Here is a 57,671-nt window from a genome sequence, read left to right on the forward strand (position 1 = left end):
CAGTAACAACATCAAGATTTTAACCTCTGACGCACCCTACGGAATCAAGTTTTATGATTAGTGCGTCAGACTATAAATCTCAGTAACAACATCAAGATTTTAACCTCTGACGCACCCTACGGAATCAAGTTTTATGATTAGCAGTTACCGGAGTTATATTCATGACAACATCAGGATTTCAAAAAGTTACTCTTCCGCCGATGGATGAGTATAATCAAAAACTAATTTCCTACTGTCACCCGCCAGATTGGGTGAATCCTAAACCCGCTGACTATTATGATTTAGTAGTTATTGGTGCGGGTACAGCGGGATTAGTTGTAGCAGCAGGTGCAGCAGGTTTAGATCTAGGTTTAAAAGTTGCTTTGGTTGAAAAATATTTGCTGGGTGGAGATTGTTTAAATGTCGGTTGTGTGCCTTCAAAATGTATGATTCGTTCTTCTCGCGTTGTCGGAGAAATGTGGGAAGCAAAGGCTTTTGGGATTAATCCACCAGAACAAATAGAAGTTGATTTTCCCGCAGTTATGGAACGGATGCGGCGTTTGCGATCGCATATTAGCCCCCATGATTCAGCCGAACGTTTTCAAAAGTTAGGAGTTGATGTTTTCTTGGGGGACGGTTGTTTTTTAGATAACAACATTGTGCAAGTTGGCGATCAAAAACTACGCTATAAAAAAGCTGTAATTGCTACTGGTGCTAGGGCGGTAAAACCTGCGATCGCTGGACTCTCAGAAGCCGGATTTTTAACCAACGAAACTGTGTTTTCTCTAACCGAACTTCCCCAGCGTTTAGCTGTAATTGGTGGCGGACCGATTGGTTGCGAATTAGCCCAAACTTTTCAACGTTTGGGTTCTCAAGTTATCTTGTTTCACAAAGGTTCTCAGATCTTAAATAAAGAAGATAGCGATGCAGCAGAAATTGTACAAAATGTTTTTGTTCGGGAAGGCATTCAGTTGGTTTTAAATAGCCAAATCGAAAGAGTCGAAAAAACACCAGAAGGAAAAGTAATTCACTTTCGCAGTAATGGATCGGTAAGTTCGATCGCAGTTGATGAAATATTAGTTGGTACAGGAAGAGCGCCAAATGTAGAAGGTTTAAATTTAACCGCAGTTGGCGTAGAATTCGACCAACGAAAAGGAGTAAAAGTTAATGATTTCCTGCAAACAACCAACCCGAAAATTTATGCAGCTGGCGATATTTGCATGAACTGGAAATTTACTCATGCCGCTGATGCCGCAGCCAGAATTGTAATTAAAAATACTCTGTTTTCTCCCTTTGGTTTAGGAAAATCTAAACTGAGTGATTTAGTCATGCCTTGGGTAACATATACCGATCCAGAAATTGCTCATGTGGGAATGTATCAACGGGAAGCTGAAGAAAAGGGATTGCAGGTAAATACGATTAAGATTCCTTTTAGTAGTGTAGACCGAGCGATCGCAGATGGTGAAGAAGCAGGTTTCTTGAAAATTCTGCACAAAAAAGGCGACGATGAAATTTTAGGAGCGACAATTGTCTCTCGTCATGCCGGAGAAACAATTAGCGAAATCACCACAGCAATGGTGAATAAAGTTGGTTTAAATGGCTTATCGAATGTAATTCATCCTTACCCAACTCAAGCCGAAGCGATTAAAAAAGCCGCAGATTCTTATCGCCGCACCCTACTAACACCAACATCAAAAAAACTCTTAGGATTGCTGACCAAATTTTCCTAAAGAGATGCCACTTTTTGCCCAATTATTATCAGGTAAATTACCCTCAGCATCTAATGGTAGCGATCGCGCCGGAACAATAATCTCTAAGTCTTGGCGCGATTCCATCTCTGACAAATAAGCAACGGAACACTCTACTTCTGCTATATCTAAAGTATTATGTATCCACATCAATCGAGCGTTTTGTGGTTCGACTAAACCGATCGTAGAAAGTGCTGCATCGAGACAATCGCGATCGGTAGAAAAATCAATTGGTAACATAGCAGCAGTTGGATGCCCAGCAGTTAAGCTATTAAGTCGCGTGCTTTTGCGATCCATCTGTTCGATCGCCCTCGTCCGGCAAAATTCGCTCATCCCGATTCCATTAGCATTACCATGAGTCGCTAAAGTCAAACCGCGGACAACGATCCTGCGGCATTTGGGCCATTCATCCTTCATTGCCTCATGGTCGTTAAATTTGCGTCCAATCACATTGGTATCCATCCCAACACCGCTGATATTCTTGCCAATTTCGTCAACAATCAAAACATCTGCCGTCATGAATGGCAACCGTGGCATCCACTGTTTAGCAAGAATCAACAATTCCCTTTCTCGATCTTCAAATTCCTGGGGTTCAATCGCACGAATCAAGGCAGTTTGGTCGTAAGCATTTTCCACCACCGCTAAACCGAAAACCACCCGACATCGAGACAGAACTTCCTGGGCAACACTGCGGACAATCTGCCCAAAACTGTAATTGACGATCGCCCGATGATAAATTTTCGCCCCGGCATGATTGCCCAGACCAATCAGCATCATTTTCATCAATCCGCTTTCAATATCACCCACAAAACCTGTATGTGGCTTAACTCGATTCACCACCACTACATGATCTGCCGCTAAAGCAAATTTATCAAAGTGCACCGGAAAACCCTCTTTAGCATGAGAGATCGTAGTAGTTTCCATGCTAGAACGGATCGGACAACCGCAGAATTCCTCAGTAATGCCGTAGCTTTCAATCACCTCCCGTTGCCCTTGCGCCGTTGCACCACCATGACTTCCCATCGCCGGAACGATAAACGGCTGAGCACCAAGGGATTTTAAGTGTTCGACTATCGCTTTAATAATCAAGTGGATGTTTGCAATGCCACGGCTACCAGCGGTAATTGCCACTTGTTGACCGGGGTGAATGCGATCGACCAAATGCAATCGAGATAACTCGGTCTGAGTTGTTGCCCAAACATCCTCAATGCAAGGAGCAGCAAAGGTTTGACGGACACGAAAGATCTGAGGATAAGACATGAACAAGGATTTGCCAACACTTCTTCAGCAAGCCTGACTTAGGTTACAGTATAAGCGACTCTCTCAAAGTCCAAATAGAGATTGACGTTGGCGTTATCTTGAACAATACCAATCAAATTGCCACCGTAATAAATCCCTGTATCAAGTGCCGCACTTCCTCGCCAATTATTCACACCTAAAGAATAGCCTCCGGCATCTGAGATGACAATTTTGTCGCCTTCAGAGCGATCGAAATCTGTAATTACCGCATAACCATATCCCGTGTAGTAAGGATCTAATCTGTAAGACGCATAAAGCCCAAACTTATCTGCGCCGCCTTCACCTGTAAGCAAATCGTATTGACCTTCCGAACTGACAAAAGAAACTTGATTATTCGAGACACCATCGAGGTAATCATTGCCAGATCCGCCATTCAAGGTATCAGTACCTAGTCCGCCAAAGAGTATATCATCATCTTCATTGCCGTACAGAAGATCGTTTCCATCTCCCCCAACAACTAAATCATTACCGCGATTACCGCGAAGTGTATCATTGCCATTTTGACCATTTAAGCGATCGTTTCCCCTGCCGCCCCGCAGTTCATCATCATCAGAGCCACCATAAAGGGTATCATCGTCATCTTTACCATGCAGGAAATCATTGCCTACACTGCCATACAGAGCGTCATTCCCATCGCCACCGTCGAGGGTATCATTAGCCCATTGCCCTCGCAGCACGTCATTTCCCTGTTCTCCGTAAAGAACGTCATTCCCAGTCCAACCTTCTAAAGTATCATTGCCGGGGCCACCGTAGAGAGTATCATCGCCAAAGCGACCTTCCAGCAAATCATTGCCATTACCGCCATGCAGTTCATCATCATTATTGCCACCGTTCACGGAATCATTGCCGTTGCCACCATGTAACTTGTCGTTACCTGCATTGCCGGAAATAAAATCGTTACCTCTATCGCCGTGAATCTCGTCGTTACCTGTGTCGCCGTAGAGACTATCGTCGTTATCTTCACCCCGAATCAAGTCATCACCTGGGCCACCGTCAACCACATCTTCAAAGCGACTGGCGAAAATGCGATCGTTCCCTGCACCTGCCGAAATTCGCACTTTATCAACTTCGGCTTGATTTATCGCCCGATCGAAGATCGAATTACCATTGATGAAAATATTAATCTCATCATTATCTACATTTCCTGGTACGGGATCGATCGATAACACATCGGCTCCATCCGTACCATTCATCGTTATAATGCGTCCATCATCCAAAGCCGCAGGCTCAGGAGTATAAGTCACCAGAGCATCAGCATATTCAGTCGCTATCTCATAGCCAACGCTGCGAAGCGCCTGCTGAGCCTGACTCTCATTACTAGCATCATTGACAAAAGCAGTGTACAAAATAGTCTGCCCGTTATCAAATTCCATACGTCCAGCCTCAGAACGTTGGTAGTGACGACCTTTCTCTGGCGTGTTCCAAGAAAGATTGCCTGATTTGTTTTGAAGGGTAAACAGTTCAGACCAACTTGGATAAATTGAATTGAAAAAGTCAGGCACGTCACCCTTGCTATTGATGCCACCATTGCCATCTGACCCTAAAGTTTCCCAGAAAAATGTGTGCGAATTTGCAGAGAGTAAACCGTTTTGATTGTAATGAATTTGTCGCAACAACTCGATCATATCCCTGGGAGTGGATAGATTGTTAAAGCCTGCACGATAATCTTCTACAACGCCGTCGTTACCGTGGTTGCTTGGTGCTCCTGAGCCGGGGGTGTATCGATCGAGTATGGTATCTTCCAGCCCCAAGTTCTCAAATTCTTGGTTGATCCGATCGAAACCTAATTCTCTAATTAAGAGATTCGTTGCCCAATTATTGCTATTAGCAATCATCGTTTGAGCCAAAAACTCTAATGTATAATCAGTGTTGGCTTGAAGATCGGGAATTGAATCGTTGGGAAATCCTTGATTACTGCCAAGCTGAGAGCCACTATTGATAGTCTCATTAAGTGAAAAACTTGGGTCTGAATCTACTCGACGTAATAGAGCATAAAGAATACCGATTTTGATAGTGCTGGCAGTACTAAAGACTGCATCTGGGTTGTTCATTACCATTTCACCAGTCGTTAAATTGAAGATGATGGCTCCTGAACTTCCGGTAGATTTGCTGAGGTGTTCAGCTACCCGTTGCGATAGGGGTGATGTTGAATAAACTGGAGCAACTAGATCGAGTCCAGTTTGATCTACCAAGAGATTAGTATTTTGTGGATCGTCTGGTTCTCGATCGACCTGATTCAACTGCAAAGTTAGATCTCGATCTTCTTCTTGAATATTGTTAGCTTCATTAAGTTGATTAAACTGGGAAAGTTCGTCACGATTACTCATAATTTGTGTCATATTTGATGCTCCTTGCAAAATCTCTAGGGAGTTATATTCACTCCCGATCGGCTTTTCAGATTCATGCACTCCCAATACTGCTCGGTTAAGAGTAGGGGCGAAGCATTCGGGCGACAATTTATGACTCAAACCCTAGATTTTCTGTCCGAATGCTTCGCCCCTACAAAGGCAAAAAATGCTTAACCGAGAAGTATTGCATGCACTCCATAATTTCACCTTAACCCTGGCATCCAAAGAAATCTTGCACATTCATGTCATCACTTCACATTCTTGCTATAAATTCAAAAATTTTTTTAGCGGGTAAAGGGTGAATTAATCTCAAATGTTTTTAAATTGAATACCATGAACGACCAACATAACCAAGATCTTGTAGATTTATACGAGCCGATCGCCACTCTTAAACCTGTTGATGAGAATATCTGGATTGTTGATGGTCCGATCGTGCGAATGGCAATGTATGGAACATCAATTCCTTTTCCTACTCGCATGACAATTGTACGCTTGAATAATGGTGATTTGTGGTGTCATTCGCCAATCGAATTGACGCAAAAATTGCCAAAGTGCTACACTAATTCTTGCCGACTTGATCGAAAATTTTGAAGCGAAAAAAGTTTCTCGATCGTTGGCTTGGTTAGTGAAACTTGCTGGCATCGTCGATCCTGATGGAAAAACCCCGATCGATCTACGAATGACATTTTGGGGACGAAAAGAATCAGCCCGTGAAAGTTTTCAGCAAATGCTTCAATGGGAACCAGAAAAAGTTATTCTTTGTCACGGTCGTTGGTATCAGGAAAATGGTACTGCGGAAATCCGCCGTGCTTTTCGCTGGCTAGGTAACTTTTCAGTGAGGAATTAAATTTAAAACCAATCAAAGCTCCAATGCCTCCTGGCAAATAGCGGAAATATTGAAGCGTTGCTTGATGGGTTGAAGTCGGGCAAATAGTGATTCCGGTACTGCAATGGTGACTGATTATTTCCAGGATTTCAGCAATTTTCTCCTGATTGTTCGCAAGCACCAATACTCACCCAACTGCTAGTTAATTTACCATCTAGCTCGCTATACCACTCTTTTTTCCAAATAGGGGCATTATGTTTGAGAGTATCGATCGCATATTGACAAGCAGCAAAAGCCTCCGATCGATGGGGACAACCTACAGCTACCAAAACACTAATTTCCCCAATTTTTAACTTTCCCATCCGATGATGAATCACTACTCGATTTACATCTGACCACTTTTTGCGAATCTCGATCGCAATTTCCGCAAACACTCTTAAAGCCATCGGTTGATATGCTTGATATTCTAACATCACCACCGCTTGACCATCAGTTTGATTGCGAACCATACCACTCATTACTACGATCGCACCATTAGCCGGATCGTCCGCTAAAGTGTAAACTTCCTCCAAAGATAAAGGTGCAAAAGTAATTGCCAAACTATCATTTGGATCTGATTGCATGGGAGAAACTAACGAACTAGCAACAGTAGAATTCATGACTAAGAGATATCAAACTTTAATTGAATAATTCAAACATTTTCAAAATTATAAGCAAAATTTTCTCTAGATCCCCGACTTCTTCAATAAGCCTGGGATCGGAAAATTCCAGTCTTAACTCTTACCTCCACCGATTAGATATAACAAAGCCATGCGAATTGCTACTCCGCTAGTTACCTGCTGCGAAATTAAACTAAACTCAGGATCGTCCATTAAATCAGAACTAATTTCTACTCCTCGATTTACAGGTCCGGGATGTAAAACTCTGACTCCTGATTTACATAACTTCAATCTTGTGCGAGTAATCCCATATTTTTGATGATATTCTCGCAAACTAGGTAACAAATGCTGGGTCATTCTTTCCCGTTGTAACCGCAAAGTCATGACAAAATCGGCATCTTTCAATGCAGGTTCTACATCCCAATGTAAAAATAATTTACGTTCAGTAATTGGTGAATCTTCCTGATTCTCCGGTATCCAATCAGCGAATAACTTTGGTAACAAAGTTGGTGGACCAGCTAAGTGAACTTCGGCTCCGGCTGCTGTTAAGCTCCAAATATTAGATCTGGCTACTCGTGAGTGAAGAATATCACCAACAATTGTAACTTTTTTATTTTGCAAAAGTTCAATTTTCGGTTGTTTTGGATCTAATACGGAACAAATTGTAAACAAATCTAGTAATGCTTGTGAGGGATGTTCGTGTTGACCATCGCCAGCATTGAGTACGCTGACTCGTGATTCTAATCGATCCATTTCATCTGCGATCGCTTGTGGTACCCCAGCTTCCCGATGACGAATTACCATAATATTAGTACCCATAGCTAGATAGGTTTTTGCTGTGTCTAAAATGGTTTCCCCTTTAGTTAATGAAGAGGTCGCTGGAGCAAAATTAAGCGTATCTGCGGAAAGTCTTTTGGCTGCTAATTCAAAACTGTTACGAGTCCGTGTAGATGGTTCAAAGAATAAATTAGCTACCACCTGTCCTTGCAGGGTTGGTACTTTCTTGACTCTTCGAGACAACACTTCTTGAAAACTAGCTGCTGTCTGCAAAACCATATTGTACTCTGCTGGTAGGAAATTAGCTAAGGAAATAATGTGGTGGCGTGTCCAAATAGTATTCATATAATGTAAGAACCTAGATTATTTTGCCTCTTTCTAACTCGTTTGATTAAGTTTTTTCTCCGTAATGCTCTGATTGCTTCCTTATCTGATTTACTCCGATCTTGACTTAACTACACCTAAAAAATCATACTGTGTATATACTTAAAGCAATCATAAAGTTTTTTATTAGTTTAATACAATGTTTAAATCTAGAATAATCACTGAGGTAAGTTCCAAGCAAAATAAGGTAAAACAAGTTACCAGTAAATTAGGGCAATCCAAATCTCTGTCATCCAAACATCTGCATTAACTTTTTGGATAAAACTAACTCTTTAACGGCTACCAACCTAAGCCGGGACAAGTTAACAAAAAATTTATTCCCTGTTCTCTGTTCCCTCTTGCCTTCCCTAACTAAATTGTTCCTCTTAGACCGATAGCCTGTTTAACTTTAATTTCTCACAATTTGCTTACCGAGTAAAGGAAAATCTTTCAGAAAACCATGTTTTATATAATACACCGCTTTTATGGAAAGAGTGAAAATGAAAACTGCACTACCTAGCAATCAATTAAAAAGGCTAGAAGTGCAACCTGAGTATGAGATGCTCAGTACAGATGCTCAAGTAGCATTTGATGACTTTGTTCGTCTAGCCGCACAAATTTGTCATACACCGATCGCAATTATTAACCTGATTGATAGTGACAGACAATGGTTTAACACCAAAACAGAAATACTAAGAGATGTAAGTTTATGCCAGATTTGTGTTCAAGAAGGCGACTTAGTGATTATTTCTGATACTTTAAATGATGAACGGACTAAAAACCACTCAGCGGTTACATCTTACCCTCATATTCGATTCTATGCAGGTATTCCTTTAATTTTAGCTGGAGGAGAAGCGATCGGAACTCTTTGCGTCATGGATCAAAAGTCCAGAGAAATTACTGCCGAACAACTGGAAGCATTAGAAGCTCTCGCTCGTCAATTAACTGATAATTTAGAATTACGATATACTGTTACCAAGCTGAAGCTTACTAACAGTGAAAATGAAAGTTCACTGATCAAACTCCGCAGTGATTATCAACAAGCAACATTAGAACGCGATCGCTTTTTTAGCCTCTCTTTAGACTTAATTTGTATTGCGGGATTTGATGGCTATTTTAAATGCTTAAATCCAGCATTTGAAAAAGCACTAGGTTACAGCCAAGCCGAAATATTAGCAACACCATTTATAAATTTTGTCCATCCAGACGATCGAACAGCAACTCTTGCAGTTATTGAAAACTTAAATGCTGGCTTACCTGTACTTGATTTTGAAAATCGTTACCGTTGTCGAGACGGTTCTTATAAATGGCTTTCTTGGAAAAGTATTTCCTTACTTGAAGAAGGTTTGATTTATGCCACTGCTCGTGATATGACAGAAACTAAACTTGGGGAAGTTGCACTCAAAGAAAGCGAAGAAAGATGGCAATTAGCATTACGGGGTAACAACGATGGGATTTGGGATTGGAACTTAGAAACTAATCAAGTATTCTTTTCTGCTAGATGGAAAGAAATGCTCGGTTATGCAGATAGCGAAATTTGTAATCATGTAGATGAATGGATAATTCGAGTTCATCCCGATGACTTTACGAAAGTCATGCAAGCGATTAATGAGCATTTAGATAAAAAAACACCTTTCTATATAAATGAACACAGATTACTCTGTAAAAATGGCACTTATAAATGGATTTTAGACCGAGGTCAAGCACTTTGGAATGAAGAAAATAAACCAATGAGAATGGTTGGTTCTCATACAGATATTACCGAACGAAAACAAGCAGAAGTTTTATTAAAAGAACGTCAAAATTCTTTAGCACAACAAGAAGAATTACTGCGAAAAGTTTTAAATGCCATTCCTGTAGGAGTTTTAATTACAAATAAACAAGGAAAAATTTTACAAGCAAACCCCGCTGCTTACAAAATTTGGGGCGTGAAGAAAGAAAATTTTGATTTAGCCAATTTAAGCTTGGGTTTAAACTGTTCTACCAACTCGAATTCTGAGCAATTTAAAGCTTGGTGGACAGATACAGGTAAACCGATCGAACCGGAAGAATGGGCTCCTTATTTAGCCATCATCAAAGGAGAAGTTACCCTGAATGAGTGCATTGATATTCAAAGATTCGATCGCACCAGAAAAACCATTTTAAATTCCGCTATTCCTTTAAGAAACGATCGGCAAGAAATTATTGGCTCAATTGTCGTTAACCAAGATATTACCGAACAACAAATAGTTAAACAAGCCCTTTGGGAAAATCAACGTTTATTTCAACAAATTGCCGATGCAACACCAGAAATACTCTACCTCTATGACTTAACTTCCGATCGCAATATCTATGTAAATAAACAGATAACAGAAATTTTAGGTTACAGTCCCCCAGTACTTCAACAAATAGAAGGTTTAGTTAAAAAACTAGTTCATCCAGAAGATTTGCCTAAACTACTAGACAGCTATAAACGTTTAGCTCAAGCCAAAGATGGAGAAGTAATTGAAAGCGAATATCGGATGCAATGCGCCAATGGTGAATGGTGTTGGTTAATTAGTCGAGATGTAGTTTTTAGTAGAACTGCTGAAGGTTCACCTCATCAAATATTAGGTACTGCTAGCGACATTACTAAACGCAAACAAGCAGAAGTAGAATTGCGAGAAATGAGTATGGCGCTGGCAAATGCAGTTGAAGGAATTTCTCGCTTAGATGCTGAAGGTTACTATCGTGCAGTGAATAAAGCTTACGCTAATGCTTGTGGATATGAACCAGAAGAAATGCTCGGAATGTTATGGTACAAAACCGTACATCCTGATGATGTAGATAAACTAACAAGTGCTTATCAAGAAATGCTTTCTCAAGGAAAAGTTGAAGTCGAAGCTAGAGGTATTCGTAAAGATAGATCGCATTTTTATAAGCAGGTGGTTATGGTGGCTGCTTACAACAAAGAAAAGCAGTTTATTGGGCATCATTGTTTTATGAAAGACATTACTGAAAGAAAAGAATCAGAACAAAAGATTCGAGAACAAGCTGCCCTTTTAGATATTGCCACTGATGCGATCTTTGTCAAAGATATTAATAGTAAAATTTTGTTTTGGAATCAGGGCGCTCAACGGCTGTATGGTTGGACAGCAGCGGAAGCGATCGGCAAAGATGCCAATGAATTTTTATATAAAAATCCGATCGATCACCAGCAAATTCGCCAAACTCTCTTAACTAAAGGAAAATGGCAAGGAGAACTTCGCAAAGTTACTAAAAATGGTCAAGAAATCATCGTCGAAAGTCGCTGGACATTAGTATACGATCAAGCAGGAAAACCTAAATCAATTTTAGTAGTAAATACCGACATCACCGAAAAAAAACAACTAGAAGCTCAATTCCTTCGCGCCCAACGCATGGAAAGTTTGGGAACTTTAGCTAGTGGAATCGCTCACGATTTAAATAATATTTTAGCCCCCATTTTAATGGCAGTGCAACTCCTCGAATTACAATTGAAAGATGAACGGAGTATGCGACTATTACCAATTTTAAAAAATAATGCTAAACGAGGTGCAGAATTAGTCAAACAAGTGTTATCTTTTGGACGGGGAATTCAAGGCGATCGCACGATCGTTCAAATCAGACATTTAGTAACAGAAATCCGTCATATCGCTAAAGAAACTTTTCCCAAATCAATTGAGTTATACGCCGACTTATCCTCAGAATTGTGGACGGTTTTAGGAGATGCCACACAACTGCATCAAGTATTAATGAACCTTTGTGTAAATGCTCGTGATGCTATGCCTAACGGTGGAACTTTGAGCATTTGTGGCGAAAATATTGTAGTCGATGAAAACTATGCTAAACTAAACATTGACGCTAAAGTTGGTAGATATATTGTCGTTACCATCGCAGACACAGGATCGGGCATTTCTGCGGAAATAGTCGATCGCATTTTTGAACCATTCTTTACAACAAAAGAACTTGGTAAAGGTACAGGACTTGGCTTATCTACAGTACTAGGAATAGTGAAAAGTCACGGCGGCTTTATCAATGTTTATAGCGAACTCGGAAAAGGTACAGAATTTAAGGTTTATTTACCAGCAATAGAAGCTCAAGAAAACCAAGAAATAGAAGAAGCTCAAATCCCCAAGGGTTCGGGAGAATTGATTCTCATAGTTGATGATGAAACTGCCATCCGAGATATTACAAAAACCTCATTAGAAAGTCATGGTTACAAAGTAATTTCTGCTTGTGATGGGCAACAAGCGATCGCTACCTACAAACAAAATCAAGATAAAATCAATTTAGTATTACTAGATATGATGATGCCCAACATGGATGGTTCTACCACCATAAATGAATTCCAAAAAATCAATCCTAATTTAAGCATCATTGCCATGAGTGGACTAACAGCTAATGCCGTAAACGCCGAAGCTGCAAGTCAGCAAGTAAAAGGCTTCCTCTCTAAACCTTTTACAGCTGAAGAATTATTAGTCACTATGCAAAAAGTACTGCACAAAAAAGCCAAAAATGGCCCTGAAAAATAGAATTAAAACTCTGCAATCTATCTCATTAGCACTTGGGGGAGAAAACCTCTCATTTCACATCCTCCCTCCCAACCCAGGGAGAAATAATTTTAAAATCCCCCGATTCCATTGCCGAATTCATCCTCAATTTGATTATGTAATTGTTGCTATGCTTCCGTCATAGCAATAATTTGAACGGTTGTTAATTTTAATTGCGGAAATATGGGAGAAATAATGCTGGTTTCTCCTTGAAAACGCTCTGCCTGGTATTCACCATCAATGAGACGATTAACCGTTACAGTCGGCTGTTTGGGAGAGCCAATATACTGAACTCCTCCCAACCCGGCATAATCAACAATCCAATACTCCAAAACTCCTAATTTCTCGTACTCATTCAACTTGATCCGGTAATCATCCCGCCAATTGGTACTCACGACTTCAATCACTAAAGGCGGTGGAATGTATGCCGCAGCAGAGGCAGAACTTTGGCGCATTCTTTCCCATTCTTCTTTGGCAAATACCACAATATCGGCTTTGCGACTTGATTCATTTTCCAAAGCAGCTGTGTTCAATCTAACTTGTTTACTCTGTCGGGGAATGTAGGGGAGATTTAAGGATTGGCAATGGTTAATCAGGAGACGACATAGCCCATCAACGACATCTTCATGTTTTGCAGTGGGTTCGCTCAGAGGCATGGCAACTCCGTTAATTAGCTCGAACGATCGACCCGATCCGTCATCCCAGTTTAGAAATTCCTCAAAGGTAAGGATATTTTTAATGATGCCAACCATTGCGATCGACCCTAGTGACTAACTTCATTTTAAACAGCTTCAATGAGGCTTCAAACCGAAAACATTCAAAGCCAGCGAGATTAAAGACAGGAAAATTATAAATCCCACAGCATCCAAAGTAGTAGTTAATAAAGGTCCACTCATCATCGCCGGATCGAGTTTTAATCGCTTAATTCCCATTGGTAACAAAGTACCCAAAATTACAGCGACAAACACATTAATTCCCATTACTAACCCAGCGATTATACCCACCCATCTTGAACCCGGAGTAGTCCAAATAAAGGAAAGTAAAAACAAAGTTAAACCCAAAACCGAAGCAGTTCCTAAAGCCGCTAAAACTTCCTTACGTAAAATTCTCAACGTATCTAAAGGCGTAACTTCTCCCACACTTAATCCACGAATTGTCACGGTTACAGCTTGAATCGCCACAGTTCCCCCAGTATTAGAAAAAATCGGCATAATTACCGCTAAAACTGGTACTTGAGAAATCACAGTTTGAAAAGGCGCGATCGCACTTGCCGCCCCAATATACAACGCCATCACCCCCAACAACCAAGGTAAACGATTCTGAATCGTCACCCAAGGCGAAGACAAAGCTTCCTCATCACCACTACTTAACCCAGCTAATCGCTGAATATCCTCAGTAGCTTCTTCCTCTAAAATGTCAATAACATCATCGATCGTGATAATACCCACCAAACGGTCTTCCCGATCGACCACAGGCAACGCAATCAAATCATACCTCTGCATCAATCGCGCCACCTCTTCTTGAGGCATTTCCGTATAAGCTTTAATCACCCGATAACTAGCAACATCCCGAATTAAAGCATCAGGAATCGAAAACAACAACTGCCGCAACGACACCACCTGCACCAACTTGCGGTTATCGTCAGTCACATAAGCATAATAAATCGTTTCCTTATCCTGGTCACTTAACCTAATTTTGCTTAAAGCCTCCCCAACCGTCAAACCTTCCCGCAACCGGACATACTCAGTCGTCATCACCCGACCTGCGGTAGCCTCTGGATAACCCAAAATCGTCGCAGTTGCTTGTCGTTCTGAAGGACTGAGTTGTTGTACCAATCGTTTTACCACTCCCGCTGGCAGTTCATCAAATAATTCTGCCCGGTCATCAGGTCGCATCGCCTCCATAATTTGACATACTTGAGTATCATGCAGCGAACCAATTAACTCCTCCTGCACTTCCTGGGGTAAATACTCAAACACATCAATTGCCTGAGCTTTGTTTAATAGGCGAAAAGCGATCGCCCTCCGTTTCCCCGGCAACTCAGCAATATAATCACCAACATCCACAGCTGGCAAAGAATTAAGTTCCCACTTCAGCTGATTTAAGTCAGCAATATCCTCTAGCGCCACACGCCCTTGTTGTTGAGTGAGCATTCAACCTCCTAGTCTCCCCCGCGCCGGGAGACAAACGTCACCAGCTTAGGGGAGGATAATACTTCCAGATGATGGACTTTTGTCCATGAATTTAAACAACTGAATTCAACACTGGTACAAATAGCACGAATATGGCAGAATACCAGCTTCTCTATGCTATCCCTTCTCCGGTTATTTCACAATCGGGAGGTAGGGGGACACAGGGGCAGAGGGGCAGAGGGGCCGAGGGGCAGAGGGGCAGGTCCCCATCTCAGAAGGTTGTTCTGAGCGATACTTTATTGCTAGAATTCAGCCACCGTATTTATTTAATACAGAGATTTTGCAATGGACGTAAAAATCGTTCTTTTAGCCCTAACCTTCCTGTTTATCCTGTCGAGTTTGTTCTTCGGCACAAAAAACGGATTCTACGATACAGACAACTATCACGGTAACGGAACAGCCCACTAGCTCAACTCTTTCTCTTTTCTCCTGAAGTTTGCTACAAAACATTGACCAGGGACACGGGACATCAGGATAGGGGAATGTGGCGATCGATTTGTAACAGCAAATAAACTCCTAAATGCTTTATTTATAAACAATCCCAGTCCCCAGCCCCCAGTCCCCAATCCCCAATCCCCAATCCCCAAAATCAGGGTTTTCCACCACAACTATGGAGAGAACCCTAATTTTCCATCTCAAAGTTAGTGAAAAAGTATCGGAAGACATCGTGATTGAGCTAGAATGCTTGCCCTATAGTGTCAATCACGCAGGTGAAGGAATTTGTCTACTCCTGCGGATGGGTCCATACCGCATTCTTTTAGATTGCGGCATGGCTGACATTTCAGCATTGCTAGCGCCAAACCCCAAAATCCCACCAGCTGATTTAGTCTTATGTAGCCACGCCCATCCCGATCATGCTAAGGGTTTATTGGCTTTACATAAAACCTTTCCCCAATTACCAATTTATGCCAGTGAAGTCACAACTCAATTATTGCCGCTGAACTGGCCTGAGTTAAACCCGAAGCAAATACCTACATTTTGTCAAGCTTTACCTTGGCGATCGCCAGTAGAATTTCACGACGGACTTTGTGCCGAACTCTTCCCCTCTGGACACCTACCAGGCGCAGCTGCCATCCGTCTCACCTACACCACCCCCCGGCGCAGCTACACCCTCCTCTACACAGGCGACTTTTTCCTCTCCAACTCCCGCCTAGTCGAAGGTTTACCCCTCGACGCTTTACGGGGAATCGAACCCGATGTTTTGATTATTGAAGGTACATACGGCACCGCCCGTCATCCCCACCGTCGCCAGCAAGAAAACCAACTCGCCGAACGCATCAGTCGCGCCGTCAGTGCCGGAAAATCAATTCTGATGCCAGTACCAGCATTAGGATTAGGTCAAGAAATCCTCATGTTGTTACGCAGTCATCACCTATTTACAGGTCGGGACTTGGATATTTGGGTAGATGGCACAGTCGCCTCTGGATGCGATGCTTACCTAGATCTGTTACCGCATCTTCCGGCATCAGTACAAAATTTTTCCCGTCACCAACCTTTATTTTGGGACGAACGAGTACGTCCCCGTGTCCGTCGCCTAGAACGGGAACACATTCCCCTACTAGGAAACACTAGCTGCATTGTACTCACCGATGAAACCACTGATTTGAGTCAATATCTTCATCCCAATGCCGAAGCTTGGGTAGTTTTACTACCCCAAAGACCGGGACGCTCAAGTATAGAAGATTATCAGCTTCAGGCCAAAAAAGCTGGAGTTCTCAGTGTGGAAAGTTACCTTTTAGCTCAACATTGTGATGGCCCAGGCACAACTCAGCTGATTCATAATTTACGCCCCCAGCACGTTGTCTTTGTTCACGGTTCTCCGACTTATTTGGCAGATTTAACTAGTTTGGAGGAATTACAAAACCGCTACCACTTACATTCTCCCAATCCTGGCACACTTGTAGAATTGCCGATCGGAGACACATTTTTACAACCCGCTGCCCCCGAAACCAACTACGAAGGGGAACTCACGGAATTAGGCACTATAGTCACAATTAATTTACCAGAGACAATTACTGCCGACCCCCGCTGGCAAAATTTTGCTGATACTGGTTTAGTGGAAGCGCGTTGGCAAGGCGAGGAACTGGTATTGCGGGGATTAACCCAACGAGAATTATTGACTCAAAGAAGCGATCGTCTCCCACCTAACCTAGCTTGCTGCGGTAACTGCCGTTATATGCGCGGACAACGTTGCCGAAATCCGGCATCACCTTTATTTGAATTTAAAGTGACACCGGACGGCTACTGTCCTGTGTTTGAACCTTCTTTGAAGGTCGAACGGGAAAACGACGATAATTAACTTACTCTGGATTAGAGTCAGGGAAATGATTCCGAATTTGCTCTGCCTCTGGACAATCATCCGAAACTAAAGGTTCGATATTGCCTCTCGGTACAGAAGCTAATTTCTGACTTACGGCACCAATACTTTCTAGGCGCACCATCTCTTCCCAAGAAGAGACTTCATCATCTTCATCTGTCTCATAGCGCAACGTTACTAAATCCCCCTCAATATCGATAATTCTGGCGCGTTCAATCCAACGTTGCTGGTCCCGCAAGAACACACAGACTTCACGACCATCGCAACAGAGTTGATATATCTTGCGGTGTAGCATATATTGCTTCTCCTGAACAGGGAACTCTTCAAGTGCTTGGTTTATTAATCTATCTTTGGCGACTGACTTCGGGAAATTTACTTTACGTTTAGCCAGCCATTTCATCTTCAAGCTACATCTTTAAAGATGTAACCCTCGAACTCTCGGCACCTCAACATAAATTATTGCTGCCCTTCCAGGCAACATCTTGATGTTTGTCTGATGCTTTAGTTAGAGAAAGTTTATCTCGAATTGGGCAACAGATAGCAGGTGGAAAAAAAATTTTTAGTCTTTCAGTAACGGTGGTAGTAATCATTTAAGGTTAGAAGCGTTCAACAAGACTCGATCGTGTGAGAGCAAACGCCATTATATAGATACCATTTATTCTATCAATACTTCGGTTTTATTACGCTAGGGAAAACTACTATTTTTGTACTAATCACCCCAGCTAACTGTACCATTAAGAAATTATTTTTCTAGGGTATGTGTCTCAAAGTCAATAATTGTAAATGTTTTCAGCCTTTGCCCCTAATAGTTGTTGCTTTTTACCCATTGGTAAAAATTATTTTTTCCTTCAGGCTAAACTGAGCAAATCTACACCAACCACAGGCAAAAGCCCACATTTACTTACTTTTTGCCTCTTTTCTTTTTAGCGGTCAAGTTTATGTACCTCTACCAAGTCCTAAAGCAATCTCAAGCTTAAATTTTCTCGCTTCTAGATTCTTAGCTCTGACTGCTAGAGTTTTCATTATCTAAGCAATATCTTTTTTTTCCAGACAAATTTGGGATATGGCCTGACTGGGCTTATCCTCACACAAATATCACCTTATTTACTTGATGATATTGCTGATTTCACTCAGCTAAAACCTCAAATAAAAGCGAAATTTTTTCATATTTACAAACTAGCTAATTTATCTAACGGCAATTTGCCAGAACGGAATTTTGCCGTTAGTCCTTTCTATAAGTAACTCTCAGTTAGAGATTACATGATGTATCTATGAATACACTATTTCCCTCCAACTAGAAAGATTTGTTAGATGCGTATCTTCTAGACAGGGTTCCACACACTCGGCTAGAGTTCGTGCGACTGCCCCGCGTGCCTCTCGCTCAATTTGACCAGAACTAACTGCATTGTACAAGGAAGAGAGGGCATCTAAGTCAGCGGATTGATAGCCTTTATGAGCCAGAACTTGACCAATAAGACCTTCTGAAGCAACACTTAAACACCCTGTTTGAAAAGCTGACTTAACTAGTGAACGAATCATAACGACTTCCTGAGCATACTTGATTGCGTTAACCGTCAATACTAGTCTTAAACATCTGCTTTTAGAAGTAAATGACAGAGCGCAGTAGCAACTGGTGATAAATCCCCTTTTAAAAGTGTGATTTACATCACTGAGGCTTTTAAATAGCTAATTTTAAATGTTGAGGTTTCAGTTTTTGCTACCATCTGCAAAGTTTAAGACTAATCAATCTATGTAATAGCTTATCCGGGTTACTGTTAAGATCCTGTAAAGACGGTTAGGGTTAAATAAAAAAGCTTGGTAAAGATTATTTGGGAGAGTCAGGCTCGATCGCTTGTAAAGTAGTGAGATAAGCAAATTTAGAAAATGAAAGAAGTATTATGGGGTATGCGATCGCAGTCCAAAAGCAACAATACAAAACCTACATTCTCACTGACCAAAAAGCCCAATCCCGGATTGAAGTAGTACCAGAACGAGGTGGAATCATCACCCGCTGGCAACTACGAGACGAAGAAATTCTTTATTTAGATGCCGAAAGATTTGCCAACCCTGACTTAACCGTAAGAGGCGGAATCCCGATTTTATTTCCCATCTGCGGCAACTTACCTGATAACACCTATAGCATTCACAGTAAAGACTACCAACTTAAACAACATGGTTTTGCCCGTGACTTACCTTGGGAAGTAATAGACCAAGAAACCCAAGAATGCGCCAGCATTACCCTGCGTTTACATAGTAACGACCAAACAAAACAGCTTTATCCTTTCGACTTTGAAGTAGTTTTCACCTACCAACTCAAAGGCAATACCTTAGAAATTCGGCAAAGTTACACTAACAATTCTGCTGAATCAATGCCCTTTTCCACTGGACTGCATCCTTACTTCGCCACCGCAGATAAAACTCAGCTAGAGTTCCAGATTCCCTCAACTCAGTACCAAGACCAGCGAAATAAAACAATTCACTCCTTTACAGGCAGCTTTGACTACCAAAGCGATGAAATAGACGTAGAATTTCGCGATTTAACCGATGTTTCCGCTAGCGTCACTGATAAAAGCCGTAAACTTCATTTGCATTTGAGTTACGATGATACTTACTCTAGAGTCGTGTTTTGGACTGTTAAAGGCAAAGATTTCTATTGTTTAGAACCTTGGACTGCTCCCCGCAATGCTATGAACACAGGCGAACAACTGATTATTTTAGAGCCAGAAGCTTCTCTAGAAACAGTAGTTGCTCTGACTGTCACCCTCAGCTGAGAATCTGATTAATCTGCGATCAAAGCAATCCGCTGATACCGGATTTCAAGAACAACAGACCGAAAACCAAGGAAACAACTATAACTATAGAACGGTTATTTTTGGTCAACCAGGCAGAAATCCCATTAAGTAAGGATTTTGATTTTTGGGGTAGGAGGATACGAATCAAAATCGGGAGTAGCAGTAAAGATTGGGCGAGTAAAATGAAGAGTAAGAATACGACCGCACTAGATGCTTGCCCCAATTGTGCCGCTGCGATCGTCGCCAAGGCACTCAGGGTAAAAACCCATAACTTCGGTGCAATCAATGGCAGTCCTACGCCAATTCCAAAAGCCTTGAGTGGGGTTGAATTGTCGAGCGTGGTTAACCATTTTGGCGGTGGGTCATCCGGGTCGTCGTGACCGTGCCACTTTTTATAAGCTGCGATCAACAATAAGATACCCAGTACCAACAGCAATGTGGAAATCACTAGATTCTTATCGTTGCCTGTCTCACCTGATGTAGCAGCCTCGCTGAAAATCAAACCAAAAATTAGTCCTTGTAACAAACGAGCGATCGTCATCCCAGCGACGTATGCGATCGCCTTGAACAGTCCTTGTTTAGGGCTTTTGAGGAGCAACAAACAGATAATTATCTGCAATGGCACCACAGCACTGCCGATGATGTACGGCATCAGCGAAACGAGTAAAGTTTCCATAAAATACGCCACTCTCTAAAGTTAGCGATCGGACTTAGTGTTTCTGCAATCTTGGTCAGCCTCATCATTAATGATATGACTCATGGCGATCGCATCAGATAAAAAAAGTTTTTCCTTAACCCCTTGCCTTTTCCAAAAAAACTGTGCTATTGTGATAAACGTTGCGAAAACGATAAAAAACACGGGTCGCTAACTCAACGGTAGAGTACTCGGCTTTTAACCGATTAGTTCCGGGTTCGAATCCCGGGCGACCCATTTTTAAATTTATACTCCTTTTATTAACTGCGAAGCAGCAGGGGAGCAGAGGAATAGAGGAGAATAAAGTTGATGACATTTGCCCTTTAACCTTTTCCCTGTGCTTTTTTTTCCTTCTGCCCTCTACAATTCTCTGTTACCCGTTACCCTTGAAAGCAATCTGAGCAAAAATTCCTAGAAGACATTTCCATTAATTCGCAAAATATCTTAAGATTATCCTAATGATTTAAGATTGTACAAACCCAATTAGCTGAGCAACCAAATATAGGAGGACCACTTATGGCGATTGTACCAATGAGGCTGCTGTTGGATCACGCTGCTGAGAATGGATATGGCATTCCAGCTTACAACGTTAACAATATGGAGCAGATCCAAGCGATTATGCTGGCTGCTAAAGAAACCGATAGTCCCGTGATTTTACAGGCTTCTCGTGGCGCTCGCTCATACGCTGGCGAAAATTTTCTTCGCCATTTGATTTTAGCGGCAGTGGAAACCTATCCTGAGATTCCCATTGTAATGCACCAAGATCATGGCAATGCGCCATCTACTTGCTACTCAGCCATCAAAAATGGGTTTACTAGCGTGATGATGGACGGCTCTTTAGAAGCTGATGCCAAGACTCCGGCTAGCTACGAGTACAATGTGAATGTTACTCGTGAAGTAGTAAAAGTTGCTCACTCGATCGGTGTTAGTGTTGAAGGCGAACTAGGTTGTTTGGGTTCTCTGGAAACTGGAAAGGGTGACAAAGAAGACGGTCACGGTTTTGAAGGCACATTGTCTCATGACCAACTGTTGACCGACCCTGACGAAGCTGTTGACTTTGTGGAACAAACTCAAGTTGATGCTTTAGCGGTTGCTATTGGTACCAGTCACGGTGCTTATAAGTTTACCCGCAAGCCAACTGGTGAAATCCTAGCGATCAGCCGGATTGAAGAAATTCACCGCCGCTTACCTAACACTCACTTGGTAATGCACGGTTCCTCCTCTGTGCCTCAAGATTTACTAGACTTGATTAACCAGTACGGTGGTGCAATTCCTGAAACTTATGGTGTACCTTTGGAAGAAATCCAAAAGGGCATTAAGAGTGGTGTTCGGAAGGTGAATATTGACACTGACAACCGTTTGGCTATCACTGCGGCGGTACGGGAAGCATTAGCTCAAAAACCCAGTGAATTTGACCCCCGTCACTTCCTGAAGCCTTCGATCAAGTATATGCAAAAAGTTTGTGCTGAGCGTTATCAAGCTTTTGGCACTGCTGGTAATGCTAGCAAGATCAAGCAAATGACTTTGGATGATTATGCAGCTAAATATGCTAAGGGCGAATTGGATGTTGTTACTAAGTCTGCTGCGAAAGTCTAAATTGCACTTTTGCTAATTTAGTTCTTAGATATGGCGGGTAGTTTTTGCAGCTACCCGTTTTTTTATTGGTTTGTAGTAGCGACTTTAGTCGGAAGTCGCTACTACGAACGATAAATACGACTGAAGTCGTTACTACGAACTTTTTAATCTTTGGCTTCTAGTATTGATTCGGGTGTTTTTGGTTGGGGTTTGGTGTTGGTGGGGGGGGTGATGTCGTGGTTGGGTTTAATTATGGTTGGGTTATCTTTGGTGATGTGAGTATTTTGTTGGGCTTCGTCGGTTTTTCTGGATGAACGGATGTAGGTGAGGACTTCTTTGATGACTACTGCGGTGGGTACTGCTACTACTACTCCTAATAGTCCGCCGATTCGGGCTCCGGTTAAAATGGCGATGAATACCCAAAAGGGGTTTAGTCCGGTGACGCTGCCTAGTACTCTGGGGGCGATGATATTTTCTACTATTTGTTGAACGATGAGGGCGGCAGCTAGGACTTGCAGGGCTAATCCAATGTCTCTTAAAGCGACGAGAAAAACTACTAGTCCGATGCCGACGGAACCGCCGAAGGGTACGAGTGCCATTAAACCAATGGTGAGGCCAAAGAGCAAGCCGAAGGGTACTTTCATTAAGAGGAAAACGGAGATTAATCCAGATGCCATGCAGGTGGCGAGGATGATTTGTCCGGTGAAGTAGTTTTGAAAGCTCGATCGCAATGTCTGAGAAAATGGTTGTTGAATGCGTGCAGGTAGCCACTGAATTAAGCTCACCCAAATATCTTTGCTGTGAAGCAGTAGGTAGAAGGTGACTACTATTGTGAGTAAGACATCTAACAATCTGACTACTGTTAATACTGTCAGGTTTAAGGCGAGATTGAGGGTTCTTCCGGCGATGTTTTGCAGGTTGGCTTTTAAGCGATCGTTAATTTGACCGATTAATCCATCTAAACTGATGGGTAATCCTACTATGTCAACTCTTTCGTTGATCGTTACTAGTTGGCGTTGTCCTGAGTCGATCCATTCTGGTAATCTGGCTACTAACTGTTGGGCTTGATTAAAGGCAAGTGGCACCAGTGTTACTCCCACTGCTACTAAAATCAATACTGTGAGTAAGAAGACGAAGATTGCTGCTTGAGCTCTGTTGACTCCTCTTTGTTCTAGCCAGTCTACTGGGTAGCTGAGGAGAAAAGCTAACAGGGAAGCTACCAACAGAATCACAAACAGAGATTCAAAGTAACCGAATATTTCCGAAAATGCCCAAGCATTTAACACGGTAAGTGGTGCTGCTAGGGCAATTACTAGTAGGCGCGACAATGGAGTTAGGGATTCCCACCAGTTAAATAATTTACTTTTTGGTGGAGATGGTCGAGGACTAACCATGAAACTAGCTCAATTTTTCAGTGGTATTAGTGATTAGTGTAGTAGGGTAGAGGTAAGATATCACCAACCTTTTGAGGGTACATGGGTTTTTTTGCTATTTTGCCGCTTCGATAATTTCAGTTTAGATGAATACTCGGTGTTGAAGCGAGGGCATTTGGCGGCGGACTTGTTCGAGGCGTTGGGGGTCGATTTCTGCTACGGCTACTCCTGGTCGATCGCCCCCGGCATCGGCTAAAATTACTCCCCAAGGATCGACGATCATGGCGTGTCCGTGAGAATGTCTCATGGCGTAATGTCTTCCGGTTTGGGCTGGGGCGATGATGTAACAGGTGTTTTCGATCGCTCTAGCTTGTAATAATACTTGCCAATGGTCTTTCCCGGTGTAGGCGGTGAAGGCGGCGGGAACAAAGATGACTTCGGCTCCCATTTGGGATAGGTGACGGTACAATTCGGGGAAGCGCACGTCGTAACATACGGAAAGTCCGAGATTTCCTAGTTCTTTTGAGGGGTAAATTGGGGGAATGCGTGTTCCTGCCATGACGGTGCTTGATTCGCGATAGGTGTTACCGTCGGGTAAGTCAACGTCGAATAAATGTACTTTTTGGTAACAGGCGAGTTCTACGCCGTTGGGATCGATGAGCAAAGCGGTGTTGTAAACTCTGCCATTATCTAATGGTACGGGAAATCCGCCGCCTAAGATGGTGATTTGGAAGCGTTGCGCCATTGTTTTGAGGAATTTTTCGCTTTTTTGGGCGATCGCTTCTGCTTGAGCAATTTTATCTTTTTCTTCGCCCATAAAGGAGAAGTTTTCTGGTAAACTGACTAATTCTGCACCCCGACGCACGGCGAGGTCGATCAATTCTTCTGCCTGAATTAGATTTTTTTCTAAATCAGGTACACTGGTCATTTGAATGGCGGCGGCGAGATAAGGCTTCATCATGGAAAGTCAAGTAATTGTGTAAAAATTTCGCTTCTGTTTGACGTTGATCCTCGATCGTCTCAAATATAGAAGTAATGGTATTTTAGCTAACTGCGCGATCGCTCTAGAGGAGTAAATTGGAGAATAGGAAAATCGGAAACCAAATTTTTTCAATTCCAGAGTACTCTGTTAGATAAAGTTTTTCTGGGAGTTGTGTTTGCACTCTTGTACTTCGAGTTCTTTAGTGAATAGATTCGATGTTTTAGTCGTTGGGGCGGGTGCTGCTGGTCTCTATACAGCACTTTGTTTGCCAGAATCGTTACAAGTGGGCTTAATTACTAAGGATAGCTTGCCTTTATCTGCTAGTGATTGGGCTCAGGGGGGTATTGCGGCGGTTATCGATCCGAGTGATTCGCCTCAGTTGCATATTGAAGATACAATGCAGGCTGGGGCTGGTCTTTGTGAGTTGGAGGCGGTAAAGTTTTTGGTGGAACAGGCTCCCAGTTGTATTGATTCTTTGGTACAAATGGGGGTGGGTTTCGATCGCAAAGGCGAAAATTTAGCCTTGACTTTAGAAGCTGCACACTCTCGCCCTCGCGTGCTTCACGCTGCTGATACTACAGGAAGGGCTGTTGTCAGTGTTTTAACGGCTAAAGTGTTGGAACGCTCAAATATTCAAGTGCTTTCGCCAGCTTTTGTTTTGGATCTTTGGCTGTCGGAAAATGGGCATTGTCAAGGAATTAGTTTAATTTACCAAGGTGAGTTACTTTGGGTAAGTGCTCAAGCTGTGGTGTTAGCAACTGGGGGTGGGGGACAGGTGTTTTGTCAAACTACTAATCCGGCTGTGAGTACGGGTGATGGTGTAGCATTGGCTTATCGTGCGGGTGCGATCGTCCGCGATTTGGAATTTTTTCAATTTCATCCTACTGCTTTAATAAAATTGGATGCACCTCATTTTTTAATTAGTGAAGCTGTCCGGGGTGAAGGTGCTCATTTAGTAGATTCTCAAGGCTATCGTTTTGCTTTTGATTATCACCCAAAGGGTGAACTTGCTCCGAGAGATGTGGTGAGTCGAGCGATTTTCCACCACTTGAAAGATACAGGGGAACCTCATGTTTGGTTAGATTTACGCCCTATTCCCCCAGAAAAAATTCGGCATCGATTTCCGAATATTATCCAAGTTTGCCAACATTGGGGAATTGATGTATTCTCAGAACCAATTCCTGTTTCTCCAGCTGCTCATTATTGGATGGGTGGTGTTTTGGTTGATTTAATGAATCAAACTTCAATTCCGGGATTATATGCAGTAGGAGAAACTGCTAGTACTGGTGTTCACGGCGCTAATCGTTTGGCGAGTAATTCTTTATTAGAATGTATCGTGTTTGGCAGACAAATGAGTAATTTGCAGGTAGAAAGTAGGGAAAAAGAGGAAAAGGAAAAAAGTTCTCCTCTGCCCGTCTGCGCCTCTGCCCCTCTACCTTCTTTAGTGGAATTGATTCGTGAAGAGTTACCGCGGTTGATGTGGCGATGTGCGGGGATTTCGCGACGAGAGGATGAGTTGGTAGGTGCGATCGATCAAGTAGAATTATGGCAAAAAGACTTCGCTGCTTTAGAGTTTAGTCAGTACTTACAAAACTTCCAACCACCCCAGTCTGTTTTGTTAAATTTCCCGGACATAGAAGCCCAAATTAAGCTTTGGGGAGAAACCCGAAATCTTTTAGATGTGGCATACTTAATCCTTAAAAGTGCTGTTTTCCGTACCGAAAGTCGTGGCGGTCACTATCGTGCTGATTTCCCGGAAACTTCCCCGGAATGGCAAGTTCACACATTAGTTAAAAATAACCAATGGTGGAAATCTTCTTTGGTGGGTACTGGGGACTGGTGATTGGGGACTGGGAATGTTTTTGGTTAGACTGCTGGCAAAGGTCAGAAATCTTGGTTCTTTTTTACCATAGATGAACACAGATGAAGATAGAAATTGTCTATTTTTGCCAGAGGTCTGTATTGTTACTTTAAAGTCAATCAAAACAGAGTTTCTTTACCCTTTTGTTACCATGTCTTTCGGATATGAAAAAGACTTTGACATTGATTAGTTTGAATGTGGGATTGTTGACGATCGCTTATGGATTGGTGTTAACTTTTTGGCAGCAATCTGTAAAGATAAATCCGGTAACATCTGAGATATTAATTCCCGAACTTCCCGATCCGCAAATTTTGCTTAGAGATGCTTTACCACCTGCGAAAAGTTTACCAGTTTTGTTGCCTGCAATCAAGAATTTACCTGATTATATGGGAGTTGATGAGCGAATTTGGGGAGAAAATCAGGGAGGTGGGGATCGAATTGAGTTGTTAAAAGCGATCGATAATAGTTTACGTTATCTTGCTTCTTCTCAGGCAATTACTGATTATCAAAATTATCCGATTTCGGGGATTACTCGCGATCGAGTTATTCGCAGTTTAACAAGATTTCGCCAATTGGTGAGAACTTCTCGGAATGGCGCAGAACTTTGGGAGGCGGTACAAAAGGAGTTTGTTTTTTACCAGTCTATCGGTAGAGATGGTTTGGGAAATGTACTGTTTACTGCTTATTATGAACCGCTTTATGATGCGAGTCGAAAACCTACCGCAGAATATCGTTATCCTATCTATCGTTTACCGCAAAATTTAAAATCTTGGTCAAGACCTCATCCTACTAGAGAAGAGTTGGAAGGAAAAGATGGTTTGCAAGGAAGTAAGGGGAAGTTAAAGGGTTTAGAATTGTTTTGGTTGCGCGATCGTTTAGAAGCTTATTTAATTCACATTCAAGGTTCGGCGAAACTGCGGTTAACTGATGGTAAAATCACCACGGTTGGTTATGCTGGAAATACGGCTTACAACTATAGTAGTATTGGCAAGGCTTTGGCAGATGATGGGAAGTTGCCGTTAGAAAATCTGACTATGCCAGTGATTTTGCAATATTTTCACGAAAATCCGCAAGAATTAGATAATTATCTGCCGCGCGATCGTAGTTTTGTATTTTTTCAAGAAAACTATGGTCGTCGAGCGACGGGTAGCCTTAGCGTACCATTAACTGCGGATAGATCGATCGCTACCGATAAATCAATTATGCCCCCAGGTGCTTTAGCTTTAATCCATGCACCTTTTCCTTACACCGATGCTAATCAAAAATTGCAGTTTAAAACTGTGTCACGCTACGTACTCGATCAAGATATGGGGGGAGCAATTAAAGGTGCAGGCAGAGTAGACTATTTTGTGGGAACTGGAAAAGTAGCTGGGGAAAGAGCAGGAATGACTGTGAGTAATGGATATCTTTACTATCCGTTGCTGAAGCGTTGAGTTTATTTCCCCATAGAAAATTTAGCGAGTTCCAGAGCCTTGACTACCACCACTAGAAGGCCCACCATTATTTGGGGGATCGTAGTTGCGATCGATAGGTAATACAACAGTTGATTTTTCTGTTGTGGTAAAATTTTTAAAGTGAGGAGCGATCGTGCTAGCACTTGAGCTTTCAGGAGCAACTAGTTGTAAACCCACGATCAGAGTTCCTAAACCTGCTAACCGTAAAAAGGTATCCATAGTGCGTCAAACCTTCTCTGCCTATTATCTAGTATATATACTTAATCAAGAATTGTCCGTAAATACTCGGAAATTTTTGACTGATAAACAAAACTGATGGTTCAAATTTAGGTAAATTCCTTGTTGCCAAGAATGCACTCTTCGATATGAACATACCATTTTTGTTTAGTAAGTATACTTAAGATAGATTTCCTGTAGAATTACAGTGAAACATGAAAAAATTTAAGAAACTTAAGAAAAGGTGTAGTTATTTTTTCCTAGTTGCTTAGCAGAGTACATTGCCGCATCAGCATTTTTAATCAAAGTTTCTATATTTTCGCCGTTTAGGGGATAGACACTAATCCCGATGCTGGTAGAGATGCGAATTTTATGACCTTGCAAAATAAAAGGTTGATTAATCGTCGTGAGGATTTTGTCGGCTACTTTAGCAATATCAGGTAAGGAGGGAATCCCAGGTAGAATTACTGTAAACTCGTCGCCGCCTAAGCGAGAGACAGTATCGCTGCTGCGTAGACAACGTTTGAGTCTTTCACCGACGGTTTGCAAGAGTAGATCTCCGGTATCATGTCCTTTGGTGTCGTTAATCAGCTTAAAACCATCCAAGTCTAGGAATAGCAAAGCGACTAACTGATGATTTTGATGTGCCCAGTCGATCGATTGACTTAAGCGTTCGTGAAAAAGTTTCCGATTGGGTAAGCCAGTCAGGGTATCGTGGTAAGCGAGGTAGCGCAAACGGTCTTCAGAAAGTCTTAATTCTGTATTAGAACGCACTAATTCAGCAGCGGTGCGTTTGAGATTTTCTTCTAAATGCTTGCGTTCGGTAATGTCGCGAATCACCCCTATTAAAAAGATGTTACCTGCCGGATCTTTGTGCAGCGATCTTTTAGTAGCGATGTGATGGGTGATACCTTGAGAGTTGGTGAATTCTTCTTCATTTTCAGTTGCGTTACCGCTTTGGAATACTAATTCATCTTGATGCCAAAAGATATTGGCTTCATGATTAGAAAAAACGTCAAAGTCTGATTTTTCTAGAAGTTTTGCTAAGGGATAACCGATAAATCTACAGTAGGCTTGGTTTAAGACAATCCAGCGATGTTGTTTGTCTTTCACAAAAATTGGATCGGGAATGGCATCAATGAGATTTTGGAGGAATTCTTTGGAACGTTTGAATTCTTCTTTTAAGTGGGCAACCAAGGCGGTAATGGCGATCGCAGAAGCTACCAGTCCTAACATTGGTGGGATAAAGGGCAACCACCAACCTGCTAAAAAGGCTAAATAGCTAATAATAAATAGAATGAAGATGGCTAAAATTAGATAAATTAGGGAAAGTTTGACGGAGGGCGATCGCCAAATAAGAATTGTGCCCAACCAAGTCCAAAACAAAATCCATGATATTTCTAACCATTCCGGCCAAACTTGAAATAAAACTGTTTTTCCTTGGGCAGCATTAAGGATTTGACTAATAAAATTTGCTTGTAATTCTATGCCAGAAATTGGTTTTGGGCCACCAATAAAAAGACCAGTGCTGTAAGGTGTTAAGAAAAAATCTTTCAGGGATTCAGCTGTTGAGCCAATTAAGACAATCCGATCGCGCACCCACTCAGGAGGTACTTCACCGGATAACATTTGTGCCATTGAAACGGTGCGAAAGCTACCTGCGGGACCTTGGAAATTAGCTAAAATTTGGTAGCCCCCAGCATCAGCCATTACGTAGCTGCCGTCATTGGGTTGAAAGCGATGGAATACAGCTTCACCTAGCTGCAAATAACGGTTTTTGTTGTTTGCCGAGTGCGGTTGAATTTTTTCTGCTTTCAGATAGCTTAAAGCGAGCTTGAGAGCAAAACTGATTCGAGGTTTATCGTTAATATGCCAGTAGAGCAAGTTGCGGCGTACCTTGCCATCAGGATCGACAATGACATTGTTAAAACCGACTCGCCCTTGCTGTTTCAAAAGAGGTGGTCCTTCTACGCCTGGACTATTATTGTTGCTTAGTTGTTCAATTCCCACTAAGTTAGGTGTTGTCTGCGCCGTCTCTAGCCACTCTGTATGACCTGGAGGAACTGGCAAATCTCTGTAGATATCTAAACCAATAGCACGGGGTTGCAGAGAACGGATTTTGTCGATCAATTCTGCCATGTTGCGATCGGGAATCGGCCAGCTACCAATGCGCTGGATGTCTGCCTCTTGAATCCCCACAATTAAGATTCGTTGATCGACGACTTGGGGTGGGCGTAAGCGAAAAAACTGATCTAAAGCTTCCCATTCCCCAAATTGCAATAGTCCCATCAGTCGCAGGGAGATTAAACAAGCAGCAACGACGCTGAAGCTAATCCAGACCCTGCGATTTTCGAGCAACTGTTGCTTAAGGTTTTTTCCCCTTTTTGTGGCGTTTTTAGCTAACTGCTTAATCATCCCATTCACCGAGTTTTTGAGCTTATTTCACTGTCTCTCTTTAATTAATAGCCAATGGTCGGGCAAATCAGTAAAGTTCATTTTTTGCCGATAGAGATAAACTCAAGTGATGCAGTGAGTAAAAACTACAGGGGTAAAATAATAGCGATCGTAGTCCTAGAGAAACAAACCCTGGCTAAACTATCTTTTTTGTCAAAAATTCTGGATTGCTCAGTTACTACAACTATTTCAGCCTTAGTTACCTAGAGTGAAGCAACATTCTTTACAGTAACTTTACAGCAAACTTGTGGTTTTTACCAAATCTTTAAATTACTCTATAAAAATTCTTGTTATCCTCACTAAGTAAGGTAAGTGTTTCCACGGAAGGGTTACGGAATAGCTAGTATGTAGCAAGTTACTCACCTACTTGTTCTTACTTGCGGATACTTAAGAGGTGCTTGTATCTCCACGGAGAATCTTAACCAAGCTCTTTCTCCAAGGACTGCCGATCGCCAATACTGGAAACCAGCAGTTAGGGAAAACACAACCTAAATAAACATAAACTTCATCATTGATCCACCCTTTATTTTTTAGCGAGACAACTTTTATGAAATCAGTCAACATTCTAAATTTATCAATTGATAATTTATCCAAAGTAGAATTATTGGACAAACTCGGTTCAGGTGGCGTAGTATTTACCCCGAATGTAGACCACCTGATTAAGTTACAAAAAGATCAAGAATTTTATAAGGCTTATGATATTGCCACTTATAGAGTTTGTGATAGCCAGATAGTCATGTATGCTTCTAAATTTTTAGGTACTCCCCTAAAAGAGAAGATTTCTGGTTCGGATTTGTTCCCTGCTTTTTACAATCATTATAAAGATGATGAAAACATTAAAATCTTTTTGTTAGGAGCGGCGGAAGGAGTAGCGAAGAAAGCTCAAGAGCGGATCAATCATAAAGTAGGCAGAAACATGATTGTCGATTCCTACTCTCCTTCTTTTGGGTTTGAGAACAACGAAATAGAATGCCTGAAAATAGTAGACATGATCAACAATTCAGGTGCTACTGTATTGGCAATTGGTGTGGGAGCGCCAAAACAAGAAAAATGGATTGCTCTCTATAAAGAGAAACTCACCAATATTAAAATCTTTTTGGCATTAGGTGCAACTATTGATTTTGAAGCTGGTAATAAACAAAGATCGCCTGAATGGATGAGTGTTGCTGGGGTTGAATGGTTACATCGACTAATGTCTGAACCACAAAGATTATGGAAGAGATATTTAGTAGATGATTTACCATTTTTCTGGTTGGTGATGAAACAAAAGCTAAATTTCTATAGTCAACCATTTAAGAAAGGAAGCTCTAGCTTTAATGTAAGAATTGAGAAAGAGGCCGTTAGTTTACAGCAAGATTACTTTCGGGAACCTGTGTTGAAGTCATAGTTTACTCACAGGAATAGTTTGATTTCTCAAAGGTCACTTGAACAAAAGTGGCCTAATTTTTTTTGGGCGCTGGTTGTGAATAAGCCGAATAATTTTAGAGGAGATGCTCAATGTTTTTGCTAGCATATTGGACAAAGTTAGCCGATCGCTCTGAGAGTATGATTAATAACTGATGTAAATTATATTCGATGCGACTTTCATCTTTAAACATGGTTTTTAACTTATTTTTGATTGGTCTAATAATTGAATTATCCTGAAGAGTTTTGATTTCGGGATAGCGATCGTCAACCGAAATTAATTGATGATTTCGCAAAACATCAAAGCGATCGACTGAATGAGTTTTAATAGCATCAACAATTTCGCTATATACCTGAGTAACTAATTGCTTCGTTGCGTATTTCATGACTACTAGCTGTAAATTAAAAACCAATTGTTCATTTTTGATATTTTTTTCTAATAAGCATCTTCTGCATAATGATTCCATTGCTTCTATATACTCAGATTTAGCTACATTGATTAAAATATGTTCTGGCAATTCCCCAATTGATAATGGTTTATTTTGAATTGCTAAGCAGTATATAATATTTCTTTCTAAATTTGACAATCTTTCAAAATGTTCAGCTAGAAGATTGCTAAAAATGTCACCAATAACTAATGTACCTTGAGTGAGAAATAGCCAGATATTGCCTTGAAATAGAATTTGAATAGTATGAGAAACCATTTTTAATGCGAGGGGATTTCCGGCGTATGATTCAATGAGTTTTTCGGATTCTTTTTGCGGTGATAAACCTTGAGTTTGTAAAAGATCTTGTGCTTCTGGTAATTTTAAACCGTTGAGTTTTAAGTAGCGAACCGGGAAATAGTCTTCTGACAACATGGCAATTTCTTGCGGGTTTTCGCGAGTATTAATTACCAGACAACTGTGATGATTTGATTCTCCAACTAACCGTATTAATTCGCCATATTGTTGATATTCAGGGATATACTGTCCAGCTAGTTCCCCACCGCGTAAGATAGTTTCATAATTATCTAAAATAATCAAGCAGCGATGTTTACGTAAAAATTCTAATACTTGCCAAGGTTTAAGAGTGTTAGTCACAGGAGAATTTGGGGAAAATTTATCGTCAGAGAAGGATGGGATTAAGTTAAATAAAATATCATTCCCAGGTGTGATGTAACGTAGCGATCGCCAAATCATCCACTCGAATTTATCTTGTAATTCCTGAGCTAACTTTACACATAAAGCAGTTTTTCCCATCCCTCCCATTCCTAATATTGTCACCAAGCGACACCGCTCATTTAAAATCCAGTGTTTTAGCTTTGTTAGTTCCTCTGTACGACCATAGAATATAGGAACATCGGGTGCGTCTCCCCAATCTTGATACTGATTAGTATTTAACTGCTTTTGCGCTACAACATAAGACTGAGTTTCTGTTAATAAATCGTCCGCGAAAACCTCTGTCCAATTTAATTCTAAAACTTGACAGAAAGCTTTAAATGTAGAACTACTAATTGCTATTCCTCTTAAAAATCGTTTCCAAGTTGTTTCGGAACAACCATGAGCGTAATAACAGCTATCTGCTGACCAATCCTGCTCTGGGGACAAAATTTTACTAGCTTCTATTAACCATCTTGGATCATCTACAGTCCAACCTTTTTCATTTCTAGCTTGTTGAATTTGAGCTAAACCTGATTTAGAAGCCTTGAGAGTAGGTGACATATATTATCTGAGCGAACCTGTCAAGGTCAATTTTATCTCACTAAACACGCAAAACAACCGTAATTTTGCTGAGCTAAAACTGCACTGGTTGGCAGCCAAAAATTAACCGATTTTGGACATAGATGCGTAGTCGTAGTCTAAAGCATTACTAGCAAATCGACTCCGATCGCCTAACAATTTGTTAACAATTTTGGCATTTATTATGAATGATTACTTTGTCAACCGTGTTTTAGAACTTACCAACATTGAACGCAGTAAGTATGGTTTGCAGCCTCTAACATTTAATCCTCAGTTGGCGCAAGCAGCACAAATTCACAGCCAAAATATGGCATTACAAGACTTTTTCGATCATACAGGATTAGATGGTTCTCGACCGTCCGATCGCGCCACAGCTGTTGGCTATCCATCTACCTTTGTGGGAGAAAACATTTATGCGGGTTTAAATACACCAGAGGCAGTGGTAGAAGGATGGATGAACAGTTCTGGACATCGTGCCAATATTCTTAATCCTGATTATCGAGCACTCGGTGTTGGTTACTACTTTCTAGCTAACGATACAGGCAATGTTAATTACAATCATTACTGGACACAAAATTTTGGTGCAGTATTTGGCGATGTACCACCACCACCACCACCACTAATTATTGGTACTCCCGGAGATGATTTATTAACAGGTAGTGCAGGTAATGACACTATTTTAGGAGTTGCAGGTAACGACACCATTAATGGTGCAGCTGGAGATGATTATCTCAATGGCAATATTGCTAATGACTGGGTTTTTGGTGAGGAAGGAAACGATTTAGTCTGTGGTGGACAGGGAGACGATGTTGTTTTTGGTGGTGTAGGAAACGACTTTCATGTAAATGGAAATAAAGGCAACGATCAAGTTTTTGGTGGTGATGGAGATGACATAGTATATGGTGGTCAAGGTAATGATATTGTCCAGGGAGAAGCTGGGAACGATCGCCTTTATGGAGACTTGGGTGCAGATACATTAATTGGTGGTGCGGGTACAGATACATACATTTTAAGAGAAGATGCACCGGACATTATTTACTACAACGATTTCGAGGATTTTATTGGTTTAACTAGTAATTTGTCCTTTGGCAATCTCCGCTTTAATCAAGGATTTGACGAGTTTGTTCCTGATGGGCAAATAGAAGCACAAATTATCAATGCTACTACAGGAAGTCTTTTAGCAGTATTACCTGATGTTGATATTGCTTCCCTAAGTTTTGATGATTTTGTTGCGGTATAGTCGCAATTCTGATTAATTATTGAGTGTTTCGGTAATATATTCCTCTTCCATTTGTACCGATAAAAACTAATCCAAACTGTTGTTTACTCGCTTCCATAACATTAGGGTTGTTGCCTATGGGTTGGGAGCGATCGCTAATACTAGTCCAAGTTCTACCTCTATCTAAAGACCGGAAAATTCCCTCATTTTTCCCAGCAATTTTACCGTATAAATAAAGTGCAGGTACTTTACTTCCTCGCGGTGGTTTACCTAAAGCAAATAGAAAAGCTCTTTCTACTGTGGGAATTTTGCTAAAGGTTTTGCCAGCATTTGTGGAGCGAAATAAACCATCTTTATCTAAACTTAACCAGAGTTCGCCCTTAATTCCGGGAGCAGTTTTTAAGGAATGCCAGCGATCGCGCAGCAAAGACTCATTAACAATTTCAAAATTAGCGCCTCCGTCAGTACTGCGATACAATTTACCGCCAGCATAGTAATAGAATGTTTTGCCATCAATGGGATCTGCGGCTAAAGGTTGAGCCCAATTCCAAGGGCCTTTTGCTCCTTTTGGTAAGGTAGAAATTTCGCTCCAAGTTTTTCCTCCATCCTTAGTAAGTAGAGGTTTTTCATCGCTAATAGTTACTAAGAAAACTTCAGGATTAGTTGCCGAAACTGCTACTCGTAATGGCATCTTTTTTTCGGGAAAAGTCGGGAATTTCTGCCAACTTTGACCGCCATCTGTGGAAGTCGCACCGCCAAAAGTATTATTCCAACGGTTGCCACCTACTCGCACTACTCGCAAGGGATTTTTTTCATTGTAAGCAATGCTATAAGTGTCTTGAAAATTTGGGCCTTGACCGCCAAATTCTCTAGTAGGAAAAGCATTTAATCCATTGTCATGATAAAAACCATCAACATCAGCAACAGCACTGAGTAATGGCGCACCTTTGGGAGGAGAAACTAAAGCAAAAGTGACGATTTCTTCATGTCCTTTTTGATAGTTAGTCCAGACAACAGGATTAGTTTGGTAATTTTCTGTACGCCAAATACCGTACCAATCTGTTAACCAAGCTCTGCCGAAAACTTTGGGGTCAAACTCGATCGCAGAAATCCAAGGTTGTTTTAACATTAAACGCCTCCACCAAGGAACTGTACTATTCATAGTGCGTTTAATTCTCTGCCAAGTTTTTCCCCCATCCCAAGAACCGTAGAGTCGGGTAGAATCTGTTTCTCCAGTACTGACTAATATATGATTAGGGTTGTTTGGGTTAACAGTAATAGCGTTAAAGGTAGCTTGTGATTTTTCGGGAGTGATGTTACTCCAAGCATTTTTTGCATATTTAGTAACTCCTGGGCCTTTGGAACTAGTTACGTATAATGTACCGTTAGAACTAATAGCCATCCGGCGAGGAAATTGGGGACTTTCGGGAATTTTTCTCCAGGTAACACCTGCGTCAGTGGATTTATAAATACCATCTCCGTAGGAAACAGCGTAAACTAAATTGGATACTCGTTTGTCAAACAAAATTCCAGTAATGCCGATACCTTTGCGAGAATTGTTAGGTAAAGAAGTGACTTGATTCCAGGTTTCGCCACTATTGTTCGATCTCCATAAACCATCACGTCGAGAACCGAACAAAATCACTTGAGAATTAAAGGGATTAACTGCTAATCTTTCGCCCATCCAACGTTTATCTTCGTTACCTCCCATTGGCAAATCAATATCGAGTTTTTGCCAAGTTTGTCCGCGATTTGTTGATTTAAAAATTGAGCCAGGTTTAGACCAAAGATATTTTCCAGCGGCGATGTAAACGGTATTAGGATTGTTAGGATCGAGGGCTAAGGATTCGCCGCCATAATAGTCACTTTGGGACTTGGGAAAGCGATCGGTAATGGGAATCCAAGTTTGATTTTGAGGATTCCAACGATAAAAACCACCGATATCGGTGCGAATGTAAACTAAATCTTTTTGTTGGGGGTGAAGGTAAATTCCTGTAACGTAACCTCCGCCGCCTAGTAAGACGTTTTTCCAGCTTAAATTACTGTTTTGCTGTTGGGCTATTGCTTGGTTATTTTTAGCGGTTGGAGTGAGGATAAAGCTATCTAGTTTAATTTGCTGAGTTGCGATCAGCGTCACTAAAAAAAGCAGGGTAAAACGGGTTATGTGCGCCCAAATTTTAGCGTTCTTAGTTTTGAGTTTACTAATTTGGTGAGCGGCAATGTTGGCAAGAATAAAACCTATGGTAAGGATAGATATTCCTAATAGTAATTTTTGAGCGATCGCTAGCCAATTCATGATTAAATTACTCACCAAAAAACGGCAACTTCTCAATTATAATAATATTTTCGCTAAAAAATGGCTAATCTTTAAAGATTAGCCAAAGTTATTGCAAGTGGTATTAAGCAGGTGAAATATTAACTATACTAATTGTTGCGATTGTTGTTGAATAATTTGCTGTTTTTGAGTTTTCCCCACTTTATTGGCAGCTAAAGCGTCAATTTTATGATAGATAAATTGAGGTAAAAACCTGAGTAAATAAGCTGCTACCACAGTAAGAATTGTCCGTTTTGGTTCTTCGAGTACAATTTGCCAATAAGTAGATAAAGAGCGATTAATTAGTTGGACAGCGGCATCACCAACGCGCATTCTCACGGCACTACGGGCCAAATAACGGAGTTGATAAGCTCTCGCCATATTTTCTAGAGGTGCGACTTTTTCGGGGGCGTAGGAGCGAGTTTTTTCAAATACTTTTTCCCAGGAAGCAAACTGTTTTATAAAGTTAGCTGAAAGTCCGCCCGTGTTGACTCTGTAACAAGTTAAAACGTCAGGAATTCCGACGATTTTCCAGGGAGTTTGCAGGATAATTCGTAACCAGCATTCGATATCTTCTGATTGACGGAAGTTATCGTCAAAATAAAAGTCTTCTACTGTACCATAGAGATTATCTTGAAAGCGAATTGCTTCAAATACTTCTCGTTTAATTACTACTGCTGAACCGTTGCCGATCGGACTACCACGCAATAAGCAAACTAGATCGATATTGTTTAATTGTGGCATTGTATAAGTGCCTAAAGGATTGCCTTCTCGATCGACAAAAGCCGATCGATTAAAGCTAACTCCCACCTCTGGAGAACTTTCCAAATGAGCAATATTTTTAGCTAACATTTCCGGTTCCCAGAAATCATCCCCATCTAAAAATGCTAAATATTCCCCTTTGGCGTAACGAATTCCCGTATTTCTAGCGCCAGCTAAACCGCGATTTTTTTGGCGAATTATTTTGATTCTCGGATCGGTAAAGTGCTGGCAAATTTCCACACTACGATCGGGAGAACCATCATCAACTATTAACAATTCAAAGTTTTCATGAGTTTGATTGAGTACTGAAAAAACCGCAGTAGCGATATATTTTTCTACGTTGTAAGTTGGAATAATCACAGAAACAGTTTTCATTTTTTCCTGCCTATTTGGGTAATTTATAAATTATGAGAAGCTGCCTGATATTTAGAATTAGAACCGAAAACATATTTGGTAGCCCAAACACTAAATAAAGGCAGAAATAGAGCATAAGTTAACAAAACAGCTGTAGCAACTCCGAGCAATTGTTGATGAATTCCGATAATTATACCTCCCGCAAAAATGAGAGTAAATAACAAATTCCACTGCAATACTAGATTAGGTTTACCAACAGCGATTAGCAACTGAGCAGCCGCATTTTCAAAAGGTCGAGGTATAGCTGATAGACAAATTAATATTAATACAGGAATAGCATTAACCCATTTTTCCCCAAAGACTATGGGTACATAGTAAGGAGCTAATAAAGATTGCAGTAAAACCCAAGTAAAAATTATGATACCAATAAACTTTAAGCTGCTAAAATAGCGATGCTTGAAGGCGGAAAAATCGCTTTTTACAGCGCATATATAAGGGTAAAAAGATGAGTTAATCGCGCTAATTATACTCATGCTAATCCCTAATCCAGCATTAAAAGCAAAATAGTAAATACCTAATGCTTCAATTCCCAAAAACCGCCCGATAATTAAATAATCTAAGTTATTTCGCAAGTTTTTCAGCAATTCTGTTCCCAAGATGCTTTTAGTAAAGTTAAAAATTTCACCCCAACCTTTGGTAGTAAATTTGCTTGTAGGTCGCCAAGGATGATTACGCCTGTAGATGAAAACCCAGATGGGGGCAACCAAAAGTCTAGGCAGAACAATTGACCACATACCTAAACCTAAAATAGCCAGGATAATGGTTAATAAATTGCCCAATGATAATTGCACAATATTGACAAAAGCTGTAATTTTTAAGCGATTTTCTCTAGCAATTAAATCTGCCTGGATTGTGCCTAAAGGCAGGATTAAGTAACTAGCTGCCATTAGGCAAAGAGGAAGAATGATTTGGGAATCGTGGAAAATTATTGAGAGGGGAAAAGCTGCCAAACATTGCAGAAGAAACAAGCTATAAAAAATCATCCAGTTTAACCAAAAGGTTGAGTTAGATAAGTCTTTTATTTCTGCTTGATTTGCTTGAATTAGTTTGGCATTAGCACCGTAGCGAGTAAAAACAAAGAAAAATTCATGAATAGTAATTACAACTGCTGCTAAGCCGTAATCATTTGGTGATAAAAAGCGAGCTAAAACAACAGTTGTAGCCAACCGAGAAAGGCGAATAATTACCTCTGATGCACCCAACCAACTAATATTACGAATGAATTGGTTAGATAATTTATTAGTTAGTTGATTTCTAACTTGTTGGGTAAAGTTCATTTTATTCGGACTGCTCTTGAAGAATGCGGCGTTTTTGGGCTGCGCCAGTTATTGTCAAAGCGAAATTTTCCATTTGGCTGTAAAAAGATTGGGGTAAAAGCCAGAGAAAATAAGCAGCAGCGAAGGTTAAAAATGTCCGACGTGGTTCATCTAAAATGATTTGCCAGTGAGTAGCGACAGCACGGTGAGCAAATTTTACTGCTTCTTTTCCATTGCGTAAACTGACAAGTCGGCGAGCTAAAAATCGCAGATGATAAGCTCTAGTAGCATTTTCACATTGCTGGATTAATTCGGGGGCGTAGGAGCGAGTTTTTTCTATGACTCTTTCCAAAGATTCTAAGTGTTTAGATACGTTGGTGGAGGCTCCTTTTAAGTTGACTCGGTATTGGGTGAGGGCTTCGGGAATACCTTCGGTTTCCCACTGAGATTTTAAACAAATGCGAAGCCAACATTCGACATCTTCCATGTTTTTTAGTTGTTCGTCAAAATAGTAATAGCCGCCTGTACCGTCAGGATTGAGGGGTAATTTAATTTCTTCTAAAACTTGGCGGCGAATTACAGGAACGGAACCGTTACTAATAGGATTGCGGCAAAGTGTAAGCGCAGGAGTGATGCCTTTTAGCTTGGGCATTTGATAGATGTCTAAAGGTTTGCCTGTTTGATCGATAAAGGCAGAACGGCTAAAGCTAACTCCTACGTTGGGTGAGTTTTCTAAATGTTTGATGTGTTTTTCTAGTTTTTCTGGCAACCAGAGATCATCGCCATCTAAGAAGGCAATGTATTCTCCTTGTGCTTGGCGAATGCCGTTGTTTCTGGCAGCAGATACTCCGCGATTGTTTTGGCGAATAATCTTAATTCTGGGGTCGTTGAATTGTTGGCAAATTTCGATACTGCGATCGGGAGAACCATCATCAACAATCAACAGTTCAAAGTTTTGGTAGGTTTGATTTAGTACCGATCGCACCGTATCGGCGATATACTGCTCGACTTTGTAAACTGGAATAATCACAGAAACTTTTTTCATTTTTCTAGTTACCGTATTAGTCAATTTTTAGCTAATATTCTGTACAGCTTTCTGGTGCTTTTTCCCAAACACGAATTGAGTTGCCCAAACTGTGAATCCTGGCATGAAAATCACATGAGCTAATAGTACGCTGATGGCAACTCCGATCGCGCCCCACTGTACGCCGATGATTAATGCGATCGCAAAAATTGAGGTAAACAGTATATTTCCACGAAAGCTTAAATGTGGCTTACCCATAGCTGCTAAAAGATTAGTAGAAGCTAAAAAGAACGGACGGGGAATTGCTGATAAACAAATCAGAATCAGTATCGGAACTGCCTCTACCCATTTTTTGCCAAAAATAATCGGGACATAGAAGGGAGCTAAACTAGATTGCAATATAACAAAGGGAATGATAATAACTGCAATCTTTTTTAGACTACCAAAATAACGCTTTTTAAACTCCTCCCAATTCGATCGAACTGCACATAAGTAAGGATACAAAGCAGTAGTAATTGACAGAATAATATTGGAACTAATTCCTAACCCAGCATTGAAAGCGAAGAAGTATAATCCCAGTTCCTTTACTCCCAAAAATCTGGCAATTATCAGGTAATCCAAGTTATTTCTGAGAGTAGCTAACAGAGAAATCCCCAGAATATTCATGCCAAATTTAAACACTTCTCCCCAACGTTCCGTGGTAAATCCTTTTTTGATTCGCCAAGGGTGGTTAGTTAAATTGATATAAATATCTATGGGAGCTACTAAAAGTCTAGGTAAAATAATCGCCCACATTCCCATGTGTAATATCGCGAAAACAGCAGTTAAAATATTAGCTGCTGCCATTTGTACCACACTACCAACAGCAGTAACCTTTAGGCGATTTTCCCTTTGAATTAGGGTTGACTGGATGCGACCAAAAGGAGTAATTAAATAAACCAATCCCAGGACACAAATTGGCATGATGAGTGCATTTTCATGATAGAACCAAGCTACCGGAAAAGCGATAATGCACTGGATAACAAATAAGCTGGAACAAATTACCCAATTCAGCCAATATGCTCCATTACAGATAGATTCTAGGCTTTCTTCATCGGCTTGAATTACTTTGCCGCCAATGCCAATTCTAGTAAATACTTGGGTGAATTCATAAGTGGTTAAAACTAAGGCGGCTAAACCATAATCATAGTCATTTAAGGAACGCGCCAGAACGACGGTAGCCGCTAAACGCAAAATTCTGTTAACTGCTTCTGAGCCACCCAACCAACTAAGATTACGAATAAATTCGTTGTCGAACTTTTTCTTAATGGTAGCGATCGGTTTGGCAAGACTTGTGCCTAAATTCATCTTTACGCCTTTAACTCCTGGGAAATTTTAAAATTAAAACGTAACTTAATTACGGAAAGCTAAATCTTTAGTCGAAGAATCAGGGAATAGTTTGCCCAAAAATCGAGTAAACTGCCTAGAGAATTGATAAGGAATTAATCGCATTAATCCCACTTTTAAAACTAAGCGGATAGTCTGACGCTCTAGCAAAATTTTCGGAAATAAGGTAATGGCTTTTTGTAACTTCTGACTAGCTTGTTTAATTCCTTGATAATTCATAACGTGAGCAATACAAAGCTGAGACAAGAAGCGGTAAGTATAAGCTAAACTTTGATTTTTGAGTTCTTGGTATTTTTCTGGCGCTTGCTGAAATGCTCTTTCTGTCACTGCGACAATATAACGTTCCATCACATCAACTTTAGAAGTCATCGATCCAGAAGAACGACGATATAAAATTTGGTATTTAGGAACTAAAACAAACTGACAACGCGCCGCCAAACGAATATAGTAATCCCAATCTTCTGCTGATTTCAATTCTGGATCGAATCTACCTGCTGCGTCAATAAATTCCCTGCGAACTAAAATATTTGAGCCACTAGAAATAAAATTTCTCAGCAGCAACGTCGGATAAACATCTCCTTGATAGTAAATTGGTTCCCAAGCATAGAGAAATTCGCTATTTTCATCGATAAAAGCAGTCCAACTGTAAGCAACTCCGGCTTCAGGATGCTCTTGCAAAGCGGCTAATTGATCGGCTAATTTATCTGGTGTCCACAAGTCATCGGCATCAATAAAGGTGATATATTCACCAGTGGCGTGATTAATTCCCCGATTGCGTGCTACTGGTAATCCGCCGTTGGGATAGGAAAAAACCTTTAATCTAGGTTCGTTAATTGAATGCAGTAGTTCTAAAGTTCCGTCGATCGAACCGTCATTAATTACAATGATTTCAAAATCTGAGAAAGTCTGTTTTTGTAGAGATTGAATTGTTTCTAAGATAGTTTTCTCGGCATTATAGGCGGGAATTATCACAGAAATTACTGACATAAAAAATATCCTTTTAATATTAAATGGACAGTCACACAGTATTTTTTCCTAGTTACAGCTAAGTTGCGATCGAAATTACTGTGTAATTCTAGTTAGAAAGTAATCAGGCTTATGAATGATAGTAAGTAATACGTATAAATACGACAAGTACTAACAGATTATCTTTACTGGTTCTTTATACTGAAGCTATTTTTGTGAACTCTCAGTAAAGTTACTATTATTTGTAACTTAAATCATTAGATAATTTTTGATAGCATTAATTTATACTGTTGGCTATGATTCTCAGATCAAGCAAAAAGTTTCTCGTTAAATGCAATACCCATCATTACTAAAGCAGGCCAAAAGATATAGATCAAAGCTTCCAAGTTTTCTGCAAAAGAGAACATGAACAATACTAAAATCAAACCCAAGGCCACCTTAGCGGTGTCATGACGCTGTGCCTTAATAAAAAACTCGATAAAACTCCATGCTATGGGAATTGCAAAGGCAAAAAAACCAACAATTCCATTAGCGAATAGTAACCCAAACCAAGTGTGGTGAGAACCGATAGGTTTGTTGGTTACTACTGGTGGGCCTTTCGGTTCCAGAAGTCCATGACCCCAAATAGGTGCATCAGTTGACCATCGATATACAGCGATCTGACCTAACACTTCTCTAACTCTGGAAGATCCGGCTCGTTGACCATCAAACTGAGCGCGAAAATCTTTATACCAAGTTAAAATTTGAATGCCAAACATTCCCGCAAAAACACTACTGACTCCCGCACTAACTTGGACGAAAGGTTTAAAAAAGTTGGCTAAAAACCATCTAATAATTGGTAGAGAGATGAGGCACAATATACCTAAACGAGAATCAGAACCCCAAACCATTGCGGCGCTACCAAGCATACCTAACCAGCGCAATTTTTTGTTAGGTTCTTGCATGGTTAAGAACAAGTATATGTTACCTACTAATCCTAAAGCAGGTGCCCAAGGTGTGAATAAATATAAGCGTAATTTACCAGTTTCACCATCAATAGCGTAGAGAAATACGTTGTAGTATTCTGCACCGACTCCGCCTAATTTTTGCAAAGGAGAAAGGTAAAGAAGTCCGCGGGGAAGAACTTCCGAGGCAATGAGACCAATAATAATAAAAATTATGCTTTGGATAGCTAAAATACAAGCGGCTCTATAAATTAATTTAGGTCGAATTTTCAAGCATCCCATTAATGGGAATAAGGCAAACATTGCCCAAGTTCTCATAAAAAAGTTGATTGTGGATCTAACGATCCGTGGCATTCCCATGTCAAAATCGATGTGACTTCCTACTAGGGCGACTTGCATCATTAACATACAAATAATCCACACCCAAACTCCCACAGGAATGCGAATTTTTTCTGCTTCTGGAGTCTCTTCATTTTGCTCCCAGAGTTTTTTTATTAAGTAAAGAGCCATACCCCAAGCGATCGCAGGTGCTAAAAGATGTTGTGCTCCTAAAAAATACAACCCATAAATTCCTACCATGTAATACCAAATTACTTTTTCTGGCAGGTTTTCCGGCTCAATTTTTACCCATTCCCAAAAACTTTTTAGTTGCTTAATCATCAGAAAACCTCAGATATAAGTAAATCGCAACTCTGGATTAAATTAACCCAGAATTGCGACTGAATACAACCAACCAGAAAGTTTATTTGCACTCTGATAAAACCTCAGCTTTGGTTGCAGCTAAAACTGATTCTGCCAATTGAGAATTTACGGAATTATTACTAGTTTTCTGGCGACTTCCTACCACTTTTGCAGGTACGCCAACGGCAATTGAGTAAGGCGGAATATTTTTCGTTACCACTGCTCCGGCACCAATTACACTACCTTCACCAATTGTAACGCCATCAACTACTTTTACTCCCATGCCTAACCAACAATCATCTTCAATTATGATTCCTTTATAGGTATGTTTTTGCTCTCTAATTTTGCGGTTAGGATCGGTGAATACATGATTGTTTGCAAATAGTCCGACATGAGGAGCAATTAAACAATCATTACCAATAATAATTGTACTCCCAGATAAGCAGCTGTAAGTACCGATTACGGTGCGATCGCCAATTTCCACCCTACCATTACATCCCGTATGAACGCGGATATCCACACCCCGATTTAAACGTACTCCATCGCCTACCCGAATTTGACAATCTGAACCCACATTTCTTAAGCGGACATAGCGATCGATCCTCGTCCCATTACCAATTTCCATCCCCGCCGCATTAGTAATTTCCACACCCATTTGGATTTGTACAGACTTACCAATCCGCTGAAAAATGCTCCGGTAAAGCACTCTTCTCATCACTTTACCCAGTGGCGAAGGCATCCACTCCAATAACCCAACTAATAAACTTTCTTTAAACCGAGATTTCGACCCAGATTTTAAATTTTTAGTAATCATGTACTGCCCTATTAAGTAATTTTTCTAAACAATAAACTGAACTCAAAACCTCAAACCGAACCAAGTCATACGCTCAAAAGCAAGCAATCATTTTTGAACCCTTGTGTAGCGTGCGTCAGAAGCTAAAAACCTAATGCTTTTAATCAGATTTCTGGTCTGACGCACCCTACTAATTGTCCCACTTGCGTAAGTCCTTTTTCTGCTGATTCAATGATTGCTTGCTCAGTTAACCAACTCTAGGAAACACTACCAGCCAAAACAGTTTTTTCAATTAACGACTTGCCTTCAAAATGTTTCGGAATCTCAGCACCCATCAAGCTTAAAATTGTCGGTGCTAAATCCAAAGAATGACCTTCAGGCAAATTAGTTCCAGGCGCAATATCCGGCCCTTGAGCAAGCAAGAATCCGGTCGATCGGTGACTACCTGTACGGTGGTGGGGAACAGGGCCAATGCGTCCTAATTCTGGGCTATCTACCACATCAGTAGCGTAATCTTCTTGCCAAATTACTACTAAATCAGCATCAGAAAGTTTCGGATCGTTTTCAGCCGCAGACTTGCGAGTTCGCATTACTTCCGTCACCATTGGTTTACCTGTACGACCATCTTTTAAGTTGTATAACAACTGAGTGACTTCATTGCAAACATTTTCATACTCAGAAGGTGGCACTATGCCATTAGGATCGCGACCTTGTAAGTTAATTCGCACATAACCTTCCGAGAAACTTGCTAAAGCAAAAGCTTTCATTTTTGACCAACAACTCTTGTACCAAGTTGCAGGTTGATTAAATGCAGGGTGATTTTCTTCAATTAGTTTATAGAGATTTTCTAAATCTAATTCATCGCGACTAGCGAACAATTTCTCTGTCCAATGTACATAACGACTGGGTAAGTTTTGTCTCAAGAATTTTCTAATTAAATTAGAATCTTCTTTCAACCGCCAAACGTCTTGTAACCAATGTTTTTGCTTCGCGTCAGTAATTGGTGGAGGCAAAGTTTCACCCAATTTGCCTTCCGCTAAGGCAGCTTTTCCAAAACAATAACGATACATCAATTCCGGTAAAAACAAAGTGCTGGGAAGATCCATCACATTGTCTTTCATGCCATGAGCAGAAAATACTACAATACTGGCATTTTCGGGAGCCTTGCTAATAATTTCGCCGATCGCTCTATCTACAGCTTGGAAAACTTCCCGCATCGGATCGCCTTGACAACGACTCGCAAAAGCTTGATAAAGTGGGTGTTCTGGTTGACTCAAATGCCACATAAAATGTCCCGCAGCATGAGTTTCACCAAACATAGTTAAGAACAAATCCCAGTTTTCCTGAGCGAGAAGATCTTGGGAAATTTTAGTCCGCTGAACAATCCCTTCTTCTAATAGTTTTTGCAGTTCCAGTAATTCTTCTAAATTCAAACATTCAGCGTGATCTTTTTTGTATCCGCAATGTAAGCCGTATTTGCTAACAATTTCATTAAACAAATTAGCGGGTAAAGAATGACTGGGAGTTTGGGAAGAATGTCCGCCCCAACCTAAAATTTGGATACCATTCACATTTTCGGAAAGGGCGACTTGTGGCATATCAAAGATTGCTACTCGGTAGTCATCACCCAAAGCATAAAAAGGTGGATATTCTTTAAAATCGTAAGCTGCTACCAAGTCAATATCATAGTTTTTGACATCTAATCTTAAGGGCGACCAATATCCAGTTGTATGAGCAGAACATCCAGTTGTAAAACTTGTCCAAGGAGTTTCTGCTTTGTAATACTTAAAGTTTTGCACTCTGGTGTAAGTTCCCCGATCGCGCAAACGGCTAAGATTTGGTAAATATCCTTCCGCCATCCATTGCTCGATCAAGGTAGGTTCAGCTGCATCTAATCCAATTGCAATAACAGGTTTTTTCATTGTCTTTCCCATTAGTTATTTAACAAAACGAATAATCAAGCAGTGAATTTTCACTGGGTAACTAGATCTGCTGATTTTGGCGAATTTGACCAACTAAACTTTCCCGCCAAACAATCTTCAATCACTTGTTTGTGCATCTCAGCAATATCGCGCCAAGATAACACAATACACTTGTCTTTTAAAGTCGAGTTTTGCAGATCGTTGAGAATAGTTGCTTCCATCTTTTCCAGTTCAGTTTTACTGGGTAAATTGCGGAAGAATTCCCGATAAGAATCTACCTCATTTTCCACCAGAAATCCATACTTTTGTCCGTCGAGCAAATACTCCATTCTTTCGCAAGGAATAGTTAAAACCGCACGACCACAAGCCATGTATTCAGGAATTTTTAAACTCGCACAAGTGAATTTATCATCAGCATAAAGATAGCGATTGTAGGGAGCAATACAAATGTCAGAAGCGCCAATATAAACCGCTGCTTTTTCCTGGGGTAAGCGACCGTGAAAAATCACAGGTGCGTTATACTTGCTGGCAATTTCTTCTAATTCATGACGTTTATTACCATCCCCAACAATGTGTAACACCACATTTTTCGGTTTTTCCCGACCCAAAGCTTCAATAATTGGCCCAGGTTCTTGAATAAAACGATTTAAAGAACCAACATAAGTCAAGACAAAAGCATCAGATTTAATTCCCAATTCTTCGCGGCAAATTTGGCGATCGCGCGGCGCGAAAATCTGCAAATCTACACCATAAGGAATCGGGTAAATCGGTTTTTGCTTAGTAGCATAACCGCGATCGATAAAAAACTCTTTCAACTGTTCCGTTTCCGCCACAATACCAGTAGCTTTTTGAGTCCATCCTTTCCGCAACTGCGGACGTAAACGATCTAAACCCAACCCTAAAGCCTTTCTAACAACATTACCTTTCCAGAAAGGCTCCGACTTTTTCTGGAATTTATACACCGCTTCAGCTAACAGCACCGTCGGTACATTATATTTAGCAAAAGCCACAGAAAACGCACCTAACAAAGGCCATTCTTTTTCCAGAATCAAGTCAAAATCTTCCGCGTGCTTTGCCGCAAATTGCTCTAAAACCTTTCGATATTTCAGCAAATTAACATAGTCCGTCGGATTATGATAACCCTGTTTATTTTGCCTTTCCTTTTCCGACATTTGGCTTTCATCAAGGAGCGTTAAATATTTATAATCCAGTCCTTGAGGCTCCAAGATTTTGCGATAAACCACAGTAATATCATAGTCATCTGCCAAATAAGGAACCATTGGCAAAGTACTCAAAACATAAGGCGAATAAGGCAGATAATTAATCCCAGGTAGAGCAATACAAATTCGAGGTTTTTTCTGATTTGTTTTCATAATAATTCAAAGAAAAATTTATAATTCTACTGGATGATGACCGTTATAAATTCCCGCCACAACCGCTTCTTTTACGGAATTTTCCGTAGTTCCATCGCGACGAGCCACAACTTTTGCTGGAACACCAACTGCGATCGAATAAGGCGGAATATCCTTAGTCACCACCGCACCTGCACCAATCACACTTCCCGTACCAATTGTTACCCCATCAACTACTTTTACTCCCGTTCCGATCCAACAATCATCACCAATTACAATTCCTTGGTAACTAGCACCTTGGTCTTTAATTCGCTTATGAGGATCGGCGTAATTATGATTATTAGCGTAGATACCTACATAAGCAGCAATCAAACAATATTTACCAATTGTGATGTTCTTTCCTGACAAAGAAGAGAAAGGACTAATCGAAGTTTCTTCGCCAATTTCAATACAGCCATCCAAGTGAGTTTTAATATCAACTCCTCTAGCTAAAAACACCCCATCTTTGATAATCACCCGACTATTCGGGTACAAACTTCTAACTCTTACATGGCGGTCAATTCTTACATTATTACCAATTGCAATATTATTAGTTCCGCCAAATTCCACACCGGGCGCAATTTTTACAGAAGTGCCTAGTTTAGCTAAAAGTTTTCCATAGACTAAGGCGCGAATTTTCTGCCCGATCGAAAGCGGTATACCTTGGAATAATGCAATAACGACCGACTCTTTTAACTTGAACATTTCCTCAAATTTCCTTTACTCTGTAGTCCCACAATCCCAGAATTATTTATAAATTATTTCTGGGATTGTGCCTAGTCTTCCCTGAAATTGACTATAAACTACTAGCCATTTGGTAAGCTGTTTTCACAGATTTTTCTGCCAAAATTCTTTGATACAAAGTCACCGAATCAGCCGCTTCCATACTAATAGTGCGAGGTGGCTTAATTCCCTGACGCAGTTTATCGAGTAAGCTGCTATCTTTCGCCAACAAAGCAAAGGCTTCCGCCCAAGATTTTGGATCGCTAGGATGTACTAACAAACCATCAACACCATGAGTTACTTTTTCCGCAACTCCGCCTAAATCAGAACCGACAACAGGTAAACCATTAGCATGAGCTTCGATCACCACCATTGGGCCAGTTTCTAACCATTGAGAAGGCACAGCTAACACATCATAATTAGATAAAGCAGCGGAAATATCATCTCGTTTTAATTGATTAGCAACTCGAATTCGCGAGTCATTACCGATGCGATCCATCAATCTTTGCCGATAAGGTTCATCTTGAGGAACACCATGAATTATTAACTCTACCGGAGCATCTGTTGGCAAACATTTGATCGCTTCCACTAACACATGAATTCCTTTTGTAGGACTCCAGCGACCCAAGAAACCAATGCGAAGAATACCATCAGCTTTTCGGGGTTGAGAAACAGTAGTTTTTACCAAAGACTCGGAAATACCATGTTTTAATAAAAAGAGTTTTTCTTCGGGAATTCCATTAATAGCGATCGCATCATAAACCCATTGACTCATCGCCACAATGCGATCGGCATATTTCGCCATTTCCACCAAACCCTTTTGCCGTTCCGCAATATAAGCAGGTAAAGCCAAAAATCCCAACTTCCCTTTCGCCTTTTCACTAACAGAAATTGGCACCTGACTTAAAGCCTGAATCATTGTCGAAGGCAAATTTTTCGGTACACCCGCACACTGACTACAACGCATCAAATCCAACTTACCATCGCAAGCTGTTTTCCCCTCAAACATCAAAGTATTTCGTTGACAAATTGGATGCGGTAAACGAATCGAAACCACAGTTCCCATTCCCAACTCTTTCGCCAACCGGAGATGAGCCAAACCACACTTAGGTTCCCACTGATGTTGATGATAAATCTCCGCTTTTTGTTGCTTCAACCACTGAGCAAAATACTCAAAACCACCATGACCCGAACCACCATGTAAAGGTTCCGGTTTCGGTACTGGAAAAGCTGGATAGCGATAAATTTCCACACCCTGATAACTGTAAGTATCTGCTTCTGGTTTTTCCTGAGCCGCCACAACTTTGCTCTCTACTCCCAGCGCCTCTAATTCCGGTAGCAGTTCAGACAAATGAGTTTGAATACCCCCGCAATTTTCGGGAAAATATCGAGCAACAGCTTGAATGGTTTTCATAAGATCGAGATTTTTGAATATTTGACTTTAAATTGCTGTTTTTAAGTAGAGGGCTTGTGAATTATTTCTGACTACACAAGCCCTCAATCTCCCAAGAACTAGAAGATGCTTTTGGAATTAAACCAAAACTTTGGTTTTCAGCAAAGGTTTACCATCCATATATTCAGGAATTGGTGCGCCCATGAGTTCCAAAATTGTCGGAGCTAAATCGATCGCGTGAGCTTCTGTTAAAGTCGAACCAGCCTCAATTCCCGGCCCTTTAGCAACTACAAAACCTCTAGCTCGGTGAGCACCAGTACGGTTAAAGAAAATCGGCCCAATCCGACCATATTTCGGACTATCAACCGTATCTACCGCATTGTCTCCCCAAATTACCGCCAAATCTGCATCTGGTAACTTAGGATTGGTATCCATTGGATTTTCGCGAGTGCGAATTACTTCCTTAACCACTGGTTCGCCAGTTCTGGCATCAACTAATTGATGTAATTGTGCGATTAATTCATTACAAACCGCATCGTATTCTGCCAAAGAAACCACACCTTTAGACTCTCTACCTTTGAGGTTAATCCGAATATAACCATCAGAGAAACCAGGTAAAGCAAAAGCTTTCATTTGCGACCAATACTTGTGATACCAGCTAGTTGGGTGATAGCTCATTGGTGGGGGAGCCATACCCATTAATTTGGCTAGACGGCGATGAATTTTGCCTGGGAGAATTGGTTCTAAACCCTTCAGAATATCTTTGCGTAATTTAACTGATTCCGACTCATATTTCAGATTTGGTAATTGTTTGTACCAACCTTCTGTCGTGTTAGGAGGAGCTTGGGGATCTCCCAATGGTGAGCCCATTGGTTGCGACTTCACCATATATTTGCCAGGGAAGCTAAAGCGATACAAGAACTCAGAGAGTACCACCATGCTGAGAATATCGGTGGAGTTATCGCCTTGACCGTGAACTGAGAATACCAGTACTTGAGCATCTTCCGGTGCAGCGGCTAACATTTCTCCCAAAGAGCGATCGACAGCCTCAAAATATTCCAGCAGAGGATCGTGATTCGGATCGGCAGTAAGCTTATACAGCGGATGACTTGGTTGGCTCAAGTGCCAGAAATAGTGCTGGGCAGTGTGAGTTTCCCCAATATCAGTCAAGAAGAAATCCCAACGTTCCCGACTCAGTAAATCCTTAGTAATCGCAGTGCGACGTTCCAATCCCACTTCCAAATCCTTTCTCAGTTTTTCTACAGAAGCGGTATTGTACCAGTCAGAACGATCTCTGTGATTCAGCGTATCAGCTGGATGATCCCCGTATTGCTTCACCAAATCAAAAACCAGATTTTCCGGTTGAGATTTGCGGTGAATCATCGGTGCATGAGCACCCCAAGCTACTACTTGAATCCCATTTACCTTGTCCGAAATAGTAGTTTGGGGCATATCGAACATCGCCACCCGATATTTATCACCAAGGGCATAAAAAGGTGGAATTTCCTTGTAGTCGTATGCTCCAAATGAACCTTTAACTTTTGGTTCATAAGTTTGTGGATTAAAATTAAATTTTGACCAATAACCTGTTTTATGAGGTAGGCAACCAGTGAGGAAATTTGTCCAAGCTGATTCGCCTTTATAATATTCCATGTTAACCAGGCGACCATACGCTCCCTGCTGCTTCAAGCTTGCCAGGTTTTTCAAATGTCCTTCAGACATCCACTTTTCTATTAACTCTGGCTCTGCGGAATCTAATCCAATTGCAATTACAGGATGCTTCACAATCAACTCCTACTGAAAAATATTTACTTATGAATTTGCACAAGTAGTTGGATTAATAATTTTTGGGCTAGAATTTGGGCTAACTGCTTCACTAATAAGTAAATTACAGTTTGGTGATTTGTGATTAGTTTTGTGCCCAAGTTCTTGAATGATATTAATCAACTACATAAAAACACTGCAATAAATTCCCTTACTCTTTACATACTCTTTAGAAAACTTCTGGGTTTTTGCTGATATTGCTAAGCTTTTGTAAAGGTTTGACACTCCTCAGTCTAAAGCCACGAGAATTCTTCATCCACAGACTCGGCTTGCTGTAACGCAGCATTCCACCATAGTTACTGTCAGTGCATAAGTCCTAAATAGTTGGTAGCCGTTTATCTTTCAACTTTGGCTTCATCCCGTTCCTGTTTACCATTCAGGTGAGCCTTATCGCTCTCTTGGCTATTTTGCGTCAATTCCAACATCTCTGGTAGGGAATCAGACTGTAACATTGTTTCTTCCAAAGAGTTGGCTTTTTTGTCCTGGCGAAGCCGCTTCCGGCGTTGATAATACCAGAGTAGTAAAATCCCATTTGAGCAGAATAATGAACCCAAAGCTGCTCCAGCAAACACAAATAACGGTTTTGGCGAAGTCGCAGAACGAGATAAACTCGGCTCCGAAAATACCTGAGTTTGCGGGTAAGAGCCAGAGACAGTAGATTTACCTAAATCCAACCGAGTCAGAGTAGAGGTAAACACAGCTTCAGCTGTTCGCACATCCCTTTCTAAATTCTCCAGCGTAGATTCTTTCTTACCCAGATTTTTCAAACGCTCCTCAAGTAGCCTAATTTGTTGGTCTAATGCTTTGGCTTGTGCTGTTAATCCCTCTTTTTCTGCTTCTGCGGTGACTAATTGTTGGGAAAGGGTAGTTTTCGCAGAACCATTAGAGCCAGTATTATTTTGATTTAGTTGAGCAATTATCTGTTGGTTTACAGGTCGTCCTAAGAGGATACTGGCTCGACTTAATAGTAATCTCTCCGCCCCATCGCGCTTAGCTTTTTCCTCTACTACAGCTGGATGAGTGGGTAAAAATCGAGTCATCAAATTATTGTAAGCTGCATTAGATTCGCTGTAATCTTGGAAAGCCCTTTGAAAAATAGGATCTGTTTGCAACACAAAACCTTCTGAGGCTTGCTCAGAGGAAATTTTCAAATTACTAGATAACTCTAATGCCCGTCCTGTTGCTTGTTGCTGTTGGGCTACTACTTCGGCTTTTTGTTTACGTAATTGTTCAATATTGGTGGTTAAGTTAGTGATTTGTCCAGTAGAATTCAGTGCTGTAGCTACTTTATAATCTGAAAGTCGTTTTTGCGCTTCCTTGAGTTTAGATTCCGAAGCTGCCAAACTTCCTTGTAAAACTCGGTCTTGTTGTTCTATCTGTTGCTCTCTGAGTTGATCGAGCTTTTCTTGTAAAGCTTCAAACAAAGCTTTAGCTTTGTTCTGGGCGATTTCTGGGCTATCTCCGGCTAATTCCACTTTCATCAGGGTGGTATTAGATATGATTGTGACTCGCGGTTGACCAAACTCACCGGGACGCATATTTAATTTCTTAGCTGCTGCTTTCAAGACTGATTTGCTGGTCAGCAGAAATTTATAGTTTTCTCTGGGGTCTTGCGAGTTGATTTGATAAGGAGATTCGCTAGAAGCGGAAGCTTGTCCGACTCCGGGTACGTTAACATTAGCCGATGAGCCAGTGGCAGGCAAACTAATCGCAAAATCACTGGTATAACTGGGTGATGTCCTTTTCAGGTAAGCTATTGCTAAACTCCAAATGACTACATTAGTTACGATTCCGATCGCTAAGTAAGGCAACCAAGACGCAATTAAGCCGGATCTGGATTTGTCGGAATTTCGGTTGATGGTGAGAATGTTAGTCATGGTGCAACTATTACCACTGATTTACAGTACAGGCGGCATAATGTCAATATTATTCAATATTATTATATGGTTGGTCTTCTCTTGGACTCGGATATGAAATAGTTATGCAATTCCCGTATTGTCACGATCGAACAAGATTGAAAAATAAAGTGTAAAGGCTAAGGTATAAAACTTTCTCCTTCACACTTTACGAAAGATGCTTTCCCTAAACTAGCTTAGACAACCGCCGCTGCTACTGGTTTTTCCAGCATTGGTTTACCTTGGTAATACTCAGGAATCCTTGCCCCCATTAACTCTAAAATTGTTGGTGCTAAATCCAAAGCATGACCCACTGGTAATTCTGAACCAGGAGTAATATCAGGGCTTTTAGCTAAGAAAAATCCCCTGGCTCGATGGCTTCCGGTGCGATTATGTGGCACTGGGCCAATGCGTCCAAATTCCGGGCTATCCACTACATCAGTAGCGTTTTCTTCTTGCCAAATCACCACTAAATCAGCATCAGGTAATTTCGGATTTCGATCGCTAGCGTCTTGACGAGTGCGAATAATCTTTTGCACCATTGGTTGACCAGTGCGAGCATCTTTCAGCTGATAAAGCATCTGAGTCAGTTCATCGCAAACAGCATCATATTCATCTAGTGTCACAATGCCATTTGGTTCCCTACCTTGTAAGTTAATCCGAATATAACCTTCCGAATAACTAGGAATGGCAAAAGCCTTCATTTGTGACCAAAATGGCTGATACCAAAGTGCAGGTTGGAAGTATATTGGATCGCCTTGTTCCTGTAATTCAAAAGGTGAAATTAAATCCGGTGTCGGACGACCCCCAAATAACATTTCTAATTGATGGAAAACTTTTAAAGGCAAGTTTTTCCGTAAGAACATTTTCAATGGATTAGTTTCATATTTGAGGTTCCACATAGCTCTGAGCCAACATTTTTTAGTTTTGGCATCAGCGATCGCTTCTCCCGGAGTTGTGTTTAAATCTCCCTTGGCAATGCCATATTTTCCAGGGAAACTATGTCTGTAAACCAACTCTGGTAAAAAGAACATACTGGGTAAATCCATCACATTTGTACCCATGCCGTGAGCCGCAAAAACTAGGACGGTGGCATCTTTTGGTGCTTTGCTGAGGATTTCTCCAATGGCTTTGTCTACGGCGACAAAAGTTTCTAATAGTCGATCGGGTCCAGACTTGGCATTTAAAACATCATATAAAGGATGTTCCGGTTGGCTCAAATGCCAAAAATAATGTCCAGCTGAATGAGTTTCACCGAAAATAGTTAAAAATAAATCCCAGTTTTCTTGTTGTAGTAAATCTTGGCAAATTGCCGATCGGCGAGCAATGCCAATTTCTAGTTTTTTCTGAAGTTCTGCTAATCCTGCTAAATCTAAACAGTTAGCATTGTCTTGATTAAATGCCGGATGCTCACCATATTTTTTTATCAGATCATCTAATAGTTCCGCAGGCTGGGAATGACTGGGAGTTAAAGCTGAGTGTGCTCCCCAAGCTAACACCTGTAATCCATTTACGTTTTCGGCAAGGGCAGACTGTGGCATATCAAATACTGCCACCCGGAAATCTTCCCCTAAAGCATAAAATGGTGAAAACTCCTGAAAATCGTAAGCGTTAACTTCTTCTACTTTATAAGTGCCTTCCCGAAGTTTTAACGGTGCCCAGTAACCAGTTTGTTCCGGGGAGCAACCTGTGAGAAAAGTTGTCCAAGGAGTTTCGGCTCTGTAATAATCAAATGTATTTAAGTGTGTGTATGCTCCTTGTTCCCGCAAACGACGTAAATTTTCCAGATGACCCTGAGACATCCAGTTTTCTAGTAAAACTGGGTCTGCTGCATCTAAGCCAATAGCAATTACGGGGCGTTTCATAGTTCTATTAACAAAGGGTGTCCTAATTTGATATCAATACTAGTCATTACTGCTATTTTGGTATTTCCATAAATATGCAATTACCAAAATAGCAGTAACCTTTAGTTATGCAATTCTTGGGAAATCATAACGAAGGTCTGGAAATAATGGCTATGTTTCCTAAGTAACTTCACTGAATCTTTAAACTTTTTGCGGCTTTTGGCTAATGTTTTAAAGCTGGGATGAAGTAGTAGCTTAAGTAAAATCACTGAGTAGTTCCGGGGTAAAGATTTCAGAAAAAATAACACTCTGGTAATTAAGCGCCAGAGTGTAAAAAAATTGTCAGAAATTGCTTTTCAGAGATGCTATATTCAGCGCAGAGAGTTTTTGAAGTTACGAGGGCCTTTGTAATCTGTTAAATCAGCGAGTTTTTCCAAGGATTGTACACCTTCGTACAATTGCCCTTTAATTACCCAAGAGGGATAACCTTTAATATTTGCGGCTTGACAAAGTTTTGGTCGCGGATTTGTACCTTTTGGGTCGCACTCAACGTAATCTAGTTCAGCAGTAGCTTCTTTACCAAATAATTCTTTTTGATCGTGGCAGTGGGGACACCAGTAGGCACCATAATTTTTTGCGCCAACTTGTGTTAAATGGCGTGCTAGAGCGATTTCTGCGGGGCCAGAGGTATTTTGAATGGGGGCACCAACTTGTCCTACTGTGGTAGTGTTACCAGCGGTGGTGGGTGTTCTGGCGCTGGCATAAATGCCAAGTGTGCCAATTAAGGCGATCATACCGACTACAATACCAGTAAAAAATAGCTGACCGACATCTTCCCAGGCATGACCGAATAAGGTAATTACAAATAGGGCGATCGAAAATAAGGTTGAGAACAGACAATAAATACAGAGTTTTCCGATCGCGAAGGCCATTAAATAAAACAGATAACCGCTAAAGAACAACATAGCAGTTGACCCGGCAAACAAGGCTAACCAAGTTAATTGTTCCATTTGGGAACGCAGGGCTTTTTGTTCTTGTGGGTTAATTAGTAATGGCCCTAGTGCTAAAGCTGCCATACCTGCGTAGGCGAAGAAACCTAAGACTGATAAAGGTATCCCAAAGACTTTGGCGTAGTCACTGTTTAACACAGCGTTACAGTCAATGATTCCAGTAGTGGGACAAAGGGCTTCTTTGAGTACTCCCCAATCCACTAGGGTGAGGTAAATTGTGTCTAAAATTCCTAAAACGGCGATCGCAGCAATCAGAATGCGCGACCAACGATGAATCCAAGGAGTAGTACGTCGGCGAGTCATAGTATTTTCGAGCCTTGCTATCTGTTGCTATCTGGTTATAGTTT

39 protein-coding genes, 1 tRNA gene and 1 pseudogene are annotated in these 57,671 nt (G+C 40.9%); 11 read left to right on the forward strand and 30 right to left on the reverse strand.

Annotated features, from left to right (window positions below; translation table 11 throughout):
• The first annotated feature begins 161 nt into the window (after positions 1 to 161).
• Positions 162 to 1,709, forward strand: coding sequence for a mercuric reductase (locus ACE1B6_RS23620; RefSeq protein ID WP_413259728.1), 1,548 nt, complete (start codon positions 162 to 164; stop codon positions 1,707 to 1,709).
• Here ACE1B6_RS23620 and ACE1B6_RS23625 read toward each other — a convergent pair.
• Positions 1,683 to 2,987, reverse strand: coding sequence for a nickel pincer cofactor-dependent isomerase, group 22 (locus ACE1B6_RS23625; RefSeq protein ID WP_413259729.1), 1,305 nt, complete (start codon positions 2,985 to 2,987; stop codon positions 1,683 to 1,685). The two genes, ACE1B6_RS23620 and ACE1B6_RS23625, sit on opposite strands and share 27 nt — an antisense overlap.
• 38 nt (positions 2,988 to 3,025) lie before the next feature.
• The gene (locus tag ACE1B6_RS23630) at positions 3,026 to 5,494 is read right to left on the reverse strand and encodes a serine hydrolase (RefSeq protein WP_413259730.1); all 2,469 of its coding nucleotides are present in this window, start codon (positions 5,492 to 5,494) and stop codon (positions 3,026 to 3,028) included.
• Between the two features lie 213 nt (positions 5,495 to 5,707).
• Here ACE1B6_RS23630 and ACE1B6_RS30180 point away from each other — a divergent pair.
• Positions 5,708 to 6,221 (forward strand): annotated as a pseudogene (locus ACE1B6_RS30180) (hypothetical protein).
• A gap of 128 nt (positions 6,222 to 6,349) precedes the next feature.
• On the opposite strand, the gene ACE1B6_RS23645 reads toward ACE1B6_RS30180, so the two are convergent.
• The gene (locus ACE1B6_RS23645; protein ID WP_413259733.1) at positions 6,350 to 6,859 is read right to left on the reverse strand and encodes a molybdenum cofactor biosynthesis protein MoaE; all 510 of its coding nucleotides are present in this window, start codon (positions 6,857 to 6,859) and stop codon (positions 6,350 to 6,352) included.
• Positions 6,860 to 6,973: 114 nt separating this feature from the next.
• The gene (locus tag ACE1B6_RS23650; protein WP_413259734.1) at positions 6,974 to 7,981 is read right to left on the reverse strand and encodes an aspartate carbamoyltransferase catalytic subunit; all 1,008 of its coding nucleotides are present in this window, start codon (positions 7,979 to 7,981) and stop codon (positions 6,974 to 6,976) included.
• A gap of 518 nt (positions 7,982 to 8,499) precedes the next feature.
• On the opposite strand from ACE1B6_RS23650, the gene ACE1B6_RS23655 reads away from it, so the two are divergent.
• Entirely contained in the window at positions 8,500 to 12,510 is a 4,011-nt protein-coding gene (locus tag ACE1B6_RS23655) for a hybrid sensor histidine kinase/response regulator (RefSeq protein WP_413259735.1), read from the forward strand.
• Between the two features lie 146 nt (positions 12,511 to 12,656).
• Here the strand turns inward: ACE1B6_RS23655 and ACE1B6_RS23660 are convergent, their stop codons facing one another.
• Entirely contained in the window at positions 12,657 to 13,280 is a 624-nt protein-coding gene (locus tag ACE1B6_RS23660; protein WP_413259736.1) for a Uma2 family endonuclease, read from the reverse strand.
• 39 nt (positions 13,281 to 13,319) lie between these two features.
• Positions 13,320 to 14,681 carry a magnesium transporter gene (gene mgtE / locus ACE1B6_RS23665; RefSeq protein WP_413259737.1) on the reverse strand — a complete coding sequence of 454 codons (1,362 nt, stop codon included), beginning with the start codon at positions 14,679 to 14,681 and terminating at the stop codon, positions 13,320 to 13,322.
• A gap of 649 nt (positions 14,682 to 15,330) precedes the next feature.
• On the opposite strand from mgtE, the gene ACE1B6_RS23670 reads away from it, so the two are divergent.
• A complete protein-coding gene (locus ACE1B6_RS23670) occupies positions 15,331 to 17,019 on the forward strand; it encodes an MBL fold metallo-hydrolase (RefSeq protein WP_413259738.1) in 1,689 nt (562 codons plus the stop codon).
• 1 nt (position 17,020) lies between these two features.
• On the opposite strand, the gene ACE1B6_RS23675 is transcribed toward ACE1B6_RS23670, so the two are convergent.
• Positions 17,021 to 17,332 (reverse strand): DUF6679 family protein, encoded by a 312-nt coding sequence (locus tag ACE1B6_RS23675; RefSeq protein WP_413259912.1) that lies wholly within the window; start codon positions 17,330 to 17,332, stop codon positions 17,021 to 17,023.
• Between the two features lie 974 nt (positions 17,333 to 18,306).
• Positions 18,307 to 18,576, reverse strand: a complete 270-nt coding sequence (locus ACE1B6_RS23680) for a hypothetical protein (protein ID WP_413259739.1) — start codon at positions 18,574 to 18,576, stop codon at positions 18,307 to 18,309.
• A gap of 359 nt (positions 18,577 to 18,935) precedes the next feature.
• On the opposite strand from ACE1B6_RS23680, the gene ACE1B6_RS23685 reads away from it, so the two are divergent.
• On the forward strand, positions 18,936 to 19,808 hold the full coding sequence (locus ACE1B6_RS23685; RefSeq protein WP_413259740.1) for an aldose epimerase family protein: 873 nt from the start codon (positions 18,936 to 18,938) through the stop codon (positions 19,806 to 19,808).
• A gap of 19 nt (positions 19,809 to 19,827) precedes the next feature.
• Here ACE1B6_RS23685 and ACE1B6_RS23690 read toward each other — a convergent pair whose 3' ends face one another.
• Positions 19,828 to 20,505, reverse strand: a complete 678-nt coding sequence (locus ACE1B6_RS23690) for a GAP family protein (RefSeq protein WP_413259741.1) — start codon at positions 20,503 to 20,505, stop codon at positions 19,828 to 19,830.
• Positions 20,506 to 20,688: 183 nt separating this feature from the next.
• Between ACE1B6_RS23690 and ACE1B6_RS23695 the strand changes: the two genes are divergently transcribed.
• Positions 20,689 to 20,760: transfer RNA gene (locus ACE1B6_RS23695), tRNA-Lys, on the forward strand.
• A 279-nt stretch (positions 20,761 to 21,039) separates the two neighbouring features.
• Complete coding sequence (gene fba, locus ACE1B6_RS23700) at positions 21,040 to 22,119, forward strand: class II fructose-bisphosphate aldolase (protein WP_413259742.1); 1,080 nt, start codon at positions 21,040 to 21,042, stop codon at positions 22,117 to 22,119.
• 143 nt (positions 22,120 to 22,262) lie between these two features.
• Here fba and ACE1B6_RS23705 read toward each other — a convergent pair whose 3' ends face one another.
• Both ACE1B6_RS23705 and ACE1B6_RS23710 read right to left on the reverse strand, forming a co-directional pair.
• Positions 22,263 to 23,492: an AI-2E family transporter gene (locus ACE1B6_RS23705; RefSeq protein ID WP_413259743.1), complete on the reverse strand. Its 1,230-nt coding sequence runs from the start codon at positions 23,490 to 23,492 to the stop codon at positions 22,263 to 22,265.
• A gap of 121 nt (positions 23,493 to 23,613) precedes the next feature.
• A complete protein-coding gene (locus ACE1B6_RS23710) occupies positions 23,614 to 24,429 on the reverse strand; it encodes a carbon-nitrogen hydrolase family protein (RefSeq protein ID WP_413259913.1) in 816 nt (271 codons plus the stop codon).
• A 226-nt stretch (positions 24,430 to 24,655) separates the two neighbouring features.
• Between ACE1B6_RS23710 and nadB the strand changes: the two genes are divergently transcribed.
• A complete protein-coding gene (gene nadB / locus ACE1B6_RS23715) occupies positions 24,656 to 26,296 on the forward strand; it encodes an L-aspartate oxidase (RefSeq protein ID WP_413259744.1) in 1,641 nt (546 codons plus the stop codon).
• 182 nt (positions 26,297 to 26,478) lie between these two features.
• A complete protein-coding gene (gene mltA / locus ACE1B6_RS23720; protein ID WP_413259745.1) occupies positions 26,479 to 27,747 on the forward strand; it encodes a murein transglycosylase A in 1,269 nt (422 codons plus the stop codon).
• Positions 27,748 to 27,768: 21 nt separating this feature from the next.
• Here the strand turns inward: mltA and ACE1B6_RS23725 are convergent, their stop codons facing one another.
• Together ACE1B6_RS23725 and ACE1B6_RS23730 are read right to left on the reverse strand one after the other, a co-directional pair.
• The gene (locus tag ACE1B6_RS23725) at positions 27,769 to 27,987 is read right to left on the reverse strand and encodes a hypothetical protein (protein ID WP_413259746.1); all 219 of its coding nucleotides are present in this window, start codon (positions 27,985 to 27,987) and stop codon (positions 27,769 to 27,771) included.
• 231 nt (positions 27,988 to 28,218) lie between these two features.
• Positions 28,219 to 30,399 (reverse strand): CHASE2 domain-containing protein, encoded by a 2,181-nt coding sequence (locus tag ACE1B6_RS23730; RefSeq protein WP_413259747.1) that lies wholly within the window; start codon positions 30,397 to 30,399, stop codon positions 28,219 to 28,221.
• A 586-nt stretch (positions 30,400 to 30,985) separates the two neighbouring features.
• Between ACE1B6_RS23730 and ACE1B6_RS23735 the strand changes: the two genes are divergently transcribed.
• The gene (locus ACE1B6_RS23735; protein WP_413259748.1) at positions 30,986 to 31,825 is read left to right on the forward strand and encodes a WecB/TagA/CpsF family glycosyltransferase; all 840 of its coding nucleotides are present in this window, start codon (positions 30,986 to 30,988) and stop codon (positions 31,823 to 31,825) included.
• Positions 31,826 to 31,919: 94 nt separating this feature from the next.
• On the opposite strand, the gene ACE1B6_RS23740 is transcribed toward ACE1B6_RS23735, so the two are convergent.
• Positions 31,920 to 33,545, reverse strand: a complete 1,626-nt coding sequence (locus ACE1B6_RS23740) for an NB-ARC domain-containing protein (RefSeq protein ID WP_413259749.1) — start codon at positions 33,543 to 33,545, stop codon at positions 31,920 to 31,922.
• A gap of 202 nt (positions 33,546 to 33,747) precedes the next feature.
• Between ACE1B6_RS23740 and ACE1B6_RS23745 the strand changes: the two genes are divergently transcribed.
• On the forward strand, positions 33,748 to 34,803 hold the full coding sequence (locus ACE1B6_RS23745; RefSeq protein WP_413259750.1) for a CAP domain-containing protein: 1,056 nt from the start codon (positions 33,748 to 33,750) through the stop codon (positions 34,801 to 34,803).
• 16 nt (positions 34,804 to 34,819) lie between these two features.
• On the opposite strand, the gene ACE1B6_RS23750 is transcribed toward ACE1B6_RS23745, so the two are convergent.
• The 16 genes from ACE1B6_RS23750 to ACE1B6_RS23825 form a co-directional block, all read right to left on the reverse strand.
• Positions 34,820 to 37,093, reverse strand: coding sequence for a hypothetical protein (locus tag ACE1B6_RS23750; RefSeq protein ID WP_413259751.1), 2,274 nt, complete (start codon positions 37,091 to 37,093; stop codon positions 34,820 to 34,822).
• 108 nt (positions 37,094 to 37,201) lie between these two features.
• Positions 37,202 to 38,233, reverse strand: coding sequence for a glycosyltransferase family 2 protein (locus tag ACE1B6_RS23755; RefSeq protein WP_413259752.1), 1,032 nt, complete (start codon positions 38,231 to 38,233; stop codon positions 37,202 to 37,204).
• A gap of 23 nt (positions 38,234 to 38,256) precedes the next feature.
• Positions 38,257 to 39,549 carry a lipopolysaccharide biosynthesis protein gene (locus ACE1B6_RS23760; RefSeq protein WP_413259753.1) on the reverse strand — a complete coding sequence of 431 codons (1,293 nt, stop codon included), beginning with the start codon at positions 39,547 to 39,549 and terminating at the stop codon, positions 38,257 to 38,259.
• A 1-nt stretch (position 39,550) separates the two neighbouring features.
• A complete protein-coding gene (locus ACE1B6_RS23765; RefSeq protein ID WP_413259754.1) occupies positions 39,551 to 40,573 on the reverse strand; it encodes a glycosyltransferase family 2 protein in 1,023 nt (340 codons plus the stop codon).
• A 27-nt stretch (positions 40,574 to 40,600) separates the two neighbouring features.
• Positions 40,601 to 41,899: a lipopolysaccharide biosynthesis protein gene (locus ACE1B6_RS23770; RefSeq protein ID WP_413259755.1), complete on the reverse strand. Its 1,299-nt coding sequence runs from the start codon at positions 41,897 to 41,899 to the stop codon at positions 40,601 to 40,603.
• 45 nt (positions 41,900 to 41,944) lie between these two features.
• On the reverse strand, positions 41,945 to 42,925 hold the full coding sequence (locus ACE1B6_RS23775) for a glycosyltransferase family 2 protein (protein WP_413259756.1): 981 nt from the start codon (positions 42,923 to 42,925) through the stop codon (positions 41,945 to 41,947).
• A 287-nt stretch (positions 42,926 to 43,212) separates the two neighbouring features.
• Positions 43,213 to 44,508, reverse strand: a complete 1,296-nt coding sequence (locus tag ACE1B6_RS23780; RefSeq protein WP_413259757.1) for an O-antigen ligase family protein — start codon at positions 44,506 to 44,508, stop codon at positions 43,213 to 43,215.
• Between the two features lie 82 nt (positions 44,509 to 44,590).
• Complete coding sequence (locus ACE1B6_RS23785; RefSeq protein WP_413259758.1) at positions 44,591 to 45,343, reverse strand: acyltransferase; 753 nt, start codon at positions 45,341 to 45,343, stop codon at positions 44,591 to 44,593.
• Positions 45,344 to 45,579: 236 nt separating this feature from the next.
• Entirely contained in the window at positions 45,580 to 47,244 is a 1,665-nt protein-coding gene (locus ACE1B6_RS23790) for an alkaline phosphatase family protein (RefSeq protein WP_413259759.1), read from the reverse strand.
• A 50-nt stretch (positions 47,245 to 47,294) separates the two neighbouring features.
• On the reverse strand, positions 47,295 to 48,617 hold the full coding sequence (locus ACE1B6_RS23795; protein ID WP_413259760.1) for a glycosyltransferase: 1,323 nt from the start codon (positions 48,615 to 48,617) through the stop codon (positions 47,295 to 47,297).
• A gap of 18 nt (positions 48,618 to 48,635) precedes the next feature.
• Entirely contained in the window at positions 48,636 to 49,340 is a 705-nt protein-coding gene (locus ACE1B6_RS23800; RefSeq protein WP_413259761.1) for an acyltransferase, read from the reverse strand.
• A 91-nt stretch (positions 49,341 to 49,431) separates the two neighbouring features.
• Positions 49,432 to 50,772: a glycosyltransferase gene (locus ACE1B6_RS23805; protein ID WP_413259762.1), complete on the reverse strand. Its 1,341-nt coding sequence runs from the start codon at positions 50,770 to 50,772 to the stop codon at positions 49,432 to 49,434.
• 117 nt (positions 50,773 to 50,889) lie between these two features.
• Positions 50,890 to 52,536: an alkaline phosphatase family protein gene (locus tag ACE1B6_RS23810; protein ID WP_413259763.1), complete on the reverse strand. Its 1,647-nt coding sequence runs from the start codon at positions 52,534 to 52,536 to the stop codon at positions 50,890 to 50,892.
• A gap of 374 nt (positions 52,537 to 52,910) precedes the next feature.
• Entirely contained in the window at positions 52,911 to 54,452 is a 1,542-nt protein-coding gene (locus ACE1B6_RS23815) for a GumC family protein (protein ID WP_413259764.1), read from the reverse strand.
• 215 nt (positions 54,453 to 54,667) lie between these two features.
• A complete protein-coding gene (locus ACE1B6_RS23820) occupies positions 54,668 to 56,335 on the reverse strand; it encodes an alkaline phosphatase family protein (RefSeq protein WP_413259765.1) in 1,668 nt (555 codons plus the stop codon).
• Between the two features lie 350 nt (positions 56,336 to 56,685).
• A complete protein-coding gene (locus tag ACE1B6_RS23825) occupies positions 56,686 to 57,627 on the reverse strand; it encodes a vitamin K epoxide reductase family protein (protein ID WP_413259766.1) in 942 nt (313 codons plus the stop codon).
• Positions 57,628 to 57,671 lie beyond the last annotated feature (44 nt).

Origin of the sequence: Floridaenema fluviatile BLCC-F154 (genome assembly GCF_041929135.1) — a bacterium.
In the GTDB taxonomy this organism is placed as follows: Bacteria; Cyanobacteriota; Cyanobacteriia; order Cyanobacteriales; family Aerosakkonemataceae; genus Floridanema; species Floridanema fluviatile.

Coding starts and splice junctions, on each gene's coding strand:
- ACE1B6_RS23620 (WP_413259728.1), top strand. CDS start 162: ATGACAACATCAGGATTTCAAAAAGTTACTCTTCCGCCGATGGATGAG.
- ACE1B6_RS23625 (WP_413259729.1), bottom strand. CDS start 2,987: ATGTCTTATCCTCAGATCTTTCGTGTCCGTCAAACCTTTGCTGCTCCT.
- ACE1B6_RS23645 (WP_413259733.1), bottom strand. CDS start 6,859: ATGAATTCTACTGTTGCTAGTTCGTTAGTTTCTCCCATGCAATCAGAT.
- ACE1B6_RS23650 (WP_413259734.1), bottom strand. CDS start 7,981: ATGAATACTATTTGGACACGCCACCACATTATTTCCTTAGCTAATTTC.
- ACE1B6_RS23655 (WP_413259735.1), top strand. CDS start 8,500: ATGAAAACTGCACTACCTAGCAATCAATTAAAAAGGCTAGAAGTGCAA.
- ACE1B6_RS23660 (WP_413259736.1), bottom strand. CDS start 13,280: ATGGTTGGCATCATTAAAAATATCCTTACCTTTGAGGAATTTCTAAAC.
- mgtE (WP_413259737.1), bottom strand. CDS start 14,681: ATGCTCACTCAACAACAAGGGCGTGTGGCGCTAGAGGATATTGCTGAC.
- ACE1B6_RS23670 (WP_413259738.1), top strand. CDS start 15,331: ATGGAGAGAACCCTAATTTTCCATCTCAAAGTTAGTGAAAAAGTATCG.
- ACE1B6_RS23675 (WP_413259912.1), bottom strand. CDS start 17,332: ATGCTACACCGCAAGATATATCAACTCTGTTGCGATGGTCGTGAAGTC.
- ACE1B6_RS23680 (WP_413259739.1), bottom strand. CDS start 18,576: ATGATTCGTTCACTAGTTAAGTCAGCTTTTCAAACAGGGTGTTTAAGT.
- ACE1B6_RS23685 (WP_413259740.1), top strand. CDS start 18,936: ATGGGGTATGCGATCGCAGTCCAAAAGCAACAATACAAAACCTACATT.
- ACE1B6_RS23690 (WP_413259741.1), bottom strand. CDS start 20,505: ATGGAAACTTTACTCGTTTCGCTGATGCCGTACATCATCGGCAGTGCT.
- fba (WP_413259742.1), top strand. CDS start 21,040: ATGGCGATTGTACCAATGAGGCTGCTGTTGGATCACGCTGCTGAGAAT.
- ACE1B6_RS23705 (WP_413259743.1), bottom strand. CDS start 23,492: ATGGTTAGTCCTCGACCATCTCCACCAAAAAGTAAATTATTTAACTGG.
- ACE1B6_RS23710 (WP_413259913.1), bottom strand. CDS start 24,429: ATGAAGCCTTATCTCGCCGCCGCCATTCAAATGACCAGTGTACCTGAT.
- mltA (WP_413259745.1), top strand. CDS start 26,479: ATGAAAAAGACTTTGACATTGATTAGTTTGAATGTGGGATTGTTGACG.
- ACE1B6_RS23725 (WP_413259746.1), bottom strand. CDS start 27,987: ATGGATACCTTTTTACGGTTAGCAGGTTTAGGAACTCTGATCGTGGGT.
- ACE1B6_RS23730 (WP_413259747.1), bottom strand. CDS start 30,399: ATGATTAAGCAGTTAGCTAAAAACGCCACAAAAAGGGGAAAAAACCTT.
- ACE1B6_RS23735 (WP_413259748.1), top strand. CDS start 30,986: ATGAAATCAGTCAACATTCTAAATTTATCAATTGATAATTTATCCAAA.
- ACE1B6_RS23740 (WP_413259749.1), bottom strand. CDS start 33,545: ATGTCACCTACTCTCAAGGCTTCTAAATCAGGTTTAGCTCAAATTCAA.
- ACE1B6_RS23745 (WP_413259750.1), top strand. CDS start 33,748: ATGAATGATTACTTTGTCAACCGTGTTTTAGAACTTACCAACATTGAA.
- ACE1B6_RS23755 (WP_413259752.1), bottom strand. CDS start 38,233: ATGAAAACTGTTTCTGTGATTATTCCAACTTACAACGTAGAAAAATAT.
- ACE1B6_RS23760 (WP_413259753.1), bottom strand. CDS start 39,549: ATGAACTTTACCCAACAAGTTAGAAATCAACTAACTAATAAATTATCT.
- ACE1B6_RS23765 (WP_413259754.1), bottom strand. CDS start 40,573: ATGAAAAAAGTTTCTGTGATTATTCCAGTTTACAAAGTCGAGCAGTAT.
- ACE1B6_RS23770 (WP_413259755.1), bottom strand. CDS start 41,899: ATGAATTTAGGCACAAGTCTTGCCAAACCGATCGCTACCATTAAGAAA.
- ACE1B6_RS23775 (WP_413259756.1), bottom strand. CDS start 42,925: ATGTCAGTAATTTCTGTGATAATTCCCGCCTATAATGCCGAGAAAACT.
- ACE1B6_RS23780 (WP_413259757.1), bottom strand. CDS start 44,508: ATGATTAAGCAACTAAAAAGTTTTTGGGAATGGGTAAAAATTGAGCCG.
- ACE1B6_RS23785 (WP_413259758.1), bottom strand. CDS start 45,343: ATGATTACTAAAAATTTAAAATCTGGGTCGAAATCTCGGTTTAAAGAA.
- ACE1B6_RS23790 (WP_413259759.1), bottom strand. CDS start 47,244: ATGAAAAAACCTGTTATTGCAATTGGATTAGATGCAGCTGAACCTACC.
- ACE1B6_RS23795 (WP_413259760.1), bottom strand. CDS start 48,617: ATGAAAACAAATCAGAAAAAACCTCGAATTTGTATTGCTCTACCTGGG.
- ACE1B6_RS23800 (WP_413259761.1), bottom strand. CDS start 49,340: ATGTTCAAGTTAAAAGAGTCGGTCGTTATTGCATTATTCCAAGGTATA.
- ACE1B6_RS23805 (WP_413259762.1), bottom strand. CDS start 50,772: ATGAAAACCATTCAAGCTGTTGCTCGATATTTTCCCGAAAATTGCGGG.
- ACE1B6_RS23815 (WP_413259764.1), bottom strand. CDS start 54,452: ATGACTAACATTCTCACCATCAACCGAAATTCCGACAAATCCAGATCC.
- ACE1B6_RS23820 (WP_413259765.1), bottom strand. CDS start 56,335: ATGAAACGCCCCGTAATTGCTATTGGCTTAGATGCAGCAGACCCAGTT.
- ACE1B6_RS23825 (WP_413259766.1), bottom strand. CDS start 57,627: ATGACTCGCCGACGTACTACTCCTTGGATTCATCGTTGGTCGCGCATT.